This is a genomic window from Gordonia oryzae, from assembly GCF_003797185.1.
GTDB lineage: Bacteria > Actinomycetota > Actinomycetes > Mycobacteriales > Mycobacteriaceae > Gordonia > Gordonia oryzae.
Window position 1 is genome coordinate 1 of sequence record NZ_RKMH01000015.1, and the last position, 55,644, is coordinate 55,644.

General features: G+C 66.5%; 58 protein-coding genes, 1 tRNA gene and 2 pseudogenes (1 of these 61 only partly in view). 24 read left to right on the top strand and 37 right to left on the bottom strand.

Going from position 1 to position 55,644, the window contains the following annotated elements; translation table 11 throughout:
* A partial coding sequence (locus EF294_RS17375; protein WP_281276016.1) for a tyrosine-type recombinase/integrase occupies nt 1-446 on the top strand: 446 nt, incomplete at its 5' end.
* 348 nt (nt 447-794) lie between these two features.
* Here EF294_RS17375 and EF294_RS17385 read toward each other — a convergent pair.
* The 4 genes and pseudogenes from EF294_RS17385 to EF294_RS22760 all read right to left on the bottom strand — a co-directional run bounded on the left by EF294_RS17385 (nt 795) and on the right by EF294_RS22760 (nt 2,292).
* Nucleotides 795-870 (bottom strand) — tRNA-Thr (locus EF294_RS17385).
* Nucleotides 871-934: 64 nt separating this feature from the next.
* Nucleotides 935-1,777 (bottom strand): esterase/lipase family protein, encoded by an 843-nt coding sequence (locus tag EF294_RS17390; protein WP_123932323.1) that lies wholly within the window; start codon nt 1,775-1,777, stop codon nt 935-937.
* A gap of 40 nt (nt 1,778-1,817) precedes the next feature.
* Nucleotides 1,818-2,000: pseudogene (locus tag EF294_RS17395) on the bottom strand (VOC family protein); the annotation flags it as partial.
* Nucleotides 2,001-2,070: 70 nt separating this feature from the next.
* The gene (locus EF294_RS22760; protein WP_425459446.1) at nt 2,071-2,292 is read right to left on the bottom strand and encodes a hypothetical protein; all 222 of its coding nucleotides are present in this window, start codon (nt 2,290-2,292) and stop codon (nt 2,071-2,073) included.
* A 295-nt stretch (nt 2,293-2,587) separates the two neighbouring features.
* Between EF294_RS22760 and EF294_RS17405 the strand changes: the two genes are divergently transcribed.
* Nucleotides 2,588-3,262 (top strand): VOC family protein, encoded by a 675-nt coding sequence (locus EF294_RS17405; RefSeq protein ID WP_123932236.1) that lies wholly within the window; start codon nt 2,588-2,590, stop codon nt 3,260-3,262.
* Nucleotides 3,263-3,403: 141 nt separating this feature from the next.
* Here EF294_RS17405 and EF294_RS17410 read toward each other — a convergent pair.
* Nucleotides 3,404-4,614: pseudogene (locus tag EF294_RS17410) on the bottom strand (NAD(P)-dependent malic enzyme).
* A 216-nt stretch (nt 4,615-4,830) separates the two neighbouring features.
* Between EF294_RS17410 and EF294_RS17415 the strand changes: the two are divergent.
* Together EF294_RS17415 and EF294_RS17420 are read left to right on the top strand one after the other, a co-directional pair.
* Nucleotides 4,831-5,481 carry a GntR family transcriptional regulator gene (locus EF294_RS17415; protein ID WP_123932324.1) on the top strand — a complete coding sequence of 217 codons (651 nt, stop codon included), beginning with the start codon at nt 4,831-4,833 and terminating at the stop codon, nt 5,479-5,481.
* Nucleotides 5,478-6,758: an MFS transporter gene (locus tag EF294_RS17420; protein ID WP_123932237.1), complete on the top strand. Its 1,281-nt coding sequence runs from the start codon at nt 5,478-5,480 to the stop codon at nt 6,756-6,758. Before EF294_RS17415 ends, EF294_RS17420 begins: the two co-directional genes overlap by 4 nt.
* Here the strand turns inward: EF294_RS17420 and EF294_RS17425 are convergent.
* From EF294_RS17425 to EF294_RS17440, 4 genes are all read right to left on the bottom strand, one after another.
* Nucleotides 6,728-7,183 carry a MarR family winged helix-turn-helix transcriptional regulator gene (locus EF294_RS17425; protein WP_123932238.1) on the bottom strand — a complete coding sequence of 152 codons (456 nt, stop codon included), beginning with the start codon at nt 7,181-7,183 and terminating at the stop codon, nt 6,728-6,730. The two genes, EF294_RS17420 and EF294_RS17425, sit on opposite strands and share 31 nt — an antisense overlap.
* On the bottom strand, nt 7,176-8,624 hold the full coding sequence (locus EF294_RS17430) for an MFS transporter (protein WP_123932239.1): 1,449 nt from the start codon (nt 8,622-8,624) through the stop codon (nt 7,176-7,178). The genes EF294_RS17425 and EF294_RS17430 overlap by 8 nt, the downstream gene beginning before the upstream one ends.
* An 87-nt stretch (nt 8,625-8,711) precedes the next feature.
* Nucleotides 8,712-9,731, bottom strand: a complete 1,020-nt coding sequence (galE, locus tag EF294_RS17435) for a UDP-glucose 4-epimerase GalE (protein ID WP_123932240.1) — start codon at nt 9,729-9,731, stop codon at nt 8,712-8,714.
* 319 nt (nt 9,732-10,050) lie between these two features.
* Nucleotides 10,051-10,593 carry a hypothetical protein gene (locus EF294_RS17440; protein WP_246007931.1) on the bottom strand — a complete coding sequence of 181 codons (543 nt, stop codon included), beginning with the start codon at nt 10,591-10,593 and terminating at the stop codon, nt 10,051-10,053.
* A 154-nt stretch (nt 10,594-10,747) separates the two neighbouring features.
* Between EF294_RS17440 and EF294_RS17445 the strand changes: the two genes are divergently transcribed.
* Nucleotides 10,748-11,644 (top strand): alpha/beta hydrolase, encoded by an 897-nt coding sequence (locus EF294_RS17445; RefSeq protein ID WP_425459447.1) that lies wholly within the window; start codon nt 10,748-10,750, stop codon nt 11,642-11,644.
* On the opposite strand, the gene rfbB is transcribed toward EF294_RS17445, so the two are convergent.
* A complete protein-coding gene (rfbB, locus tag EF294_RS17450) occupies nt 11,616-12,638 on the bottom strand; it encodes a dTDP-glucose 4,6-dehydratase (protein WP_123932242.1) in 1,023 nt (340 codons plus the stop codon). The two genes, EF294_RS17445 and rfbB, sit on opposite strands and share 29 nt — an antisense overlap.
* A gap of 139 nt (nt 12,639-12,777) precedes the next feature.
* On the opposite strand from rfbB, the gene rfbA reads away from it, so the two are divergent.
* Nucleotides 12,778-13,656, top strand: a complete 879-nt coding sequence (rfbA, locus tag EF294_RS17455) for a glucose-1-phosphate thymidylyltransferase RfbA (RefSeq protein WP_123932243.1) — start codon at nt 12,778-12,780, stop codon at nt 13,654-13,656.
* The gene (locus EF294_RS17460; protein WP_123932244.1) at nt 13,653-14,273 is read left to right on the top strand and encodes a dTDP-4-dehydrorhamnose 3,5-epimerase family protein; all 621 of its coding nucleotides are present in this window, start codon (nt 13,653-13,655) and stop codon (nt 14,271-14,273) included. The genes rfbA and EF294_RS17460 overlap by 4 nt, the downstream gene beginning before the upstream one ends.
* Nucleotides 14,274-14,289: 16 nt before the next feature.
* Here the strand turns inward: EF294_RS17460 and EF294_RS17465 are convergent, their stop codons facing one another.
* Nucleotides 14,290-15,642, bottom strand: a complete 1,353-nt coding sequence (locus EF294_RS17465) for a M1 family metallopeptidase (protein WP_123932245.1) — start codon at nt 15,640-15,642, stop codon at nt 14,290-14,292.
* A gap of 297 nt (nt 15,643-15,939) precedes the next feature.
* On the opposite strand from EF294_RS17465, the gene EF294_RS17470 reads away from it, so the two are divergent.
* Both EF294_RS17470 and EF294_RS17475 read left to right on the top strand, forming a co-directional pair.
* The gene (locus tag EF294_RS17470) at nt 15,940-16,389 is read left to right on the top strand and encodes a DoxX family protein (RefSeq protein ID WP_123932246.1); all 450 of its coding nucleotides are present in this window, start codon (nt 15,940-15,942) and stop codon (nt 16,387-16,389) included.
* Nucleotides 16,390-16,833: 444 nt separating this feature from the next.
* Nucleotides 16,834-17,412 carry a hypothetical protein gene (locus EF294_RS17475; protein ID WP_123932247.1) on the top strand — a complete coding sequence of 193 codons (579 nt, stop codon included), beginning with the start codon at nt 16,834-16,836 and terminating at the stop codon, nt 17,410-17,412.
* A 13-nt stretch (nt 17,413-17,425) separates the two neighbouring features.
* Here EF294_RS17475 and EF294_RS17480 read toward each other — a convergent pair whose 3' ends face one another.
* Nucleotides 17,426-18,001, bottom strand: coding sequence for a hypothetical protein (locus EF294_RS17480; RefSeq protein WP_185091140.1), 576 nt, complete (start codon nt 17,999-18,001; stop codon nt 17,426-17,428).
* A gap of 514 nt (nt 18,002-18,515) precedes the next feature.
* On the opposite strand from EF294_RS17480, the gene egtB reads away from it, so the two are divergent.
* Entirely contained in the window at nt 18,516-19,787 is a 1,272-nt protein-coding gene (gene egtB, locus EF294_RS17490) for an ergothioneine biosynthesis protein EgtB (RefSeq protein WP_123932248.1), read from the top strand.
* Nucleotides 19,784-20,752, top strand: a complete 969-nt coding sequence (gene egtD, locus EF294_RS17495) for an L-histidine N(alpha)-methyltransferase (protein ID WP_123932249.1) — start codon at nt 19,784-19,786, stop codon at nt 20,750-20,752. The genes egtB and egtD overlap by 4 nt, the downstream gene beginning before the upstream one ends.
* Here egtD and EF294_RS17500 read toward each other — a convergent pair.
* The gene (locus EF294_RS17500) at nt 20,733-21,788 is read right to left on the bottom strand and encodes an LLM class flavin-dependent oxidoreductase (protein WP_246007932.1); all 1,056 of its coding nucleotides are present in this window, start codon (nt 21,786-21,788) and stop codon (nt 20,733-20,735) included. The two genes, egtD and EF294_RS17500, sit on opposite strands and share 20 nt — an antisense overlap.
* 143 nt (nt 21,789-21,931) lie before the next feature.
* On the opposite strand from EF294_RS17500, the gene EF294_RS17505 reads away from it, so the two are divergent.
* Complete coding sequence (locus EF294_RS17505; protein ID WP_123932251.1) at nt 21,932-22,315, top strand: SHOCT domain-containing protein; 384 nt, start codon at nt 21,932-21,934, stop codon at nt 22,313-22,315.
* Here the strand turns inward: EF294_RS17505 and EF294_RS22765 are convergent.
* The 3 genes from EF294_RS22765 to thiC form a co-directional block, all read right to left on the bottom strand.
* Nucleotides 22,266-22,973 (bottom strand): HAD hydrolase-like protein, encoded by a 708-nt coding sequence (locus tag EF294_RS22765; RefSeq protein WP_425459448.1) that lies wholly within the window; start codon nt 22,971-22,973, stop codon nt 22,266-22,268. The two genes, EF294_RS17505 and EF294_RS22765, sit on opposite strands and share 50 nt — an antisense overlap.
* A 63-nt stretch (nt 22,974-23,036) precedes the next feature.
* Nucleotides 23,037-23,909: a bifunctional hydroxymethylpyrimidine kinase/phosphomethylpyrimidine kinase gene (thiD, locus tag EF294_RS17520; protein WP_123932252.1), complete on the bottom strand. Its 873-nt coding sequence runs from the start codon at nt 23,907-23,909 to the stop codon at nt 23,037-23,039.
* Nucleotides 23,906-25,582: a phosphomethylpyrimidine synthase ThiC gene (thiC, locus tag EF294_RS17525; protein ID WP_123932253.1), complete on the bottom strand. Its 1,677-nt coding sequence runs from the start codon at nt 25,580-25,582 to the stop codon at nt 23,906-23,908. Before thiC ends, thiD begins: the two co-directional genes overlap by 4 nt.
* Before the next feature lie 332 nt (nt 25,583-25,914).
* On the opposite strand from thiC, the gene EF294_RS17530 reads away from it, so the two are divergent.
* Both EF294_RS17530 and EF294_RS21550 read left to right on the top strand, forming a co-directional pair.
* Nucleotides 25,915-26,271 carry a GNAT family N-acetyltransferase gene (locus EF294_RS17530; RefSeq protein WP_123932254.1) on the top strand — a complete coding sequence of 119 codons (357 nt, stop codon included), beginning with the start codon at nt 25,915-25,917 and terminating at the stop codon, nt 26,269-26,271.
* A complete protein-coding gene (locus EF294_RS21550) occupies nt 26,268-26,441 on the top strand; it encodes a hypothetical protein (protein ID WP_185091141.1) in 174 nt (57 codons plus the stop codon). The genes EF294_RS17530 and EF294_RS21550 overlap by 4 nt, the downstream gene beginning before the upstream one ends.
* Before the next feature lie 68 nt (nt 26,442-26,509).
* Here EF294_RS21550 and EF294_RS17535 read toward each other — a convergent pair whose 3' ends face one another.
* Genes EF294_RS17535 through EF294_RS17550 form a run of 4 tightly spaced genes read right to left on the bottom strand, consistent with a single transcriptional unit; the run spans nt 26,510 to nt 29,214 of the window.
* Nucleotides 26,510-27,019, bottom strand: a complete 510-nt coding sequence (locus EF294_RS17535) for a barstar family protein (protein ID WP_123932255.1) — start codon at nt 27,017-27,019, stop codon at nt 26,510-26,512.
* A 13-nt stretch (nt 27,020-27,032) separates the two neighbouring features.
* Complete coding sequence (locus EF294_RS17540; protein ID WP_123932256.1) at nt 27,033-27,572, bottom strand: guanyl-specific ribonuclease; 540 nt, start codon at nt 27,570-27,572, stop codon at nt 27,033-27,035.
* Nucleotides 27,569-28,597, bottom strand: a complete 1,029-nt coding sequence (locus tag EF294_RS17545; protein WP_123932257.1) for an N-acetylglutamate synthase, CG3035 family — start codon at nt 28,595-28,597, stop codon at nt 27,569-27,571. The genes EF294_RS17540 and EF294_RS17545 overlap by 4 nt, the downstream gene beginning before the upstream one ends.
* An 8-nt stretch (nt 28,598-28,605) precedes the next feature.
* On the bottom strand, nt 28,606-29,214 hold the full coding sequence (locus EF294_RS17550) for a peptide deformylase (protein ID WP_123932258.1): 609 nt from the start codon (nt 29,212-29,214) through the stop codon (nt 28,606-28,608).
* A gap of 233 nt (nt 29,215-29,447) precedes the next feature.
* On the opposite strand from EF294_RS17550, the gene napA reads away from it, so the two are divergent.
* The 4 genes from napA (at nt 29,448) to EF294_RS17570 (ending at nt 32,353) form a co-directional block, all read left to right on the top strand.
* Complete coding sequence (napA, locus tag EF294_RS17555; protein WP_123932259.1) at nt 29,448-29,810, top strand: nucleoid-associated protein NapA; 363 nt, start codon at nt 29,448-29,450, stop codon at nt 29,808-29,810.
* 54 nt (nt 29,811-29,864) lie between these two features.
* On the top strand, nt 29,865-30,359 hold the full coding sequence (locus EF294_RS17560) for a LytR C-terminal domain-containing protein (protein ID WP_123932260.1): 495 nt from the start codon (nt 29,865-29,867) through the stop codon (nt 30,357-30,359).
* 142 nt (nt 30,360-30,501) lie between these two features.
* Nucleotides 30,502-31,185, top strand: a complete 684-nt coding sequence (locus EF294_RS17565; RefSeq protein WP_123932261.1) for a superoxide dismutase family protein — start codon at nt 30,502-30,504, stop codon at nt 31,183-31,185.
* 37 nt (nt 31,186-31,222) lie between these two features.
* Nucleotides 31,223-32,353, top strand: coding sequence for a glutamate--cysteine ligase (locus EF294_RS17570; protein ID WP_123932262.1), 1,131 nt, complete (start codon nt 31,223-31,225; stop codon nt 32,351-32,353).
* Nucleotides 32,354-32,446: 93 nt separating this feature from the next.
* Here the strand turns inward: EF294_RS17570 and mnhG are convergent, their stop codons facing one another.
* Genes mnhG through EF294_RS17600 form a run of 6 tightly spaced genes read right to left on the bottom strand, consistent with a single transcriptional unit; the run spans nt 32,447 to nt 39,017 of the window.
* Nucleotides 32,447-32,782: a monovalent cation/H(+) antiporter subunit G gene (gene mnhG, locus EF294_RS17575; protein ID WP_123932263.1), complete on the bottom strand. Its 336-nt coding sequence runs from the start codon at nt 32,780-32,782 to the stop codon at nt 32,447-32,449.
* Nucleotides 32,779-33,042 carry a monovalent cation/H+ antiporter complex subunit F gene (locus tag EF294_RS17580; protein WP_006372426.1) on the bottom strand — a complete coding sequence of 88 codons (264 nt, stop codon included), beginning with the start codon at nt 33,040-33,042 and terminating at the stop codon, nt 32,779-32,781. The genes mnhG and EF294_RS17580 overlap by 4 nt, the downstream gene beginning before the upstream one ends.
* Nucleotides 33,039-33,842: a Na+/H+ antiporter subunit E gene (locus EF294_RS17585; RefSeq protein WP_123932264.1), complete on the bottom strand. Its 804-nt coding sequence runs from the start codon at nt 33,840-33,842 to the stop codon at nt 33,039-33,041. Before EF294_RS17585 ends, EF294_RS17580 begins: the two co-directional genes overlap by 4 nt.
* Nucleotides 33,839-35,446 carry a Na+/H+ antiporter subunit D gene (locus EF294_RS17590; RefSeq protein ID WP_123932265.1) on the bottom strand — a complete coding sequence of 536 codons (1,608 nt, stop codon included), beginning with the start codon at nt 35,444-35,446 and terminating at the stop codon, nt 33,839-33,841. The genes EF294_RS17585 and EF294_RS17590 overlap by 4 nt, the downstream gene beginning before the upstream one ends.
* Nucleotides 35,443-36,099, bottom strand: coding sequence for a Na(+)/H(+) antiporter subunit C (locus EF294_RS17595; protein WP_123932266.1), 657 nt, complete (start codon nt 36,097-36,099; stop codon nt 35,443-35,445). The genes EF294_RS17590 and EF294_RS17595 overlap by 4 nt, the downstream gene beginning before the upstream one ends.
* On the bottom strand, nt 36,096-39,017 hold the full coding sequence (locus EF294_RS17600; RefSeq protein ID WP_123932267.1) for a Na+/H+ antiporter subunit A: 2,922 nt from the start codon (nt 39,015-39,017) through the stop codon (nt 36,096-36,098). The genes EF294_RS17595 and EF294_RS17600 overlap by 4 nt, the downstream gene beginning before the upstream one ends.
* A gap of 147 nt (nt 39,018-39,164) precedes the next feature.
* On the opposite strand from EF294_RS17600, the gene EF294_RS17605 reads away from it, so the two are divergent.
* Together EF294_RS17605 and EF294_RS17610 are read left to right on the top strand one after the other, a co-directional pair.
* Nucleotides 39,165-39,581: a hypothetical protein gene (locus EF294_RS17605; protein ID WP_246007933.1), complete on the top strand. Its 417-nt coding sequence runs from the start codon at nt 39,165-39,167 to the stop codon at nt 39,579-39,581.
* 147 nt (nt 39,582-39,728) lie between these two features.
* Nucleotides 39,729-40,199 carry a hypothetical protein gene (locus EF294_RS17610; protein WP_123932268.1) on the top strand — a complete coding sequence of 157 codons (471 nt, stop codon included), beginning with the start codon at nt 39,729-39,731 and terminating at the stop codon, nt 40,197-40,199.
* A 38-nt stretch (nt 40,200-40,237) separates the two neighbouring features.
* Here the strand turns inward: EF294_RS17610 and EF294_RS17615 are convergent, their stop codons facing one another.
* The 4 genes from EF294_RS17615 to EF294_RS17630 form a co-directional block, all read right to left on the bottom strand.
* Nucleotides 40,238-41,698 carry an aldehyde dehydrogenase (NADP(+)) gene (locus EF294_RS17615; protein WP_123932269.1) on the bottom strand — a complete coding sequence of 487 codons (1,461 nt, stop codon included), beginning with the start codon at nt 41,696-41,698 and terminating at the stop codon, nt 40,238-40,240.
* A 320-nt stretch (nt 41,699-42,018) separates the two neighbouring features.
* The gene (locus EF294_RS17620; protein ID WP_123932270.1) at nt 42,019-44,280 is read right to left on the bottom strand and encodes an AAA family ATPase; all 2,262 of its coding nucleotides are present in this window, start codon (nt 44,278-44,280) and stop codon (nt 42,019-42,021) included.
* Entirely contained in the window at nt 44,277-45,308 is a 1,032-nt protein-coding gene (locus EF294_RS17625) for a CDP-alcohol phosphatidyltransferase family protein (RefSeq protein ID WP_123932271.1), read from the bottom strand. The genes EF294_RS17620 and EF294_RS17625 overlap by 4 nt, the downstream gene beginning before the upstream one ends.
* Nucleotides 45,305-46,042: a phosphatidylserine decarboxylase gene (locus EF294_RS17630; RefSeq protein ID WP_123932329.1), complete on the bottom strand. Its 738-nt coding sequence runs from the start codon at nt 46,040-46,042 to the stop codon at nt 45,305-45,307. Before EF294_RS17630 ends, EF294_RS17625 begins: the two co-directional genes overlap by 4 nt.
* Before the next feature lie 374 nt (nt 46,043-46,416).
* Between EF294_RS17630 and EF294_RS22240 the strand changes: the two genes are divergently transcribed.
* A complete protein-coding gene (locus EF294_RS22240; RefSeq protein ID WP_246007934.1) occupies nt 46,417-46,710 on the top strand; it encodes a hypothetical protein in 294 nt (97 codons plus the stop codon).
* Between the two features lie 62 nt (nt 46,711-46,772).
* Here EF294_RS22240 and moeA read toward each other — a convergent pair whose 3' ends face one another.
* The gene (moeA, locus tag EF294_RS17640; RefSeq protein WP_123932272.1) at nt 46,773-48,014 is read right to left on the bottom strand and encodes a molybdopterin molybdotransferase MoeA; all 1,242 of its coding nucleotides are present in this window, start codon (nt 48,012-48,014) and stop codon (nt 46,773-46,775) included.
* 80 nt (nt 48,015-48,094) lie between these two features.
* Between moeA and EF294_RS17645 the strand changes: the two genes are divergently transcribed.
* Nucleotides 48,095-48,892, top strand: coding sequence for an HAD-IIA family hydrolase (locus EF294_RS17645; protein WP_123932273.1), 798 nt, complete (start codon nt 48,095-48,097; stop codon nt 48,890-48,892).
* Between the two features lie 9 nt (nt 48,893-48,901).
* Here EF294_RS17645 and EF294_RS17650 read toward each other — a convergent pair whose 3' ends face one another.
* From EF294_RS17650 to EF294_RS17670, 5 genes are all read right to left on the bottom strand, one after another.
* Nucleotides 48,902-49,357: an SRPBCC family protein gene (locus EF294_RS17650; protein WP_123932274.1), complete on the bottom strand. Its 456-nt coding sequence runs from the start codon at nt 49,355-49,357 to the stop codon at nt 48,902-48,904.
* A 119-nt stretch (nt 49,358-49,476) separates the two neighbouring features.
* Complete coding sequence (locus tag EF294_RS17655) at nt 49,477-49,908, bottom strand: DUF350 domain-containing protein (protein WP_123932275.1); 432 nt, start codon at nt 49,906-49,908, stop codon at nt 49,477-49,479.
* A gap of 320 nt (nt 49,909-50,228) precedes the next feature.
* Entirely contained in the window at nt 50,229-51,341 is a 1,113-nt protein-coding gene (locus EF294_RS17660) for an acyl-CoA dehydrogenase family protein (protein WP_123932276.1), read from the bottom strand.
* A gap of 49 nt (nt 51,342-51,390) precedes the next feature.
* On the bottom strand, nt 51,391-52,590 hold the full coding sequence (locus EF294_RS17665; protein ID WP_006372444.1) for an acyl-CoA dehydrogenase family protein: 1,200 nt from the start codon (nt 52,588-52,590) through the stop codon (nt 51,391-51,393).
* A complete protein-coding gene (locus EF294_RS17670) occupies nt 52,565-53,830 on the bottom strand; it encodes an MFS transporter (protein WP_123932277.1) in 1,266 nt (421 codons plus the stop codon). The genes EF294_RS17665 and EF294_RS17670 overlap by 26 nt, the downstream gene beginning before the upstream one ends.
* A 104-nt stretch (nt 53,831-53,934) precedes the next feature.
* Between EF294_RS17670 and EF294_RS17675 the strand changes: the two genes are divergently transcribed.
* On the top strand, nt 53,935-54,528 hold the full coding sequence (locus tag EF294_RS17675; RefSeq protein ID WP_123932278.1) for a TetR/AcrR family transcriptional regulator: 594 nt from the start codon (nt 53,935-53,937) through the stop codon (nt 54,526-54,528).
* Here EF294_RS17675 and EF294_RS17680 read toward each other — a convergent pair whose 3' ends face one another.
* Complete coding sequence (locus tag EF294_RS17680) at nt 54,529-55,518, bottom strand: alpha/beta hydrolase (protein ID WP_123932279.1); 990 nt, start codon at nt 55,516-55,518, stop codon at nt 54,529-54,531.
* Nucleotides 55,519-55,592: 74 nt separating this feature from the next.
* On the opposite strand from EF294_RS17680, the gene EF294_RS17685 reads away from it, so the two are divergent.
* Nucleotides 55,593-55,644: the beginning of an amidase gene (locus tag EF294_RS17685; RefSeq protein WP_123932280.1), read on the top strand. 1,364 nt of this gene lie beyond the right edge of the window; 52 of the gene's 1,416 nt are visible here — the first part of the coding sequence; its start codon is at nt 55,593-55,595; its stop codon lies beyond the right edge, outside the window.

Genomic DNA, 55,644 nt, shown 5'->3' on the forward strand with positions numbered 1-55,644 from the left:
TCCCATTCTGTCACTCAGACAGGGCATTTCGTCTCTCCCTCACCGCCCACTTCCACACAAATCGGTGGATCGAGGCTAAGACCGTCGGGAGTGGCGAATTGCTCTTCCAGACCTCGGCCGGGACGCCGCTTCGCAATAGGAACTTCCGGCGGAGTGCGCTCACGCCCGCGCTTGAAGCGGCTGGGTTGCCGGCAGACGTTACGCCTCACAATTTCCGTGACACTGCGGCGTCCCTCGCTATTCAGGCCGGCGCTTCCGTTACCGCGGTTGCGCGGATGCTTGGTCACGAAGATGCGTCGACGACACTCAGGCATTACGCGGGACTGTTCCCCGACACGTTCGACGGGATTGCTGCGAGAATGGAAACAGCGATCGGCGATGTCCGAGGGACTCCGCCGCACGTGGCGTCGGCGGATGATTCGGCGGCCCTCGTACAGGCTCGGTAATCGCGACAGTACGTGGTGTGGAGAGTGTCGCATCCCCTTCGTGAGGGTGCGGCCGTGCGGCTGATCGTGTGGTTTCCAGACGACGAGAATGCGGTGTGGCGTTGTTTGCCGGAGTTAAGGCCCGCATCGGTGATGTGTTCTACGACAGCGTCGGACCGCGGGCAGACGCCGCGATCGAGGCGTGGAAACAACAGACCGAGAATGAGAGAGGTGGCGACGATGGGTGAGAAGGAAGTTCAGGTCGAGTTCGTGCGCGGCAACCAGCGCCTAACCGTCGGGACCGACATACCACCGACACGAGGCGGCTGCGGCAGGTGTGGGTCAGCAGCAAAAATAGCCCCTGACCTGTGGAGCCGCCCAGGGGAATCGAACCCCTGACCTATTCATTACGAGTGAATTGCTCTACCGACTGAGCTAGGGCGGCGTGCTGCGCAGGCAGCGGTGACGAGTGTAGCTAGTCGCGGGCGCCGAACAAAAACCGCCTCGGGTCAGGCGGGATAGTCCGCGCCGCACGGCACGGGCACCGGACGCCGCGGATCGAGGGCGCCCTGCACCAGGGCGCTGACGGTCGGGGAGTAGATCATCCCCAGATGCCCGATCACCGAGTGCGGACATATCGACTCGACGACGATGTTGGTGACGTGGGGCGCCGGGTCCATCAGCGCGTTGGCCAGCGGAAACACGATCTCGTCGTGGGTGGTTGCGAGGTTGACGTAGCGGATTCCCTGGTGCAGGGGCCCGTTGTCACCCTGACCGGCTGGCTGCGGCGCAGCCTCAGGCGCCCACGGAGAGTTCGCATACCCGCGGTTGGGTGCCGACACATCGACGATGGTCGCGATCTGATCGGCCTTGCCGGGCACCTGGGTGACCAGTTGCGCGATCGCCCCACCTTGAGAGTGCCCCACGAGGTCGACCTTCGTCGCGCCGGTCCGTGCGCGCACCGCGTCGATGAACGACCCCGCCTCGCGCGTCGACTGCGACTTGTCGGCGAGCGCCCCGATGTTCGCACTCCACGGCGTCTGTCCGTAGGTCAGGCTGAATACGCAGAAACCGGCGTTGGCCAGGCTTGGAGCGAGATAGGCCCACGCTGAGAGCTGGTTCGACGCGGTGCCGTGCAGCAGGATCACCGGGTCTCGGCCGTGGCGGTCGGTGCAGTGGTCGAGGTTGGCGCCCGGTGGTGAGGTGGTCGCCGGACGCAGATAGCCCGCGGCCTGTGCGGCGATGACGTCGGTGGTCACCGGAAAGGGGGCGGCCGCCGCCGCGGTGCTGCCGAGGATGCCCCCGCCGACTGCGGCCAGGAGTGCCGCCGCCATGATGATCAGGGGCCGCATCTGCGCCCGATGACGTGCGGTCATCGTGTGAGTATGACGCCTACGACGTCGCGATGTGCTCGGAAATCTGGGTCAACCGCACGCTGTTGCCCGAGGGATCGCGGAAGCCCGCATGGATGCCGTACGGCTGGGACTCTGGTGCCTCGGTGAACTCGACACCTCGCGCCGACAGATCCTCGCAGGGGTCCTGGCAATCGTCGGTGATGAGGAAGATGGTGCCGGCAGCGTCGAGGGCATGATCGATTTTGGGCCGCGACACCTATTGGCTCGGGGATTCGCGCCGAAGGAATTCCTCACCCCGCGGTGACAACTCGTAGCCGACCTCCGAGGCTGTGGGTGAGTCCGAGCTTCGCGAGCTTGCGGAGGTCGAGAGTGGAATCCGGCCGCGGACGGCCCAGCTCGGCAGCCAGTTCAGTCGACACGACTTCCGGTCGACGTGCGATGAGCGTCAGCACCTCTCGCGTCCACGGTCCATGCGGGGCGTGGGATTTGAGCCGATCCAGGAGGGCGCGCACAGGCCATACGGAAGACTGGATCAACGGTGCGGCGTAATATCTTACCTGCCTTCTCGGCGTCGAATATCTCGGAATTGGCGATCTGCTCAACCGCAGTGATCTCGATGAGCTCACCCTGACTGATGAAACGTGAACCCGGACGCAGAGGTGGAGCCGACCACCGGCGGAAGGCCAGGTCGACCTCTCCCTCAACGATCCGTGGCAGCAGCCGGGCCGGGATCAACATGGGACCAGCGCAATCCCGGCGATGCCCGCGACGGTGTTTGTCACCCGGGATCGGCCGTATCGTCGGGTAATGAGCGATAACCGCTATACCCCACTGGCCGCGGCCGAGGTCACCGGTGCCGTCGCCGACCCGTGGCGGGTCATCGCCAACGCTTTGCGGGTCGCCTATCGGACCCGAAACATGGTGACCGGAGGGCGATTCGTCGCCCGCATCATCGACGCCGCGGAGGAAGCCAACCACCATCCCGACGTCGATCTGCGCTACGGATCGGTGCGCCTGTCCCTCACCACGCACAGCGAGCATCGGATGACCGATGCCGACGTCGCGTTGGCGAACCGGATTGCCGATATCGCCCGCGAGATGGATCTCGAACCTGCTCCCGCGCCGCCCGCGCGTTTCGACCTCGCGATCGACGCGCTGGACATCACCGCGATCCGCTCGTTCTGGAAGACGGTCCTCGGCTACGACGACGATCCCGACGACACGCTCGACCTCGTCGACCCCACCGGGATTCTTCCCCCGGTCTGGTTTCAGCAGATGGATTCGCCACGGCCGCAACGCAGTCGGATGCACGTCGATCTGTGGCTGCCGCACGATCAGGTGCAGGAACGGATGGCAGCGGCCATCGACGCCGGCGGACACCTGGTCACCGACGCCCACGCTCCGTCGTTCTGGGTGCTCGCCGACGCCGAGGGCAACGAGATCTGCCTGTGCACATGGCAGGACCGCGAAAAATCCGACTGATCGGCCGGCGTTCGGCCTTGAATCACGCGCGGTCGCCTGTTTTCAGTCATTCGCCGAGTAGCCCGTGGGCTGCGACCTGGGGTTGTGGGCCGAGGCTACTTTCGAAATGACTGAAACCAGGCGAGTTGTCGGCGCGTTGGGTCAGTCCTCGGCGCTCGCCGCTGCCTCAACGGCCGCGGCCACCGCCGGTGCGACCCGCGGGTCGAGCGGGCTCGGCACGATCTTGTCCACCGCGAGATCTTCGGCAACCACCGACAGAATTGCCTCTGCGGCAGCCAGTTTCATGCTCTCGGTGATGCGAGTGGCGCCAGCGTCGAGCGACCCGGCGAACACCCCGGGGAAAGCGAGCACGTTGTTGATCTGATTCGGGAAGTCGCTGCGCCCGGTGGCGACGACCGCAGCGTGCTTGGCGGCGATCTTCGAGTGGATCTCCGGATCCGGGTTGGACAGCGCGAAGATGATGGCGTCGTCGTTCATCGACGCGATCACACTCTCCTCGATGGTGCCCGCCGACACTCCGATGAACACGTCCGCGCCGGCGAGCGCCTCGGCCGCACCGCCGATGAGTTTGCGTGGGTTGGTGCGCGCGGCGAGGTCCTCCTTGAACTCGTTGAGATCATCGCGACTCTGCGACACGATGCCCTGAGAGTCGAGCACGACGACGTCGGAGATCCCGGATGCGAGAAGGATGTTGGCGCACGCGACGCCGGCCGCGCCGGCCCCAGAGATCACCACCCGCAGGCCGGTGAGTCCACGGTCGAGCAGTCGGAGGGCGCCCTTGAGGGCGGCGAGCACGACGATCGCGGTGCCGTGCTGGTCGTCGTGCATGACCGGGCAGTCGAGTGCCTCGATGACGCGCCGTTCGATCTCGAAGCAGCGCGGCGCGGAGATGTCCTCGAGGTTCACCGCACCGAAGCTCGGGCGCAGACGCACCAGGGTCTCGACGATCTCGTCGGGGTCCTTGGTGTCGAGGACTATCGGAATCGAGTTGAGTCCGGCGACCGTCCGGAACAGCGCCGACTTACCCTCCATCACCGGCAGTGATGCGCGAGGGCCGATGTCGCCGAGCCCGAGCACCGCTGAGCCGTCGCTGACCACGGCGACGAGCCGATCGGTCCAGGTGTATCTGTTGACCAGCGCGGCCTCGGTGTCGATGGCTCGCGAGACCTGGGCCACGCCGGGGGTGTAGGCGATCGACAGATCCCGCTGGGTCTGGATCGGGGAGCGCAGTTCACCGAGAGTTTGCCGCCCACGTGGGCCAGGAAGATCTCTTCGTCGGTGATCGGATGATCGGCGATAGTCGATTCGCCGACGCTGTGTGCGGTGTGGTCTTCGGTGCTCGTCACGGTCATGTTCTCCTGCTCGGGTGGCGACGATGTCACCGGCTGTGGGGGCGAATCGGCGTCGATCACGATCCGGCGTTGAACCGCGCGGTCATGCGGACCGGCCGCGGGATACCGAGAGTCTCTCGCCCGCGAACCCCCGGGTCACAGTGGTCCGGGCGGGTGATCCAGGCAACAAACCGGTGGTGACTACTGCCGCAGGTGTTTAGCATACAACTTGTGTCTATGTTGCATTCGTCTGCCGTTTCGGCCTCCGATCGGGTGTACGACGAGGTCAAGGAACTGATCCTGACCAACGAGATCTCCGGCGGCGAGCTGATCAGTGAGGGCGAGGTCGCCCAGCGTTGCGAGGTCAGTCGGACCCCGGTCCGTGAGGCCTTCCTGCGTCTACAGGCCGAGGGGTGGATGCGCCTCTATCCCAAACGCGGGGCCCTCGTGGTTCCGGTCACCGACCGCGATGCCCGCGACGTCGTTGACGCACGCCAACTCCTCGAGGGCCATGCGGTGCGCGCGGTCGTCGCCGCCGATTCGGCGACGGCACGACTCGTCGAGTCGCTGCGCCGCAATCTCGAGGAGCATCGGCTCATCGAGCACGACGACATCGCCCGGTTCTCGAGGGTCGACGCCGAATTCCACCAGCGCATCGTGGCTGCCGGCGACAACGCGCTGCTCGCGGGCTTCTTCGCCGGCCTCGGCGAGCGTCATCGCCGGATGACCACCACGAGCGTGCGCCGCGACCCGGCGATCGCGCAGAGCATCCTCGCCGATCACGCCGAACTCCTCGTTCTCATCGAACGCCGCGACGCCGACGGCTTCGACGCCGCGCTGCGCCGTCACCTCAGTGACGTCCACGACCTGCCGGGAGACCTGCGATGACCCTGACGACCGCATCGACCACCGCTGCCCACCGCACGCACCGCGCCACCTGGCCGGCCGTCGCACTTGCTGTGTTCGCCTCAGCTTGGGGCGGAAACGAATTCACGCCCCTGCTGGTGATGTATCGCCAGAGTGGCGAGTTCTCGGCGGTGGCGGTGGATGCGCTGCTGTTCCTCTATGTCCTCGGCATCGTGCCCGCGTTGCTCATCGGCGGACCGCTCTCGGATCGACTCGGTCGGCGACCCTTGATGCTGCCGGCGCCGATCTTCGCCGCATTCGGCTCGTTGCTCCTGGCGTTCGGTGCCCATTCGATCGTGCTGCTGTCGGTGGGGCGGGTGTTCAGCGGTGTGGCCCTGGGACTTTCGATGGCTGTCGGGGGAAGCTGGATCACCGAGCTCAGTGTCCGCGCCGGTGACCGCGCGGCCGCGGGCGCTCGACGCGGCGCGATGAGCCTGACCGCGGGCTTCGGCGTCGGTGCGGGTGTCGCCGGGGCACTGGCCCAATGGGCGCCGTGGCCGCACGTGCTGGCCTATGCGGTGAACATCTCGATCGCCGCCATCGCCGTGCTGTTGATCCTGCGTGTTCCCGAAACCCGCGAGCGGCAACAGAATCCGGGCCGGCTCGTCGACGATCTGAAGATCCCGTCGGCCGGACACCTGCGCTTTCTGCTCGTCGTGTTACCGGTGGCGCCGTGGGTGTTCGGTGCGTGCGCCACGGCGTACGCGGTGATCCCCGCATTGATGTCGGTGCGCACGTCCGGCGCGCCGATCGCCTTCGCCGCGTTGTGCTGTGTGCTCGGGCTGGCCGCCGGTTTCGGCATCCAGTCGTTGGGGCGACGCATCGACGACCCCGACGGAGTCCGCGGGGTCGTAAGCGCTCTGGTGGTGCTTGCGATCGGAATGGGCTTGGCGGCGTTGGCCGCTCACGTGCTGACGATCTGGCTGTCCCTCGTCGCCGCGACCGTGCTGGGCTGTGGATACGGCATGGCGATGATTGCGGGGCTGTTGGAGGTTCAGAGAATTTCTGGTCCCGAGGATCTGGCGGGTCTGAGCGCGGTGTTCTACGGCGTCACCTATCTGGGGTTCGCGGTCCCGGCCGTGTTGGCCTGGCTCTCACAGACATTCGGCGCCCTGACCTATCCGGAGATGTTCCTGTTCGGTGTGGGTGCGGCACTGGTGTGCCTGGCGATCGTGGGGGTCGGGCACAGGATGTATCGCCCCGGCCTCGACGATGGTGCGGCAGGCGCTCAGTCGGGCGCGTCGGATTCGACTCCCTGACCCAACGCGGCACTCAGGCGGCGGAGTTGGTCGGCGTCGAGTGAACGCAGTTGTGGCGGAGCCGGATCGGGGACGGCGGCCACGATGTCGAGCACCGCGCGCCCGGCATCGGTCAGATGCACATACTTGCACCGTCGATCCTGCTCGGTGACCTTGCGGACGACGTAGCCCGCCGACTCGAGGTCGGAGACCGCCACCGAGACCGCGGGCGGATCCATTGTGGCCGCGCGGGCGAGCTCCTTGAGCGGCGTCGGCCCGTGTGCCACCCGTCGGAGCACGCGGATTCGACTGAACGGCAGGCCGGTTGCCGCGACCACATCGCGGCGCCACGGGTCGCGGGAGTCGAAGACGAGGGTGATCATCGCCTGCCAGACGTCGTCGACGAGGGCGTCGATCGTCGGCGCGTCGGTGTCGTGGTCAGACATCGGCGGTCTCCGGTTCGATGAGTCGTGCCGAGACGTCGGCGGCGGTGTGCTGTCCCCAGTGCGTCGTCGACACCAGACCCAGGACGAGGATGATCGCGCTGAAGACGACCACCAGAATCCACATCGGGTGCATGTCGGCGGTGAACTCCGGCCCGATCCCGGACGCGGCGACGCCGGTGATGCTGCCGGCCAGCGCGACGCCGATGCTCACGCCGACCTGTCGACTGGTGGAGGCAACCGCCGACGCCGCGCCGGCGCGATGGCGCGGCATCCCGCTGACCGCGGAGTTGGTGATCGGCGCGTTGATCGCACCGAAGCCGATGCCGAAGACGGCGAAGATGATCCCGATCGTCACCAGCGAGGTGTCGCGCTCGATGGTCGTCATCAGTGCCGAACTGATCAGCATGGCGATACCGGCCAGCACCAGCGACGGTCGGGTGCCAAAGCGCCCGACGGCACGCCCGGACAGCGGCGAGAGGATCAACACCGCCACTGCGGGCGGCAGCAACATGGCGCCGGTCTGGATCGCCGACAGACCGCGGACGTCCTGCAGGTACAGCGACATGAGGAACAGGAACGCACCCCAACTCGCGAATGCGCAGACCGCGATCAGCGTGGCCGAGGAGAACGGCACACTGCGGAAGAACCGCAGATCGATGAACGGGTCGACGTGCTGCCGTTCGGCGATCAGGAAGCCGACGAAAGCGAGTGCGGCAACGACGAATACGGCGATGGTCGCTGGCGAGCCCCAGCCCTGGACCGGCCCCTCGATCAATCCGTAGACCACCGCGGCCAGGGTGATCACCGCGAGCACCTGCCCGATCGGGTCGAGGGTCCGCATGACCGGCGAGCGCGATTCGGGCACGAAGATCGCGGTCAGCGCGATAGCTGCGGCGCAGATCGGCAGGTTCACCCAGAAGACCGCGCGCCAGTCGATGAGATCGATGAGCGCGCCACCGATCATCGGGCCGAGCGCCATCGAGATGCCGACCACCGCACCCCACATGCCGATGGCCCGAGCGCGTTCCTTGGGCTCGACGAAGACCTGGGTGATGATCGACATCGCGACCGGGTTGAGCATGGAACCGCCGATGGCCTGCAAGGCGCGGGCGGCGACGAGTACGGCTACCGACGGCGCCAGACTGCAGGCCAGCGAGCCGATAGCGAAGATCGTCAGCCCGATCTGGAACATGCGTTTGCGTCCGTAACGATCGGCCGTCGCGCCCGAGAGCATCAGCAGGGCGGCCAGGACCAGCGTGTAGATGTCGATGACCCATTGCAGTGACGACACCGACGCGTGCAGTTCGGTGCGGATCGACGGGAGCGCGACGTTCACGATCGTCGCGTCCATCGAGACGATCAGCAGGCTCATACAACAGGTCGCCAGGATGATTATCTTGTGGCGCGGGGTGAGCTCCGCCGGGGAGATGCTTGTGGACATACAAAGATTGTAGAACTACAAGTATCTCGGAGGCGAGTGTCTCATTTCGGGCATGGCCGGGGCCCGTCGACGCCGGGTGCCACGAGTTCAGGCGTCGGGATAGCCGTTCGGGTTGTTCGACTGCCACCGCCAGGTGTCGGCGCACATGTCGTCGATCGTCTTCGTCGCATACCAGCGCAGGTCGGCGTTTGCGCGCGACGGGTCGGCGTAGGAGGCCGCGATGTCGCCGGGGCGTCGCGGGGCGATCTCGTACGGGATCTCCCGGCCGCTGGCCCGCTCGAAGGCCTTGATCACCTCGAGAACCGAAATCCCTTGGCCAGTGCCGAGATTCCACACTGACATCGGCTCGTCGTGGCTGCCGACGCGTTCGAGCGCCGCGACGTGACCGGCCGCGAGATCGTCGACGTGGATGTAGTCGCGCACACCCGTGCCGTCGGGGGTGGGGTAGTCGTCGCCGAACACCGACAGTTTCTCACGACGCCCGACGGCGACCTGCGCGACGAAGGGCATGAGGTTGTTGGGGATGCCGGAGGGGTCTTCGCCGATCTGCCCGCTGGGATGCGCGCCGACGGGGTTGAAGTAGCGCAGTGCCGCGATCCGCCACGACTCGTCGGACGCGGCGACGTCGCGCAGTACCTGTTCGATCATCACCTTGGTCCACCCGTACGGGTTGGTGGCCGAGGTCGGGGAGTCCTCGGTCATCGGCAGCACCGGCTCTGCGCCGTACACCGTCGCCGACGACGAGAACACCAGCGTGTGCACGTCGTGGCGGCGCATGGCGCGTAGCAGTGAGAACGTCGAATCGAGGTTGTTCTGGTAGTAGTCGAGCGGTTTGGTCACCGACTCGCCGACCGCCTTGAACCCCGCAAAATGAATGACCGCGTCGATCTGCTCACCGGAGAAGAGGTGTTCGGTCTTGTCGTAGTCGGTGAGGGTGAATGCGTGAACCGGCAGGTGGACCCCGGTGAGCGCCTCGAGCCGACCGATCACCGTCGGTTTGGCATTGGAGAAGTCGTCGACGATCACCACGTCGTGGCCGGCCTCGACGAGTGTGATCACCGTGTGGGAGCCGATGTAGCCGGCTCCGCCGCTGACGAGTACGCGCATGAGCTCCACGGTAGAAGGTCGGGCTGGGAAGTGCTCGTGGGGCCGATGCGAGCTAGGGTGTGTCTCCCAATTCCCTGTGCGGGTCTTGGCGGCCCGATTGCGCCCTGGCCGCGTTGTCGTCGGTCACGATAGCTGCCGCTATCGCTTCCTCCGCCTTGCCAGAACGCAATCGTTCGCGCCAATCCCTCGCAGAAGAATTGGGAGACACATCCTGTTCGATGGCGATCTGCGGCAACCGCACCTGGGTCCCACGACTTCAGCGGGCGCGACCACGCGCTGAGATGCCTTGGCTGCCGGCCCTAGCGGCCGCGCCGAGCACTCAGCTCCAGCAGGTGTTGCTGGCGAGCGCGCCGCCCCCGGTGAGCTTTCCGACGGGGCCGATTGTGAAGGTAAGGCACTGAGAGAGGCCACTTCCCGGCAGTATCGTCATACGTGAGGGGTTTACCCCGAAGATGAAGCTTGAATGCGCCAGCACTGAGGGATGGCCAAGGGTCGGGTACATTGCGAAGGTGGCGGGTAGTGCTGCGCCGATGAATCCGTATCGGCGGCTGCCCGGCGTGCCTTGTGCGGGGGTGTGTAGTTTGCGGAGCACGGTGTAGTAGATGGTTGAGTCGTCGTTGTAGCGCTCCTCGATGACCCCGGCGTATTCGAAGACCTGTACCCCGACGGCGAACATCGCCTGGTAGGACAGATCGCCGATTTGGTCCACCCGGTGGATGCCCGCGTCCGCCGTCGAGGGGGTGGCGTGGGCGGCGGGTGCGAACGTAGCGGCCGTACTGCACCACGCGCTCAGTGCGATCAGCGCTGTCGCGATGCGACGACCATCAACGGTGAGACGATGCCCAATAAGACCTATTCGCATGACTGCCTCTCCGATTCGGCCAACCAGGTGGATGCTTGCAATCTTGAAGTCGCGCCCGGTCAGGGCGACGTTAGCCGAACCGGCGAGTCGCTACCATATCGTTACCAGCGAATCGGTCGGCATTTGGTAGACCGTAAGGGCGAATAGTGGGGGAGTGACGATGCGACGAGATGTAGAGTTCGATTCACACGGGGTTACATGCCGTGCCTGGTTCTACCGGCCGGACGATCCGAGCGGTGATCCGCCGGTCATTGTCATGGCGCACGGGTTGGGTGCGGTGCGTCGCATGCGCCTGGATGCCTTCGCCGAGCGCTTCACCGCTGCGGGGTATGCGTGCTTGGTGTTCGATTATCGGCACTTCGGTGATAGTGACGGTACTCCGCGCGGGCTGCTCTCGATCCGTCGGCAGCTGGCCGACTGGACCGCAGCGTTGGCCTACGCGCGTACTTTGCCGGGCGTCGATACCGCACGGATCGTGCTGTGGGGCACGTCGTTCGGAGGTGGTCACGTCTTGGTCACCGGCGCGAGGCATCCGGAAGTAGCCGCGGTGGTCGCCCAATGTCCGTTCACCAGTGGACCGGCCTCGACACTGGCGCTCGATCGCCTCGGCGCGTTCAAGGTGACGATGCGCGGGCTGGCCGATCTCGCGTCGGCGGCACTGCGCCGTCCCCCGGTGCGCGTGGGATTGGCCGGTTCCGGACACGAGGCGGCGTTGATGAGTGCGCCGGATGCGCAACCGGGCTATCTGGGTTTGATCCCGCCCGGCCTCGAATTCACCAACTCCGTCGCCGCGCGGGTCGGTCTGGCCATACCACTGTATGTGCCCGCCCGCAGTGTCCGTCGGCTGCAGGTGCCCACTTTGATCTGCGCGTGCGACGCCGACAGCGTCGCGCCGGTCGGCCCCACCGTCGCTGCGGCGGAAGGTAATCCGATGGTGACTCTGCGTCGGTATCCCGACGGCCACTTCGATATCTACGTCGGTGATGCGTTCGAACGAGTCGTCACCGACCAGATCGAATTCCTCACCGAGACGGTGCCACTGGGCCGATGATCCGCTCGGTCTCGGCATACCGCGCCTCCGCCGACGCCTTGGCATCGCTCCACCATTCGGGATGCTCGCGATACCAGTCGATCGTTTCTGCAACTCCGGATCGGAAGTCCGCATACTTTGGCCGCCAACCCAATTCGGTGCGCAACCGGGTGGAGTCGATTGCGTAGCGGCGGTCGTGACCGGGCCGATCGGTGACGAAGTCGAACCCGTCGCGCGGTTGCCCGAGCAACTCCAGGATCGTCTCAACGACGGTGCGATTGTCGACCTCGCCGTCGGCGCCGATGAGGTAGGTCTCACCGATGCGGCCGGTGTCGATGATGGTCCACACGGCGTCGTTGTGGTCATCGACGTGGATCCAGTCGCGCACGTTGCGTCCGTCGCCGTAGAGGCGGGGCCGCACCCCGGACAAGACGTTGGTGATCTGGCGCGGGATGAACTTCTCGACGTGCTGATATGGCCCGTAGTTGTTGGAGCAGTTCGACAGCGTCGCGGCCACGCCGAAGGAGCGCACCCAGGCACGAACGAGTAGGTCGCTGCCGGCCTTGGTGGAACTGTAGGGGCTCGACGGGTTGTAGGGGGTCTGCTCGGTGAATCGTGCTGGGTCGTCGAGCTCGAGGTCCCCGTAGACCTCGTCGGTGCTGATGTGGTGGTAGCGCACCCGGTGTCGGCGGATCGCCTCGAGCAGGGTGTAGGTGCCCACCAGGTTGGTCTGGACGAAGGTTGACGGATCGGTCAGAGAGTTGTCGTTGTGCGATTCGGCGGCGAAATGCACGACGAGGTCGGAGTCGCCGACCAGCCGGTCGACCAGTGGGGCGTCGGCGATGTCGCCCTCGACGAGTTCGACGGCGTCGGCGACCGGATCGAGGGTGGTGGGGTTGGCCGCATAGGTCAGCTTGTCCAGTACCCGGATTCGTGCGTCCGGACGATTCTCGACGGTGCGCAGCACGAAGTTCGCGCCGATGAATCCGGCGCCCCCGGTGACCAGAATGCGCATGTCGGTCGAGCCCTTCGTGGTGTCCGGACAGCTGCGCGACGCAGCGTCATGGCCGCCCCGGCCGAGCGGGACGACTCAGAATGTCGCCGTGTCGAGGATACCGAGAGTCGTCCGACTTCGGCCCGCTACCCTGGCACCCATGCGCGGGATCATCCTGGCCGGGGGCACCGGTAGTCGCCTCCACCCCATCACGCAGGGGGTCAGTAAACAGCTGGTGCCCGTATATGACAAGCCCATGATCTATTACCCGCTGTCCACGCTGATGCTCGCCGGCATCCGGGAGATCCTCGTCATCACGACGCCCACCGACGCCGACGCCTTCCGTGGGCTGCTCGGCGACGGCAGCCAATTCGGCGTCGAGCTGAGATACGTGACGCAGCAGTCGCCCGACGGACTTGCCCAGGCGTTCACCCTCGGTGCCGAGCACATCGGCGGCGATTCGGTAGCCCTTGTGCTCGGCGACAACATCTTCTACGGCCCCGGACTCGGTTCGCAGTTGCAGGGATTCGGCGACGTCGACGGTGGGGCGATTTTCGCCTACTGGGTCGCCGAGCCGGGTGCCTACGGTGTCGTCGAGTTCGACGAGTCGGGGACGGCGATTTCGTTGGAGGAGAAGCCCGCCGCACCGAAGTCCCATTACGCGGTTCCGGGGCTGTACTTCTACGACAACGATGTCGTTGAGATCGCGCGTGGACTACAGCCCAGTGCGCGTGGGGAATACGAGATCACCGACATCAACGACCACTATCTGCAGCGTGGCAAGCTCAAGGTCACGGTGCTGCCACGCGGCACCGCCTGGCTCGATACCGGCACCTTCGATTCGCTGCTCGATGCGGGCAACTTCGTGCGGACCGTCGAACAACGACAGGGACTCAAGATCGCGGTGCCCGAGGAGATCGCTTGGCGTCAGGGATATCTCGACGACGATCAGCTTGCGGCCCGGGCCGAGCAACTGCGCAAGTCCGGCTACGGCGACTATCTCCTCGACATCCTCGCCCGCGGAAAGGGATTCGCGTGAAGGTTCGAGAGCTCTCGATCGCTGGTGCCTGGGAGCTGACCCCGGTACTGCACGGCGATGCGCGCGGGGTGTTCACCGAGGCGTTCAAAGCCGACTTCCTCGACGAGGTCATCGGGCACCGCTTCGATCTCGCGCAGGTCAACCTGTCGGTGTCGGCGGCCGGGGTGTTGCGGGGCGTGCACTTCGCCGACGTCCCGCCCGGACAGGCCAAATACGTCACTTGTACCACCGGAGCGATCCTTGACGTGATTGTCGACATCCGAGTCGGCTCACCGACATTCGGCACCTACGACACCGTCCTACTCGACGACGTCCATCGCCGCGCGGTGTATCTGGCAGAGGGGCTGGGCCATGCCTTCTGTGCGCTCGCCGACAACTCCACGGTCACCTACCTGTGCTCGACGGGCTACAACCCCGGTGCCGAACACGGGATCAACCCGTTGGACCCCGAACTGGGGATCGATTGGCCGAGGTTCGCCCGCGACGGCAGTCCATTGGTCTACGAACTGTCCGCGAAGGACACCGCGGCCCCGGGTGTGGGTGCCGCACGCGCGTCCGGTCTGCTGCCGCGGTTCGACGACGTCGAGGACTACGTCCGCACGCTTCGCGAGAAGTGATCTCACGCAACAGCTTTCAGGGTGTCGGATAGGCGGGCAGCTCCGGGGTGAACAACCACCGTGTCCACAGATCCTGCAGCGGGGCCGAGGAGAAATTGGCGGCGAGGGCGATGAAGTCCTCGGTGGTCACCGATCCGTACCGGTACTTGTCGGTCCAGCGGCGCAACAGGGCAAAGAAGTTGCCGTCACCGATGGTCAGTCGCAAAGCGTGCAGGGTGATCGCTCCGCGCTTGTAGACCCAGTCGTCGAACATCTTTCGCGGTCCGGGATCGGCGAGTGCGACCCGCACCGGACTCGCGGCCAGCTTGGCGTAGTAGTGCCGGGCCCACTCGTCGGCGCTGCGGCCTCCGGAGCGCTGGCTCCACAACCACTCGGCGTAGCAGGCGAATCCCTCGTGCAGCCAGATGTCGCGCCACCGCGCCAGCGTCACCGAGTTGCCGAACCACTGATGCGCGAGTTCATGGGCGACGAGTCGCTCCGAACGCGACGTGCCGTCGCAATGGTTGGCTCCGAACGTCGAAAAGCTCTGCGCCTCAATGGGGATCTCGAGCGGATCATCGGTGACGACCACGGTGTAACGCGGAAACGGATACGGGCCGAACATCTCGACGAACGCCTCAACCATTTCCACCTGGCGGCCGAAGTCGATGGCGAGGTTGCGGGTCAGTCGCGGCGGGAACACCGCGTCGATCGGAATTGGCTTGGTGGCCAACGAGACCTTCTTGTAAGGTCCGACCTGGATGGACGCCAGATAGGTCGACATCGGCTCGACCTGTTGATAGACCCAGGTGGTTTGCGCGGCGCGTACGCGTTTGGATTCCAGGACCCCGTTGGCCAGTGCGTAATACGGGCTGTCGGTGGTGATCGCGATCCGATATGTCGCCTTCGCCAGCGGATGGTCGTCACAGGGGAACCACGACGCCGCGCCGTTGGGTTGGTTGGCACACAGCGCACCCTCGGTCAGTTCTTCCCAGCCGACCTCACCCCAGGAGCCGCGGATCGGCCTCGGTGAGCCGTGATAGCGCACCACGATCGTCATCGCCCCACCCGGCGGAACCGGCGCGGCCGGGGTGATCGTGAGCTTCTTGTTGCGGTGCGAGTAGCGCACCCTCTTGTTGTCGACGGTGACGCGCGAGACGCTCAGTGTTCCGGCGAGATCGAGAGTGAAGCGCTGAAGGGCGACGTAGGACGTCGAAGTGAGTGTCGCGGTGCCCTCGAGCCGATTGCTGGCGACCTTGTACTCGAGTTCCAGGTCATATCGGGAGATGCGGTAGCCGAGGTTCCCGTTGTCGGGGAGATAGGGGTCCAGTTCGTCGGCTGGTGATCCGAGGAGGGGCTGTCGCGATACCTTGACCGACTTTCCCCGCACTCGACATCTCCCTCATCCTCGGTGGCGTGTCACATGAGCGGTCCGGTTTTCCGGCACGCAGGCATAGCGGGTCGGTCACGGGCTGATTGCGAAGGACTCGACCGGGTGACGATCGCGTGTCGGGCCGCCTGTTCGAGCACCGACCGTGCGGAGACTCAGAGTACCCGTCGAGGGATCAGCGGGCATCGCATGCGGGTGCGCCGCGATTGTAAGCGGACCGTGGTCCGTATATCTTGGGTTCAGTCAGAACAGGAAACGTGGCACCTACGAGGTTGCCGATCGAGAACGGAAGTCGACATGAACGGTGTGCGCAGCATCGCGCTCCTGGCAGCTCGAATGATCCTCGGGATCATCTTCATCGCACACGGTTGGCAAAAGCTCCACGTCTATCACCTCTCCGGTGTGGAGGGCATGCTCAAGGGGATCGGCGCACCCGCCCCCAGCGTCTCGGCGTACATCTTGACCTGGGCCGAACTGGGCGGTGGCATCCTGCTCGTACTCGGACTGCTGCTACCGCTGGTGTCGATCGTGCTGGTGGTCGACATGATCGGGGCCATCTATTACACGCACTGGGAGCAGGGTTTCTGGGTTGCCGCCCAGGCCGCTGACATGCCGGCAAAGATCGGCTGGGAATGGCCGCTGGCACTGATCGCAGGTCTGCTCGCCGTCGGATTTGCCAATGCCGGACATTTCGCTGTGGACACGTATGCGTTCCGCCGTCGTGGTGGGCGCGCGGTCGAGGCCTGACCAGTCCCTGTACTCGCCATCACAGCTGAACCCGACATCACGCCCGGTCGGCAAAGGCCTGGACCAGGCGTGATGTCGGGTTGGTCCGATCGGACGATGGTGACTGCGACTTCCGGCACCTAGCGTCGACCCATGCAAACGGACGCCCAGGACCCTGGGCCGAACAGGCCGTTGCCACTTGCGTACTCCGCGGTGCCACCCGCGCGCCCAGCCGGGCCGCCACCGTCAGCGCCGAATCCCGCGCCTCAGCCCTCGCCACGCTCGCGGATGCAACAACCACGCTCGTCACAACCGGTGCCGCAGCGACCGTTGCCCTCACACGCGATGCCCCCACGGCCGGTGCAGTCGCGACCGCTGCCTCCGCTACCGGCCTTCCAGCCCGGCGCGCCGGCTCGGGTGTCGTATGGCGGTCCGGTGCCGCTTGCCAGATCGGTTGGCGATCCGATGCCGACGGACCATGCGTTCGTCCGTCCCTGGCAGGTCACCTTTTTTGGACGCTGGCAGATCTTCGTATTGACCCTCGTGGTCATCGGTGAGGTGTTCTGGTGGGTGTGGTTCCTCGGCGTTCAGGAGTGGAGCCGGAATGCCACATCGGAGATCGTCTCCAACGGCGATGTGTACAGCTACGCCTACTCGAATGGATGGGAGCTGACGGCCTATCATTCGTTCTTGCTGATCGTCTCGGCTGTGGCCGCAGTCTTGATCGCGCTGGATTTCTGGATAGCCATAGCGTTTCTGCGAGGTGCCCGAGGCCCCTACATCTACTACACGGTGTTCGGCATCATCCGGTGCGTCGCGATTGGCATCGGTGTCATCGCCGTGCTGATCTTCTACGGCAGCGGTGCGAGCGGTACGCACCCGGATGCGTGGCCGGCGGCGGCGGTCGTCGGCTTGGCGGTCGCGGTCAATGTGTTTTTCTACTACCTGCTGTGGTGCCGACCCAGCCGCCGGTACTTCAGCTACGAGAGTGTCGCGCTTCGGCGCGAGCGCAAGCGGGCCGCCGCGCGCGGAATCGTCGGCTGACCGTCCGGTCGGCTCAGGCCACCAGACCGTCGATCGTCGTGTGATCGAACGGTCCGGTATCGCCGGCGAGGTGGGCGCGCAGGTCGCAGAGGTCGGCGAGGACGTCATCGGTATGGCGCAGGTTCACTCCGTCGATGTTCCCCGGCGACACCATCGCCTCGGGGTCGAGGTCGTGTCGATGGGCCAGCGCCGCGCCGAGGAGGCGGTGGGCCTGGTCGCGGTCGACGTCCCAGACGGCGTCGGCGGTCAGCAGATACAGGCGTACGGCGGGCGGGTAGTCGTCGAGGTGCACCAGCGCCCACGCCCAGTGTTTGGCGACGTCGACGGTATCGGATTCGCCGCGTCCGTGCGTGCGCACGTACTTGCCGTGCAGCTCGCGGCACAGCGGCGTGGCGTCGGCCCACAAACCCAGGTGCGACATGCAGCGCACCGAGTCGTGGAGGTTGGACAGATACATCGGTGAGTACGGCCCCTCACGTCGCGACCGGATCTCGCGCAGCACCGAGAACTCGGCCAGCGCATGTTCGTATTCACCCGCGAAGAGCAAGGACCGGGCTTCGTCCTGCATTTCCTCGATCACAGTCGTCATTGTCGCCGAACCAGGGTACGAACATGATCTGTTTCACAAAGACGTCACCGCTGTGGGGGGTCTTCGGTGTGGGCCGAAGGACGTCCTTCGGCTCAGCCTGCTGGCCCTCGGTTGCGCGGCGCTGCGCCGTGAACCTCTGAGCGGTGACGAGAACGACAGCACCCCCTAAGGCTCGAACGGGGAGTACAGCCTCGACCCCGACGATCGGCTGCATCCCGAGGACACGCTCGACCGCATCGCCGCCGACGAGCAACGAGATTGGCGGTCGCACGAATCCGACACCGACGACGAGGCCGAGTCCGTCGCCACCGGCCGCGTGATCGAGGGGGTGGTGGGTGCCAGCGCCGTAGAGGCTGCTGTCGATGTCGTCGACGACGGCGACGGATCAGCCCGGTTGAGGTCGACGAACGGAGGATACAAACGATGTCATCGTTGACAGTCGGCGCAGTCGTGGGAACGATGGAGTGGGCGGGGTCGATGAACCCCGCGTCCGCACGCCACGGGAGGACCTCCAGTGAGCATCACCGAACGCATCTGGGTACCCACCGATCAGTCGCCGGCGCAACGCTTTCGAGAAGTCCGGGAGCTCACCGACCTGCTGGCCGACCGGTTGTCGCCCGAGGACCAGACCCCGCAATCGATGACCGAGGCCAGCCCCGCCAAATGGCATCGGGCCCACGTCACATGGTTTTTTGAGGAGTTTGTCCTCCGCCGCGATCCCGGCTATGTGGTGTACGACGAGTCCTATCGCTATCTGTTCAACAGCTACTACGAGGCTGTCGGCGAACGCCATCCGCGACCGGATCGCGGCCTGGTCACCCGACCCGGCGTCGACGACATCACGCACTATCGCAACTACGTGGATGCGGCGATGGAAAGTGCTCTGACGCGTGGCGCGCTCGATGACGCCGCGCTCGACCTCGTCGAACTGGGCTGCAATCATGAACAGCAACATCAGGAATTGCTGCTCATGGACGTCAAGCATCTCTTCTCGACGATTCCGCTCACGCCCGGCCCGATCTACGTCGACCGTGAACTCGATGCGCCGAGCTCGCCGGGGCCGATGACCTGGCGCTCTGTCGCCGGTGGTGTCACCGAGGTCGGCGCCGGGCCCGACGATGGATTCTCCTACGACAACGAGGGCCCTAGACATCGAGTCTTCTTGGAGGACTTCGAGATCGCCGAGCGGCCCGTCACCAATGCCGACTGGCTGGAGTTCATTGCCGACGAGGGCTATCGGCGCCACGAGTTGTGGTTGTCCGACGGATGGGCGCACCTGCGGCAGACCGGTTGGCAGGCGCCCGGCTATTGGCACCGTGACGACGACGGGCAGTGGACGACGTACACGCTCTCGGGACGGCGACCGCTCGATCCCGGTGAACCCGTGCTGCATGTGAGCTTCTACGAGGCCGACGCCTACGCCCGGTGGGCCGGTGCCCGTCTGCCTACCGAATTCGAATGGGAGACTGCCGCATCTACTCTCGGCGCCCAACGCTCAGAGTTGTTGGACCCTAATCGTTGTCATCCGCGGTCTGTCGCCGGACCAGGTGGCGCGGCGATGATCGGCAATGTGTGGGAGTGGACCTCGAGTGCCTACCTTCCGTTTCCGGGATTCGTCCCCGCGAACGGGGCGGTCGGCGAATACAATGGAAAGTTCATGAGCGACCAACATGTTCTGCGCGGTGCGGCCGCCATCACGCCCCGAGGCCACGAGCGTGTGACGTACCGCAACTTCTTCCCAGCACCGTCGCGCTGGGTGTTCACCGGTCTGAGGCTCGCCCGGTGACCCTCGAAACGCTGACCCCACTGGCCGCCGACGCTCTCGCCGGTCTATGGTCCACCCCGCCGGTACTGCCGACGAAATGGCTTTACGACGAACGTGGTAGCAGGCTGTTCGACGAGATCACCCGGCTACCCGAGTACTACCCGACTCGGCGTGAGACCGCCATCCTGCGCGACCATGCCGACGACGTCGTTGATGTCACGAACGCGGCGATGATGGTCGAATTCGGTTCGGGCACATCGACCAAGACCCGACTCCTCCTCGATGCGTTCACCCGCACGGGTGAACCCATCGGCCCTCGCGCGGCCGGACACTTCGTCTACGTACCCGTCGACGTCAGCGCCGAGATGCTCGCTGAATCCGCCGGCATCCTCGCCGCTGACTACCCGCGCATCGACATCCGACCGGTCGAAGGGGATTTCACCGATGCGGGGCTGGTGCTGCCGTCGTGCGAGGGGGCGCGGCTGGCGGTGTTCCTTGGCGGGACGATCGGCAACTTCGACGACGACGGACGCCGCGCGTTCTTCTCCGGCCTTGCCACCACGCTCGCCCCCGGCGACTACTTCCTCCTGGGAGCCGACCTCATCAAGGACACCGGTCGGCTCGTCGCCGCATACAACGACAAGGCCGGGGTGACAGCGGATTTCAATCGCAACATGATCGAGGTTCTGCGTACCGGGCTCGACGCCGTCGGGCTGTACGCCGACGACTTCGACCACGTCGCCCGGTGGAATCCCGCGCGCCACCGCATCGAGATGTGGTTGCGGGCGCGCCGGGACATCGATGCCTACTTCGGTGACCTGCAACGTCGTTGGCGTCTTCGGTCCGGTTCCGAGGTCCGGACGGAGATCAGCACCAAGTTCGATCTGTCGGTGCTGCGGTGCGAACTCGCCGACGCCGGACTGGCGCCCGTCACGAGCTGGACCGACCCGATGGGCGACTTCTCCCTCACTCTCGCGCGTCGGTGACGGCGTCACCCAGGATCTCGCGAACTCGCGGGATGACTTGGGTGCCATAGAGTTCGATGCTGCGCATCATGGCACGATGCGGCAGTGTGCCGTGGGAGTACTTGAGGTCGAAGCGATCGAGTCCCAAGGCCCGAACGGTGCGGGCGATCTTGTGCGCCACCGTCTCTGGCGAACCGACGTAGAGGGAGCCGCCGGGCCCTGTCGACCGGTCGAACTCGATGCGCGTCGGAGCGGGCCAACCGCGTTCGGCGCCGATCCGCGCCACATTCGTACGGTAGTGCGGCCACAATTCGTCGCGTGCCTGCTCGTCGGTGTCGCCGACGTGGCCGGGCGAGTGCACGCCCACCGGGAGATCGGTCGGTGTGTTGAACTGTGCCAGTGCGCGCCGATACAGGTCTGCATACGGTGCGAACCGCAGGGGATCGCCGCCGATGATAGCGAGCATCAGCGGTAGTCCGTACCGCGCGGCGCGCACCACCGACTCCGGGCTGCCGCCGACCGCGATCCACGTCGGTAGCGGGGGCGTCTCGAGTGGAGGGTGGATGGTCTGATCGGTCAGCGGGGCGCGGGTGGCCCCCGACCAGGTGACAGGGCGGCCGGTTCGCAAGTGGGCGAACAGATCCAGCTTGTCGGAAAACAGTTCCTCGTACTGTTCGAGATCGAAGCCGAACAACGGGAACGACTCGGTGAACGATCCGCGGCCTAGAATGACCTCCGCACGACCCGACGACAGCGCGTCGAGTGTCGAGAAGCGTTCGAATACGCGGATCGGATCGTCGGAACTGAGCACGGTCACCGCAGTGCCGAGCCGGATGCGCGTGGTGCGCGCGGCGACCGCCCCGAGCACCACCTCCGGCGCTGAGACGGAGTAATCGTGGCGGTGGTGTTCGCCCACGCCGAGGAAGTCGACGCCGACCTCGTCGGCGAGAATCGCCTGATCGAGCACGTCGCGGATCGTCTGGGCCGCCGAGTTCGGTGCGCCGCCGTCATCGATCGTGACATCGCCGAAGGTATCGAGTCCGAGTTCTACGTTCACGTCACCGATTGTGCCGAATCGGTGTGCGTTGGGGACGTCGGCCGTCAATTGGCCGTCTCGTGGGTGTGATTATATATTTTGTGGGATGCTGATGCCGGTCAGAAAACTGACCACATACTCTTATCTCGTAAGGAGCACTCCCGATGTGGGACTCGTTCTGGAACTTCTTGTGGTCGATGGTGATCGTCTTCGCGTTCGTCGCGTATCTGATCGTCTTGTGGTACATCATCGCCGACCTGTTCCGCGACCATAAGACCTCGGGCTGGTCCAAGGCGATCTGGGTGATCTTCTTGATCATCCTGCCGTATCTGACGGCGTTCGCCTACCTGCTGGTGAAGGGTCAGGGAATGGCCGAGCGTGCGCAGAAGGCCGCAGTCGAATACAAGAAAGAATCCGACGACTACATCAAGACCGTCGCGGGTACTTCCCCGGCACAACAGATTGCCGATGCGAAATCGCTACTCGACTCCGGTGCGATCAATAATGAAGAATTCGAGCACCTGAAGGCGAAGGCTCTCGCGCACTGAGCCCGATCGCTACAACGACCGCCTGCTTCGAATCATCGAATCGGGCAGTCGTTGTAGCGGACAGGGTTGCCTGCGGCCCCGCCTCGAGTCCGGAGATCGGGTCGGGGTCCATCCGATCACCGATCATCAGGGTGTTCTTCCAGTGGGCGCCCATCCTCGGCAACGCCGCGCGCGCATCAACGGATTCGGCGTGCCCTGGGTGGATGGTCGACATCGGTGTCGAGGCCCGTCCGCACACCGGCGCGCACGCAGATCGCGCAACTCCCGCAATCAGTGCGTCGGGGATCGCGTACTTCTCGCCGATGCGTACGCCGTCCATGTCCCTGAGGTAGTTCCAACTCATGGTGGCGACACTTCGGTGCTGTGTCCGGCCGTGTGGCGCCCCTGTTCCGCCGGATCGTTTCGTCGAGCAGCCCACCCCTGATGAGCACCATAAGACTGTCGCGCGGGGTACCCCATCCTGACGGTCGACCATCTCGACGCTACGGTGCGCACCTCCCGCATGTTCTCGGGCAGGATGCGTTGATGAACCTCGCGTGGATCGCCACACTGGGGCAGTACCGGGATCCGCCAGTGGCGGCACCTCCCAGTTCAGTATGGTGACCCGTGACGCCGCCGCGCCACGCAAACCGGTTGTCTCACTCAAGGTTTGCGACATCGGCCCGGCGCATACCGAAGCGGTCGCCGAAGGTATCGAGATCGTGCACCCGCCCTCCGGCGATCACCTCGCTGGCGCCTCCGGGGTGATCCGCACCCGCCAAAGCGGGTTCACCGGGCCGTGGCCGGCGCCAAGTGGGTAGGCGGCCTCGAGTCCGCGTGTCACCCAGCGCTTGGCGAAGGCCACCGCCTCGGGCACCGAACGGCCGTGGGCAAGCGCCGATGCGGTGGCTGCGGCCAATGTGTCACCGGCTCCGTGGTCGTGGCCGGTGTCGATACGCGCGTGCGTGAACTCGTGGAACTCCGCACCGTCGAACAGTAGATCGGGGCTTTGATCGCTCGACCGGAGATGACCACCCTTCACCAGGGCCCACTGCGGCCCCAGATCGTGCAGTGCCCGCGCGGCATCGCGCTGGGTCGACTCGTCGACCACCTCGATGCCGGTGATCAGCCGCACCTCGTCGAGGTTCGGGGTGACGATGGTGGCCAGCGGAAAGAGCGTGGCACGTAACTCCTCCAGAGCTTCGCCGGCCAGCAGTGGATCGCCGTGCATCGACGCACACACCGGGTCGAGGACGAAAGGGGTGGCACCGTCGCGGCCGATGCCGACATCGGCGCACGCGTCCGCGACGGCGGCGATGATCGGCGCCGAGGCGAGCATCCCGGACTTGGTCGCGCCCACGCCGATGTCGGAGACCACCGAATCGATCTGCGCGGCCACCACATCCGGAGTGATTTCCTGAAAACCACTGACGCCCAGTGAGTTCTGCACGGTCACCGCGGTCACCGCGACGCATCCGTGCAGCCCCAACAGGGCGAAGGTGCGCAGGTCGGCCTGAATACCCGCACCACCACCGGAATCCGACCCGGCAATCGTGAGCACTCGCACGGGTGTCGATCCCGGTGCGGCGGTGGGCAACAGGGGTACGTCGGTCACGTAGAACTCCCGGCGTCGATCGGCAGGTAGATCCGGCCACCCGCGTCGGCGAACTCGGCCGACTTGGCGGCCATCTCCTCGGCGATCCTGCGGTCGATGTCCGCGGCGGTCACCAGATTGTTCTCCTCGGCATAGGCGCGGACGTCGGCGGAGATGCGCATCGAGCAGAACTTGGGACCGCACATCGAGCAGAAGTGGGCGGTCTTGGCCGGCTCGGCGGGCAGGGTTTGGTCGTGGTACTTGCGAGCGGTGTCCGGGTCGAGGGCGAGGTTGAACTGATCGGTCCACCGGAACTCGAAGCGCGCCTTGGACAAGGCATCGTCGCGTTCCTGCGCGCGGGGATGCCCCTTGGCGAGGTCGGCGGAGTGTGCGGCGATCTTGTAGGTGATCACACCGACCTTGACGTCGTCACGATCGGGCAGCCCCAGATGCTCCTTGGGTGTCACATAACAGAGCATCGCGGTACCGGCCTGTGCGATCATCGCCGCGCCGATCGCCGAGGTGATGTGGTCGTACGCGGGTGCGATGTCGGTGGCCAGGGGGCCCAGGGTGTAGAACGGCGCCTCGGAGCAGAGTTCTTCCTCAAGGCGCACGTTCTCGGCGATCTTGTGCATCGGCACGTGGCCCGGACCCTCGATCATCACCTGCACACCCTGAGATTTCGCCTTGGTGGTGAGTTCGCCGAGGGTGCGCAACTCGGCGAACTGTGCCTCGTCGTTGGCGTCGGCGATCGACCCGGGCCGTAGACCGTCGCCGAGGGAGACGGTGATGTCGTAACAGGCGAAGATGTCGCACAGCTCGTCGAAATGTGTGTAGAGAAATGATTCCTCGTGATGCGCCAGGCACCAGGCGGCCATGATCGACCCGCCGCGCGAGACGATGCCGGTGACCCGGCGTGCGGTTAGCGGGACGTAACGCAGCAACACCCCGGCATGTACGGTCATGTAGTCGACACCCTGCTCGGCCTGCTCGATCACGGTGTCGCGGTAGATCTCCCAGGTCAACTTGATCGGGTCACCCTGGGCCTTCTCGAGTGCCTGGTAGATGGGTACCGTGCCGACCGGCACGGGCGAATTGCGCAGGATCCATTCGCGGGTCATGTGGATGTCGGAGCCGGTGGAGAGGTCCATGATGGTGTCGGCGCCCCAGCGGGTGGCCCACACCATCTTCTCGACCTCCTCGGCGATCGAGCTGGTGACGGCCGAATTGCCGATGTTGGCATTGACTTTCACCGCGAACGCCTTGCCGATGATCATCGGTTCGGATTCCGGATGACGATGATTGGCGGGGATCACCGCCCGTCCGGCGGCCACCTCGCGACGCACCACCTCCACTTCCACGTTCTCGCGCGCCGCGATGAACCGCATTTCCGGAGTCACCAGACCCGCTCGGGCCCAGGCTAATTGGGTTGCCACGCCGTCGATCGGGGCGGGCCGCCGCCACAGGTCACGAGTCCGGGTGAGGCCGTTGGCGACGTCGATCCTCTCCCGTGGGTCGGTATAGGGCCCCGACGTGTCGTACACGTCGAGGTGTTCGCCGTTGGTGAGGGTGATGCGTCGCTGCGGAATCCGCAATTCGTCGACCTCGAGGTGGTGCTTGCTGCTGCCCTGAATCGGGCCGGTGGTGAGGATGTTGTTGTCGACGGCCTCGGTGTTGGGTACGTGTGTGCCCATGAGCGTTCTCCCTACGCCGGCATTACCCGGACAGGTTCGGGCGGTCGGCGACCGCCAGTCGCCCTCTCAGCCTCCGGATCGTGGGAGCCCCCGCGTGGTGAAGTTGTGTGAGCTGTGCGCGATGACGCGCGCACACGACACAATACCCGGATGCTCGGGCGCCGGAACCCCCGCAGGGTTGTCACCTTCGAACTCGGAGTGAGCGGAGGTTGATTCCTCGCGACGCCTTGCGCTTACGTAACCGTAGGGTAGGGTGTGATCCGGATCACAGAGATGGATCTGGCCGACGACTCGAATGTCGTTGTCGTATCACCGCGACGTGACGAGGGGTTATGAACACCACGAATCGCAAACACAGTCATCGCCCGCCGCAGTCGGCGCAATCGATTCTGCAGCAGATTTCCCAGGTCGTACACAACCCGGACCGGGAGCGATTCGAGCTCTGGGTTGCGGGGGATCTCGTCGGCGTCCTGGGCTACTCAATCGAGGAGGAGGATGGTCGGCGCACGGTGACCGTGCTGCACACTGTTTTGTACGACGAGTACACCGGCCACGGTCTCGGCACGCGGCTCACCCGCGGGGCCCTGGCATTCATCCGGGATCAAAACGCCCGAGTACGCCCGGTGTGCACATTCACCAAACAGTTCCTCGACGGCCATCCCGGCATCGTGCCGATGGTGCCGGTGTGAGCCGCTGCCCCTCACTGGTGAAGGCAACCCGGTCCGACGTCTCGCGGACCGACCTCGTCAGGCTTACCGGGTGCCGCAACCTCACTTCGGTGAAGACCGTCGCGGCGTCGGTGATGAGTCAGGTGCGGATCACCGGTCACAACAAGCCGTCACCCGACGTCACCGTCTAGGTCCTCGGCGGGTGCGTCCGTCGTTGGCCCGCTCGGCGGAGCGACAGAGAGCAGCAGGTGGAGCAGCCTCAGCTGTCCGGGATCACCGACGCGACGGTGATGCCGGTGGCCCGCCATCGCGCGAGGGTGGTCCGGCGTGCGGCCATCGGCGTCGAGAGCAACACGGCGAATGTGGCCGGGGGATCGGCGATGTCGCGGTAGTGATCGCGGTAGAACACCAGTGAGCGCGTGAACCAGGTGAATGTGTCGTCGGCGCGCGGCAGCACATGCTGGGCGTCGGTGAGCACGCTGAGGAATCCGGTGATTCCCGCGGGCTGATCGAGGTCGCGCATGCAGTCGTCGAAGGCATCGGCGTTGTGCCCGAAATGGTCAGGGAATCGCCAACTTCGAGCGAACTCGTCGAAAACATCGGGGCGAGTGGCCAGTCGGGTGCCGTCGATCACCCGCACCCGAAGGCCGGCCGGTCGTGGCACGTCATCGGTGGTCACGTCAGCGGGGCGCGCGATCAACCCCACTGCCGGTCCACGCCCGGCGGCGCCGATCAGAAACTCTCGCAGCGACACGTGTTGGCCTGTCATGATTTGTGCGCGTTCACGAAGTCGGCCCCCTGATGAGTACGAAGGTCTGGTAGTGGTCGTCGGTGTACCATGCCGAACCGTCGCTGCCGGTGACGATGCGCTCCGCGTCGCGGGACCGGCCCGGCTCCTTCGGGTTGACGTCCCATTCGCGGTATGTGATCGCCGTTCCGGTTGATGTGGCCGACGGTAGCCGACCCTCGTTGTTGCGAAACGCGATTCCGCCGCGGGTGCCCGGCGCATTGGCCGCCGCAGGCCATGTGCCCGCATCGATGAGCGCCAGGGTCTGGCGCACCCGGGCGGGAACCCGGGTTGTCGCCGGGGCGGAGGTGGACGAGACCCTCGATGACGAGCCCCTCGATGGCGAGGCTCCCGATGGCGAGACTCCCGATGGCGAGACTCCCGATGGCGAGGTGACGTCGTGAGAGTTGTCGATCACCCATGTCATGACCACGACGACGCCGATCACCACCAGTGCCGCAGCGGAGATCATCGCCTGCCGCCGCCGCGCGGGACTCGGGGTGGCCGTGCCGCGCCCCCTCGACCTGCCGGTCACGACGACGTCCGTGGCTTGATGTAGCGGTAGCGGTGGTGCAAGGCGAAACCGCGAGCGCGATACCACGTGCCGGCGATCCGGTTGCCGGACTCGACTTGCAGGTACGTGCGCCCGGCCCCGTTCTCGGCACCCCACAGCCGCAATCGTGTGAGTATGGAATCGCCCAGATGTTGGCGGCGACGTGCCGGGTCGGTCCACAGCGCCGTCAGGCCGAGCATGCGGGATCCGTCGGGTGATTCGGTGACCGCGCCGCGCCCGATGGCGATCGGGCGGCCCGCATCTTCAATGGCGGCAAAGGTCACCGGCGCGTCGTCGAGGGTGGCGCCCACTACCGCTGTGGCCGCCGTGATGTCGGTGTCGGGGCCGAGATAGGCCCGGAGCCAGTTGGGGGTGGGGGTGGGGCGCAGGACGAGGTCCAGGTGTTCGGGGCATGGGCGATCGGACACCGAGTGATCGGGGATGGGCCCGGCGGTCAATACGTGGATGACCGCCGACGCGGGCACGCCGTCGATCCCCGGTGACACCAGTCGTTCGGGTGTTGCGATCAGTGTCGGTAGATCGCGAGCGGCATACCAGGATTCGATGGCCGATCGGGTGGCCGGGTCGAGGCGCGCTGAACGGTCCAGGGCGATGGCCGAATTGGCACGCCGGGAGATTCCGGCTCCGGCCCGTACCAACCAGCCGTCGATCCACGCCTGCTCGGTGCCCGGCCAGGCTGCGGCCGCGGCGTACTCGAGGGCGCGAATCTCACTGTTGCGCAAAGGAACCGCCGATATTACGCGCAGCGAGGTGATTGCCGTGCGCGGAATCTCTTCGACGGTGCCGTTCCGGTCTAGTCGAACGGGGTCCCCGTCGTCGAGGAGAAACCCGGTCACGTCCGATTGGGCGGGACCGCCCGAGCGTGCCGGAGCCGGGTTGGGGGAGTCGCGCCAATCGGCGGGCGTTGCCTCGCCCAACAGGTAGCGCACCACGACGCGGTCGCCTCGGTATGCGCCGAGGTCAGACTCGCCGTCGCCCAACGCCATCGCCGGAATCAATCGTCGTCGTGGCCGAAGGGGTCGGCCTGGTCGCCGGGCACCCAGGTGAGTCCGGGCACGCCCCAGCCATTGCGTTTGATGGCTTTTTTGGCGGCGCGGGCGTTGCGGCCGACCAAGACGTCGACATAGAGGAAGCCGTCGAGATGACCGACCTCGTGCTGCAGCATCCGTGCGAAGAATCCGCGGCCCTCGAGGACGACCTCGGCACCCGTGCGGTCGACTCCGGTGACCCGAGCCCAGTCGGCCCGCCCGGTCGGGAACTGCTCGCCGGGCACCGACAGACAGCCTTCGTCGTTGTCGTCGGGGTCGGGCATGGTCTCGGGGATCTCCGAGGTCTCCAGCACGGGGTTGATGACCTCGCCGCGACGTCGCGTCGTGGACAGCCGGGACTCGCCGTCAGGGCAGTCATAGACGAACATCCGCGTGCCGACCCCGACCTGGTTGGCGGCCAGGCCGACACCGTTGGCGGCGTCCATCGTCTCGTACATGTCATCGAGCAGGGTGACGATCTCCGCCGAGGGTCGTCCCTGCGCGTCGAGTTCGACGGGTCCGGTCGCGCGATGCAGGACCGGTTCGCCGACAATGCAGATCGGGAGGATTGCCATGCGGGACAGATTACTGTGCGCGAATATTCGACGACCGCCGGTGACTGCGGGCCCCGACTCGGCGCGGTTCGGGCACGGGGTGAGTCGGGCCGGCTTCCCCCGCGAGTCACACCGCCTCGGCCGGTGCCGTGCGTGGTTAGATATTCACGAACCACACCGCTGTGATTCTCGATGGCCGGCCGTCGGAAAGTGCGCGGTGTGAGGTGTTGCAGCGAGATCTTTGAGGGAGCGAGATGGACGGCGCAGCAGCGCGTAACCAGGGACAGCAGAGTGCTCGGCCGGATTCGGTGACCACTCCCGACGATGGTGCGCAGGCGGTCGACCCCCATGCGGTCGGACCCGACGGTCTGTCGCGCCGCGAACACGACATCCTCGCCTTCGAACGGCAGTGGTGGAAGTACGCGGGGGCCAAGGAAGAAGCGATCAAGGAGCTGTTCGGACTGTCGGCGACCCGCTACTACCAGATCCTCAACGCCCTGGTGGATCGTCCCGAGGCGCTGGCCGCCGACCCGATGTTGGTCAAGCGGCTGCGCCGGCTGCGGGCATCCCGGCAGAAGGCACGCGCGGCGCGCCGCCTCGGGTTCGAGATCACCTAGCGGCGTCGGCAGCGTCGCGGGTGTGCCGGTCGATGTGCGTTAAGGTCGTCGGTGATGAATGCTGATCGCGAGTCGAACCGCCTCCCACTGCGGGCCGGGGCCATGGTGCTCTTTGCGGTCGCCATCGTGTTCGTGGCCCTGGGGTGGCATCACGCGGCGACGTCCGGCAACAATCCCGAAGCCCAGTTGCAGGCCGCCCAGTCCAGTGTGCCGAGCACCACGAGCGCCCCGGCGAGCACCTCTTCCTCGGCGGCCGGCAACGCCCGGATCTGCGTGATCAACGCGGGCACCGTCACCGGGCTGGCGACCGAGGTCGACGAAGAACTCAAGGGCAAGGGCTTCACCACGATCGGCATCAACGCCCAGAGCAACTACGACGGCGGCTTCTCGCAGAACACCATTGTGTACTCCTCGTCGGCACAGAAGGATGAGGCCGACAAGATCGCCCAGGCACTCGACAACGATTACACCGTCGACTCCCGCGCGAGCCTGGGGAACCCGTTCAGCAGGTGCGTCGGCGGTATCGCCGTCGTCGCGGTGCAGCGATGACCCGGCACACCCCGGCCGGGAATTCAGCGCACCCCCGATCGGGCACTCGCACCGCCGATCCCGCATACTTCAGTGCCGAGGCCCACGTCACTGCCACCGGCATGAGTTCCGGTGTTCCATCACACATCACTCGAGGAGCGAGATGACCGTCAATTCGAAAGCAGGCTCTGCGACCATGCGTGCCCTCGCGGTGCTCGCGTCGGCGGGTGCCGTCGGGTTGGCCTTGGCGGCATGTACTCCCGACGAGCCGACAACCAGCGAGAAGGGGACCACCCCCGCGGTCCAGACCGGTAACCAAGCGCCTCAGGGCGGTCTCGTGGACGCCGACAACATCCCAGCCGGAGGTGGTGAGACCGAAGCCGCCTCGCTGATCAACACCGACGGCAAGAATATCGGTGAGGCCATCTTCCGGCCCAACGGCTCCGCGCTCGGTGTCACCGTGACCGTCAAGGCCGGCAGCGGTATCCCTGCCGGATTCCACGCGATGCACATCCACTCCGGCAGCGCCTGCAACACCGCCGACAAGTTCGTCTCGGCGGGCGGACACCTGCAGGTCGACGGCCACACCGGTCACCCGTCGAGTGGCGACCTGGTGTCGATCAACATCCTGTCCGACGGATCGGGTTCCACGACGACCTCGACGTCGGCGGTGGATCTGTCGCAGATCGCCAACAAGACGATCATCATTCACGAGAACGCCGACAACTTCGCCAACATCCCCACTCGGTACACCTCCAACGGCCAGCCCGGCCCGGACGAGGACACGATGAGCACCGGTGACGGAGGAGCGCGTCTGGCGTGCGGTCAGATCTCGGCGGCGCAGTAGGCCTGCCGCCTCTCCCTGGCGCCCCGAGACTGAACTGATGCCGGCCAACACCCTCATCGGGTTCCGTGGTTCGCCTACCCCGACACTCGGGGTGGAATGGGAGTTCGCGCTGACCGACAAGGTCACCGGTGATCTGTCCAACACGGCGGCGGATCTGTTCACCGAGGTCGGCGTACGGCATCCGGGGCTCGCCGGCAAGGTGCACAAGGAACTGCTGCGCAACACCGTCGAGCTCGTCACCGGCATTTGCAACACCACTTCTGAGGCGGTGGCCGACCTCTCACACACGTTGCACGCGGTGCGTGGCGTGGTCGACGAACTCGGCGTCGATCTGTACGGCGCAGGGACTCATCCGTTCGCCGAGTGGTCAACGCAGTTGCTCACCGAGGGCCATCGATACGCCGAACTGATCGAGCGCACCCAGTGGTGGGGCAGGCAGATGCTCATCTGGGGCGTACACGTGCATGTCGGTATCGACCACCGCGACAAGGTGTTGCCCATCGTGTCGTCGCTTCTCAACTACTACCCGCATCTGCTCGCGCTGTCAGCATCGTCACCGATGTGGGCGGGCCAGGATACCGGCTATGCCAGCAACCGCGCGATGATGTTCCAGCAGTTGCCGACCGCCGGGCTGCCCTTCCAGTTCGAGAAGTGGAGTCAGTTCGAGGCGTTCGTCGCCGACCAGAAGACGACTGGGATCATCGATCACATCAACGAGATTCGCTGGGACATCCGGCCGTCACCGCACCTGGGCACCATCGAGGTGCGGGTGTGCGACGGGACGACCAACCTCGCCGAACTCTCCGCTATGGTCGCGCTGATCCATTGTCTCGTCGTCGATCTCGACCGCCGGCTGTCGGCGGGCGAGGAACTCCCACAGATGGCTCCCTGGCTGGTGCAGGAAAACAAGTGGCGCGCAGCACGTTACGGCCTCGATGCGATCGTCGTCCTGGACTCACAGTGCAATGAGCGGCTGGTGACCGACGATCTCGCCGGCCTGCTGCTCCGGCTCGAGCCGGTCGCCGCCGACTTGCGATGTCTCGACGAACTCGCGCAGGTCGCCGCAATCGTGGAGCGTGGCAACAGTTATCAGCGGCAGCAGGCCGTGTACTCGCAGACCCATGACATGCGTGAGGTGGTGGCTTCGGTCGTGTCCGAGCTGGAGTGAGGGCTACTCATGCCGGCGTGTTCGGCGCGGCCGACTGGGGTCCGGTGCCCGCGTGCGCGGTGACCACCCACCCGTGGTGAGGTCACCTCACTGCTAATCCCGGTCGCCTCGCTCCATCTGGTCCCGCGACATCAGCCCGTCCTGGGCGCGTTGCTCCTGATAGACCAGCCGGCCGATACGGTGGGCGACCACCGGTGCGGTGATGAGCGCGAACAGCCCGGCCAGGACCAGCATGCCCATGTCGACGTGTGTGCCGCCGATGCTGACCATCGCACCGATCAGCATCATCAGCAGCCCCAGCGTCTGGGGTTTGGTCGCCGAATGCATGCGCGAGAGCGTGTCGGGGAAGCGCAGGATGCCGATCGCGGCGGTGACCGCCATGAGCGTTCCGATGGTCAGGAAGACGGCACTGACGATGTCTGCGATCATGCCTGATCATCCCGAACACGGAATCGGGCGATGGCCACCGACCCGACGAAGCTCACCAACGACAGTGCCACGATGCCCGGCACCACCGTTGTGTCGCCGCTGTAGGCCGTCCAGGCCGCCAGTCCGCACATGCACAGGGCGATCAGTGCGTCCAGCGCGACCAGGCGGTCGAGGGTGGTGGGCCCCAACAGGATTCGTGCCATCACCAGCACCGCGGAGATGAGTAGCGCGATCGCGATGAAGAACCACATGACGGTCATCGGCTGCCTCCGTCGCCGAGACCCTGGGCACCCGCTCGGTCGGTGGGTCGCACGTGGTGGTACTCGTCGTCTATGCCGTGATATGGGCTCGGATGCCATTCACTGTCGCGCTCGAAGGCCTTGATGAACATCCGCTCCACGAAGGACACCTGCTTGTAGAACTGCCGGACCTTCTTGTCCGAGCGGACATCGAAGACGTGGACGTAGAGCATGCGACGGCGGTGATCGATCTCGAGCACCATCGTGCCTGGTACCAGGTTCAGGTAGTCCACGGCCAACGTCAGCACCATGTCGGATTTGATCGCGACACGCACCCGCATCACCGCGCCGAGCGGAGGTTTGCCCGGTCGGACGGCCACCCACGCCACCTGCGCGCTGGAGATGAAGAAATCGACGACGAGCCGACCCACCAACGCGAGCACCGTCAGCGGGTGGATCCGACCCTCGACGGGCACCCGCGGCAACGGCAGCAGTACCCCGATCGCCACTGCCAACACGATGCCGGAGATGATGTTGGCCCACGACACGGTGCCCCACAACAACACCCACACAAGCGTGAGCCACGCGATCGACCACAGGCGTACTGCGGCCTCGCGGCTGTCGTTGCCCAGCCACCGCGGGATGCGCAGCCGGTTGTGTAGCCACACCCACGCACTGACCGTCGTCCAGGCGAAGAACAACACCGAGTAGCGCGCGGTGTTGATCAGCAAACGCTTGACCGGCCCCTTACCGACGGGTTTGACCGGGGCGATGCGATCGGACCCGTTCTCGCCTGGCCGTTTCACTTGCTTCTCACTCATCGGCCACTCCCGAGCACCGATCCGATGTAGACCTCGCGGTTCATGATGTCGGTCGCCGCGCGGTCGGTGAACCCGAAGATCGGGCCCGCCCAGATGGTCAGGGCGATCCCGGAGGCGACCATCAGTGCGGTGGGGACGACCATCGTGATCGGCATGCGGCCGACGTCCTCGCGGTCGTCGAAGGCGATGTCGGCGCTCTCGTCGATCAGTGCCGACGGTGCGCTGTCGGAGAGTTCGCCCTCGGGTGCATCGGCGCGCGGACGCCAGAATCCCTTCGTCCAGATACGTGCCACGACATACAGGGTGAGCAGGCTGGTGACGACCGATCCGGCGACGAGCACCCACGCGAGTACCGACCCGTTCTCGGTGCCCGCCGCGATCAGGGCGACCTTGCCCAGGAAGCCCGAGAATGGCGGAATGCCACCGAGATTGAGCGCCGGGATCAGGAAGAGGGCGGCCAGCACTGGGCTGGCGATCAGACCGCCGAGCCGGCGTAGCGACGCCGACCCCGCTTGCCGTTCGATGAGTCCGACGACGAGGAACAGTGTCGTCTGCACGAGGATGTGGTGGGCGACGTAATAGATCGCGGCACTCATCCCGAGTTCGGAGGACAGGGCGATACCGAACACCATGTAGCCGATGTGACTGACGAGGGTGAACGACAGCAGTCGCTTGATGTCGGACTGTGCGATCGCACCGAGGATGCCGACGATCATCGTCAGCAGACCGGCGACGAGCAGGATCGGATCCATCGATCCGCCGGGGAACAGCAGGGTGTGGGTACGCATGATCGCGTACACACCGACCTTGGTGAGCAGGCCGGCAAATACCGCGGTAACCGGCGCCGGGGCGGTGGGGTAGGAGTCGGGCAGCCATGCCGATAGCGGGAACACCGCGGCCTTGATCCCGAAGGCCACGAGCAGCACCGCATACAGCGCATTACGGGTGCCGTCGGGCACGTGATCGAGGCGTATCGCCATCTCGGCGAGGTTGAGCGTGCCGGTGGTCGCATAGGCGAAGGCGATGCCCACCAGGAAGATCAGCGACGACACCATCGACACCATGACGTACGACGCGCCGGCCCGCACACGATCGCCGGTGGCGCCGAGGGTGAGCAACACGAAGCTCGCGGCGAGCAGCACCTCGAAGGAGACGAACAGATTGAACAGGTCGCCGGCGAGGAACGAATTGCACACACCGGCACACAAGATCAGATAGGTCGGCAGGAACACCGACACCGGTTGTTCGGACGCGCCGTCACGGATACCCTGGCCGATCGCGTAGACGACGACGCACAGCAGGACCAGCGTCGCCACCACCAGCATCAAACCCGCGAGCTGGTCGACGACGAGCGTGATCCCGAACGGTCCGTTCGGATGCCCCTTGTCGTCCCAGCCGCCGATCGCCAGTGAGTAGGTGCCGTGCGCATTGGTGAGGTAGAGCATCATGCACGATGCGACGAGTGTCACGATCAGCGCCGAGACGGTCACGATCCGCTGGAACAGCGGGTTGCGCCCGCGCAGCAACGTGAGTGCCGCCGCCAGCATCGGCGTCAGTGTCGGCAGGGTGATGAGCACCGGGAACCACGAGACCTGGGGGATCATGAACGCCCCCCGTCCGAGTCATCACTGCGGTTGACCTCGGAAATGCCGGTACCGCCTTCGCCCGGCTCCGCATGGGCTTCGCCGGTCTCGATGACGTCGACGCCGTCGGCGGCGAGTTCGTCGACGACGTCGGCGTCCTCGGGCATCAGGTCGGTTTCGATTCGTTCGCGGTGCAGCGCGATGTACTCCTCCTCGGTGAGTGGGTTGCCCTCGTCGTCGAAGAAGTCACCCGCACTGGTGTCGGCGCCGGTCACCGGATCGTCGCTGCGGTCGCGGTCCGGTGCCGACTGCAGCGAGCTGGTGGCGACCTTGACGTCCTCGGTGTCGTCATCGACGTCCTCGTCGCGGTTGAGCACGAACAGCCGGTAGACCATGGCGAGGATGAACGCGGCCACACCCATCGTGATGACGATCGCGGTGAGAACCATCGCCTGCGCGAGTGGATCGGCGTCGTGCGGGCGGGCTTCGGAGGATCGGCCCATGATCGGCGGATTGCCCATGCCGCCGGCCAGCACCAGGATCAGCAGGTTGACGCCGTTGCCCGCGGCCAGCAGGCCCAGCAGCATTCGCACCAGGCTGCGTTCCATCAGCAGGTAGGCACCGCAGGCGATCATGATCGCGATGACCACGAGCAGGCCGAGGTTGACGCTCATCGGCCCGCACCTCCCGAACGCTCGCGGGCGTCCTGGCGGCGCAGTGGCCCGCTCGGGAAGCCCGCGCCGGTCTCGACGTCGAGGCGCGCGCCGAGACTGCGCAGCACGTCGAGCACCAGGCCGATCACGATCAGATAGATGCCGAGATCGAAGAACAGCGCGGTGACGAACTTGATGTCGCCGAGGACGGGAACGGTGATCTGGAAGACCGCCGACGACAAGGCCGGGGCGCCGAGGAACATCGAGGTGACTGCGGTCGAGGCCGAGATGAGTAGGCCGGCGCCGAGGAACGTACCCGGCTCGACCGGTAGCGCCTCACCGAGCTCATAGCGTCCGCCCGCGAGGTACCGCAGCACCAGAGCCAGACCCATCGTCAGGCCGCCGGCGAAGCCGCCGCCGGGCGAATTGTGGCCCGCGTAGAAGAAGTAGACCGAGAGCACCACCATCGTCGGGAAGATGAGGCGAGTCGTCGCCTCGAGCACCATCGACCGATGCCGCGGGTCGCGGAACTCACTGCCCAACAACCACGTCGTGCGATCGGGCGGGATCGGATCGTCGTCGTCATCGGTGATGGTGCCGAAGTGCCGAGCGGCGTCGGCCACTCGCGGCGCTGCACCGAAGCGGCGATTACGGAACACCAACGACGCGACGCCGGTGGCCGCGACGATCAGTACCGACACCTCGCCGAGGGTGTCCCACGCGCGGGTGTCGACGAGGAGCACATTGACGGCGTTGGCGCCGTGACCGAACTTGTAGGCGACCTCAGGGATAGAGATGCTGACCGGCTGGGCCGAGCGCGCGGCGGCGGCGAACATGCCGATGACCACGATCGAGACACCCAGTGCGAGACCGATCGCCGCCCGTAGCGGTTTGAACCCGGTCGCATGCCGCGGTTCGGGCTCGGCGGGTAGTTTGCGAATCACCAGCACGAAGATCACCAACGTCAGCGTCTCGACGAGGAACTGGGTGAGCGCGAGGTCGGGGGCGCCGTACAGCGCGAACAGCATGCCGCATCCGTAACCGGTCACCCCGACCACCAGGGTTGCGGCCAGCCGGTTGCGCAGGACCACCGTCGCCAGCGCCGCCGCCGCCATGATCACCGCGATGACGGCTTGGGCCATCGAATCGAAACCGTTGGGCTCCAAGGTGTTCCGATTACCGACGAACAGCATCGCGGTGGGCAGGACGATCATCGTCGACAAGATCACGCCCTGGGTCACCGGCAGCGAACCGCGCTGAGTGTTGCGGGTCAGCAACAGCGAGAGCGTATCGGCGCCGCGCAGGGTGGCGTCGTAGATGTGGTCGGCGTTGATCAGCGGGCGCGACCCGAACACCACATCGCGTAGACGCCGCACCATCAAGAACAGCACCGCACCGCCGAGAACGACGATGACCGAGAACACCACCGGCAACCCGAAACCGTGCCACATCGCGAGGTGCTCGAGCTCGTGACCGTAGGCGGGCAGCGACTCGGCGTACGGCTCGAACCAGTGGCCAAGCCATCCGCTCCAGAATCCGGCGACGACGCCCAGCACGGCCAGCAGCAGCGGAGGCAGCAGGAACGTCGGCGACGGTGGATGCATCTTGGCGACGGCCCGGGTCGGCAGCCTGCGAACCTTCCGTCCGAACGCGCCCCAGAGGAAGCGGCACGTGTAGGCGAAGGTGATCACCGAGCCGACGAGCAACACGATGTCGACGGTCTCGGCCTGCCACGGTTGCAGCGACCCGGTCTCCCAGACGGTGCCGAACGCGGTCTCCTTGCCGACAAAGCCGAGCGTGAACGGCAACCCCGCCATGCTCGCCCCTGCCACCGCGGCGATCGCCGCCAGGACCGGCAGTCGGTGGCCGAGACGGGCCAGTTTGCGGATGTCGCGGGTTCCGGTGGCGTGGTCGATGATGCCGACCACCATGAACAACGAAGCCTTGAACAGGGCGTGTGCGACCAGCATCGCCAAGCCGGCCATCGCCACGTTCGCGTCGCCCATACCCATCAGCACCGCCATGAATCCGAGCTGGGAGACGGTGCCGAAGGCCAGCACGAGTTTGAGGTCGAGTTCACGCATCGAGCGCCAGCCACCGAGGAGCATGGTGAACGAGCCGAGCCCGATGACCATGATCTGCCAGCTCGGCAGTGGCGCGAACGCCGGTGCGAGACGGCCGATGAGATAGATGCCGGCCTTGACCATCGCAGCGGCGTGCAGGTAGGCGCTGACCGGGGTGGGGGCGGCCATCGCTCCGGGCAGCCAGAAGTGGAACGGCACGATCGCCGACTTGCTCAGCGCGCCGACGAGCAGCAACACCACTGCGACCTCGACGTAGACCCCCGCGGCCGGCGGGTGGGCGAGCAGATCGCTGAGCAGGTAGCTGCCGGTTCGTTCGCCGAGCATGATGATGCCGACGAGCATGGCCAACCCGCCCATCGTGGTCACCAGCAGCGCCTGCGTCGCCGAGCGCCGCGAGGTCGCACGGATGCGGTAGAAGCCGACGAGCATGAACGACAGAACGGTCGTCAGCTCCCAGAAAATGTAGAGGACCAGCATGTTGTCGCTGGTGACGAGACCGAACATGGCTGCGGCGAAGGCGACCATCTCGCCGCCGAAGACCGCGACGCGTGGTCGCGCGTCGTCGAAGTAGTGGGCGCAATAGCACAGAACCAGGGTGCCGACGCCGAGGATCAGCACCGACAGGATCGCCGCGAGCGAGTCCATCCGCATCACGATGTTCATGTGGAGCGACGGCACCCACTGCAGCGTCTGGACCTCTGGTGTGCGGTCGGACTCCGGCCAGTGCGTCAGCACCCAGAGCAGGCCGCCGAACGGAGCGAGCGCGACGACGTAAAAGCCCGTGGTGCCGATCCAGCGGATGATCCCGGGCGCCACAATCGCGCCCAGGGTCAGGGCGATCAGCACAGTAAGCAAGGGGGCGCACTCCGTCTCTGGTCGATGGGCGGGGTGGTCACGGGGGTGCTGATCGGGGTCGCGGTGACCGCCGATCAGAGGCGATCGTCAGTCTGTCCCGGTGTGTCACCGGATGAGACCGGCGTCATCTATCTTACCGTTGCGGGCATGCCCCGGTTCGACAGAGTCGCGGCGACGGCCCTCGCTGTGGTCGTCGCCATTGTCCTGATGCTGTTCGCGACAGGGTGCTCCCACGATGCGCCCGCCCAGCGCGAGGGACTGCCGAAGGATTTCCCATCGTCGCAGGTCCCGCTGATCGACGGGCACGTCATCTCCGGTGACGGCACCAACGACGAGTGGAATGTGGTGGTGCAGGCGCCGGCGAACGCGGGCAACCCGATCGACAAGGCCGTCCGGGCGCTCACCGACGCCGGATACCGGGAGGACGGCCGCGACAGTGTGGGCGGACAAACCGTGGTGCGGCTCTCGGCGTCCAAGGATGGCAAGACCTATTGGGTGAGTGTCGGCATCACCTCGCAGGCCGCGGCCGGAGGGACGTCGGTCTTCTATCACGTCTCGACATAGCCGCACCGCGACGGGTTCACAGTCGACTCACAGGGATCGGGCAGTCCGGACCAAGCGGACGCGGGCACCGTGGTCTTACTTCCATCAGACCCGGATAACGCGCTCCTCAGACGTGCCCGGGCAAACCCGCGAAAGCGAGAGTGACTCATGCCGGCTACCGACGCCACGACCCAGGCCCACGTGCTCGGTCCGAACGAGGGCGATGCCCCGACGACCCGGGTGAGCACACCCGCTCCGGCAGCCCAACCCGCTCCGGCAGCCCAGCCCGTGACGGCGGGCGGCCCGGCGATCCCGTCGAAGACCAAGAACGCCATCATCGCCGGTGGCATCGGACTCGCCGTGGGATTCGGGCTCCTCGGCTTCGGCGCCGGTTACGTCGTCGGCGACTCCGGGTCGTCGACCACACAGCAGCAATTCCCCGGTGCCGGTAATGGCCAGTTCCCGGGCGGGGGCATGAACGGCGGGGGCATGAACGGCCAGATGCCGGGTGGCATGAACGGCCAGATGCCGGGTGGCGGGAATGGCCAGATGCCGGGCGGCGGCAATGGCCAGATGCCGGGCGGGGCCCAGAACGGTCAGATGCCCGCACCACCGCAGACTCAGTCGCAGCCCAGCTGAGCGGAGTGCGGGCCACGCGGTCGGCCCAGCGGACGAGTTCAGTTCGCGCGGGCGCTCGTACGCAATTCCTGCGGAAGTAGTCCGGCAGGGAAGTTCTGGTAGGTGATCGGTCGCAGGAATCGCGCAATTGCCTTGGTGCCCACCGATGTCGTGTGGATGGCAGTGCTCGCCGGGTACGGGCCGCCGTGATGCTGTGCGTCGGTGACGGACACACCTGTGGGCCACTGATTCCACAGCAACCGTCCGGCAGCTCGCGCGAGAGCGTCGGTCAGCGAGTGCATGTCGTCGCCGACGTCGGATTCCTCGCCCTGCACCGTCGCGGTGAGCTGACCGGGCAGCGCGTCGGCGAGGGCCGTGAGTTCTGCGGCATCGGCGTAGGTCACGATGACCGACGACGGCCCGAAACACTCCTGTAGCAACGTCTCCGGGTCGTCGAGGACGCGTGCGGCGGTGGTGCGATGCAGTTGCACGGCGGCGGTGAGAGCATCGTCGCCGTCGACGATATGCAGGGTGCTCACGCCATCGAGGGCAGCGACCTCGCCCACCGCACGATCGAAACCGGCGCGCATCGTCGCGGTGAGCATCGGTGCCGGATCGGGCAGAGTGGCCCGCTCAAGGGCGGCCAGCGTCGCCGAGCCATCGGGAACGATGAGGAGCCCTGGGCTGGTGCAGAACTGACCCATGCCGAGGGTGAACGACGCCACGTACTGTTCGGCGATCTCGGCGCCGCGTGCGCGGTCGGCGGCGGCGGTGACGAACACCGGGTTCACGCTACCCAGCTCGCCGAAGAACGGGATCGGGTCCGGACGCGACGACGCGATGTCGAGCAGGGCGCGCCCACCGCGGGTGGAGCCGGTGAAGGTTGCCGCCCGTACCCGCGGATCGGTCAATGCGGTGATTCCGGCGTCGATCCCGGCGATCGTGCCGAACACACCGACCGGGGCGCCGGTGCTGTGCAGAGCCGAGGTCATGAGGTCGCCGATGCGTACCGAGAGCCGCGGATGGCCGGGATGGATCTTGACCACCACGGGGCAGCCCGCAGCCAGCGCCGAGGCCGTATCTCCGCCCGGGACGCTGAACGCGAACGGGAAGTTGCCCGCCGCGAAGTTGAGGACGACACCCAGCGGTAGGTGCGTGCGGCGCAGATCGGGCCGCGGGGCGCCCATTGGCCAGTCGGGGTCGGCGTGATCGACGATCGGATCGAGGTGCCGGCCGGCGGCGACGTACTGGCCGAGATGGCGCAGTTGGAAGGTGGTGCGGACGAGTTCGCCGCGCAGGCGTCCGAGGGGTAGATGGGACTCCTGCGCGGCCAGGTCGATCAGTTCCTCGCCGTGCGCGTCGAGGACGTCGGCCACCTGCGTCAGTGCGCGAGCCCGGTCGGCCGGCGGGGTGACGGCCCAGGTAGAGGCGGCGCCGTGGGCGGCCGCGACGGCCGCCTCGACCTGATCCGGGGTGGAATCGGCGATGTCGGTGCTGGTCGGGGTGCGTGCGCGGTTCATCTGCAGTCCTTCCGAGGTAGGTCGGGTCGGGTTGGGTGGGGGCCGGGTCAGTGGTAGCCCTTGCCGAGTACTGCTTGGGTGTCCTTGGGTTCGGTGTCCCTGATTTCAGCGTCCTTGGGTTCGGTGTCCTTGATGATCCGCCGCAGCCGGAGGGAAATCTAGGGTGTGTCTCCCAATTCGCTTTGCGGGTCTTGGCGGCCCGATTGCGCCCTGGCCGCGTTGTCGTCGGTCACGATAGCTGCCGCTATCGCTTCCTCCTCCGCCTTGCCAGAACGCAATCGTTCGCGCCAATCCCTCGCAGAAGAATTGGGAGACGCACCCTAGTCGGTGCGTCGCTGGGCGTAGGCGCGGAGATTCGCCACCTGCGCGGCATCCAGCGACGGGCGGACCCGGGTGCGGGCGTCGGCGACGTCGTCGGCGGTGACCGTGGCCGCCTCGATGTTGCGGCGCATCGCCGAGAGTGCGGCCTCCCGCAGCAGAGCCGAGCAGTCGGCGGCCGAGTAGCCGTCGAGATCTGTTGCCAGCGACTCGATGTCGACGTTGTCGGCGAGTGGGACGTTGCGTCCCGAGGTGCGCAGGATGTCGGCGCGTGCCTGCGCATCCGGTGGTGGGACGAAGACCAGTCGCTCGAGTCGGCCCGGCCGCAGCAATGCCGGATCGATCAGATCCGGTCGATTGGTGGCGCCGAGCACGACGACGTCGGCCAGCGGTTCGACGCCGTCGAGTTCGGTGAGCAGCGCGGCGACCACGCGGTCGGAGACGCCGGAATCCGATGACTGGCCGCGTCGGGGCGCCAAGGCGTCCACCTCGTCGAGGAAGATCAGTGAGGGCGCGGATTCCCGTGCGCGGTCGAACAAGTCACGAACCGCGCGCTCGGAGGCGCCGACCCATTTGTCCATCAGTTCGGCGCCCTTGACGGTGTGTACCGAGAGCCGCCCCGACGCGGCCAACGCCCGTATCACGAATGTCTTGCCGCAGCCGGGCGGTCCGTAGAGCAGCACCCCGCGTGGCGGATCGACACCGAGGCGGGTGAACGTGTCGGGATGTTGGAGTGGCCACAGTACTGCCTCGGTCAGCGCCTGACGGGTCTCGACCATGTCGCCGACGTCATCGAGTGTGATCGACCCCAACGAGACCTCCGGCGACGTTGCGCGCGACACCGGTCGGATCACCCCGACAGCGCCCCGCAGGTCCTCGGCGGTCAGTGCCGGTGAGGCCGTCGATCCGGCGGCGGTCACCCGGGCCGCCGCCCGCAGGGCGGCCTCCCGGGTCAGGGCCGCGAGATCGCCGGCGACGAAACCGGGTGTCCGCGAAGAAATCTCGGAGATTTCCAGGTCGCCCTCGGTGGGCACACCGGTGAGGATGGCCGCGAGCAACCGGCCGCGCAAAGCCGCGTCGGGCAGCCCAATCGAGAGCTCTCGATCGCACAGTTGGGGATCGCGCAATCGTGTGTCGACCGCTGCCGGTTGTGTCGTGGTGGCGATCAGTACGATCGTGTCAGGCGGATCATCCCTGCCGGCCAACGCTTCTCGCAGCGTGTCGAGGACGAGTGAGGAGACCGGTTCGGCCTCGACGGGTAGCAGGGCGTCGACGTCGGTGATCAGCAGAACCCCGCCGCCGGGACGCAGTGAGGCTACGGCCTCGGTGACGGCGCGTAGTCGCGAATTCGCCTCGCTCGCACCGACGGTGGGGCCGTCGATCACGGCCAGTGGCCGCCCGGCCGTCACCGCGCGTACCAGCGTCGCTTTGCCCACCCCGGCCGGGCCGGTCAGCAACACTCCCAGGCGCGGGACCGCGCCCAGCGTGCGCAACACCTCGGGCTGATCGAGCGTGATCCGCAGCCACTCGGTCAGTTTCGCCACTTGACTATCGACGCCGACGAGCTCGGCCACCGGCCGCACCGTACCGGCACCCGCGCCCCCGCTGACGGCGCTCGTCACCTCGCCGACGGCGCTTGTCACCTCGCCGACGGCGCTTGTCACCTCGCCGACGGCGCTTGTCACCTCGCCGACGGCGCTCGGCGTGATGGTGCCGGTCCACACCACCGCGGTGTTCGGCTGCACGCTGACCGGTGCGCCGGGGTCGGTGGCGGTCACCGTGAGAAGCTGTGTGGTCCAGGTGATCCCGACGGATCGGGCCAGGGTGCGCACCGCCTCGCTGGCGGTCAGTTCGGGTCCGAGGTCGCGGGGGAGCAGGGAGACGGTGTCGCCCACCGACACCACCTTGCCGAGCAGCGCGCGTCGCAGGGTCTGCGAATCGACGCCCTGGCTTGCCAACGCCGACCCGGTCACCGTCACCCGGGTGGCGGCCTGCACCTGCACCGGCCCGACGACCACCGCGGCGTTCTCGCGGACGCCGGTGTTGGAGAAGGAGATGTCGTCGAGCAGGATCGTGCCGGTCGACGAGTCCGCGGGGGCAGCGGCGACGACGGCCGCGCTCACACGCGCACCGGTGATGCGTACCGCATCCCATTCGCGGAGTCCTAGCGCGGTGAGTGCCTCGGGGTGCACGCGCACGATGCCGCGGCGGGCGTCGCCGGCCGACGGGTTCAGGCGTGCGGTCAGCGTGAGTTGGGCGCTCACGCGGAGGAGCCTTCGGTGTCGTCGGGATGGGACGTTCCGTCCTGACGGGGTGTGATTGCGCCGGTGCCCGCGGGCCGGTGTAGCCCGAGGCGTGCGTGCGATCTTTTCATCGTCTGCCGACGTCGCGGAATCACGCGCCGTCCGGGCGTCTCGCGCGCCATGGCCCGTCGCTCCGCGCGACGTTCGCGCGGTGGCGCGTCCCAGTGTTCGGGGCGTGAGGCCACCCAGCGGCGGGAGCGCCAAGCGAACGGGATGTGCACCGCGTAGCCCGCGATGCCGATGATCATGAGCACATACGGGAAGGTCACCAACAGCGCCGCGCCGATGGCGACCAGGATCAGCAGGACCGGCAGAGCGCGCGGTGACACCTTCGCCGCCTTCAACGACGCCGTCGGTACCCGGCTGGCTGCGAGGAATGCGACGATGAGCAGCCACGTGCACACCACCGGCAGAGACGTCCACCAGCCCGACCCGAACTGCTGCTGCAGTCCGACGGGCAGCAGCGCGATGATGGCGGCGGCCGGTGCAGGCACGCCGACGAAGAAGTCGCGGGTGTACGCGGGTGCGTCGTCGTCATCGAGCAGGGTGTTGAAGCGGGCCAGGCGCAACACGATCGCGCACGTGTACACCAGGCCGATCAGCCAGCCGATGTCGGCATGCTCCATCAGCGTCAGATACACCAGGAATGCCGGCACCACACCGAAATTGATGGCGTCGGCGAGTGAGTCGATCTCCGCGCCGATCTTGGTGGTGGCACCCATCAGACGCGCCACCCGCCCGTCGATGCCGTCGAGCAGCGCGGCCGCGACGAGGAGAGCCAATGCCGCATTGATGTTGTCGTTGGATGCGAACCGGATCGCGGTCATGCCCGCGCAGATCGCAAGAATCGTCAGCGCCGACGGCACGAACATCCGGCCTGCCGATGCCTGACGGCGCAGCCGCGACTGCTCGGCCGGCGGGTGTACGCGTCCGGCCACGCGCGCCGGTGTTCGGTGTAGGGCTCCCGGCCGGTCGGTACGCGGACTCATCGGCCTGCCGCTGGATCGGCGCCCGGACCGAGGACGGCGATCGTCGTCTCGGCGCCGATCGTTCGTTGCCCGAGCCGGACCTGAGGTGTGGTCCCGGGCGGCAGGTAGACGTCCACCCGCGAGCCGAAGCGGATGAGCCCATAGGTGTCGCCGACCGACAGTGCGTCGCCGACCGTGGGGTTGCACACGATTCGACGGGCGAGCAGCCCGGCGATCTGCACGACCGCCACGTCGGTCCCCGTCGCGGTGCGGATGGTCATGGTGGTGCGCTCGTTGACCTCGCTCGCATCAGGCAGGTCGGCCGAGACGAACCGGCCGGGCGTGTGGGTCACCGAGGTCACCGTTCCGGCGATCGGCACGCGCTGCACGTGCACGTCGAACAGCGAGAGGAACACCGAGACCCGGGGGCGCGGGGTGTCGCCGAGCCCGGACTCGGCGGGCGGCACGGCCTCGTCGAGAAGACTCACGGTCCCGTCGGCCGGGGCGGCCACCGCGAACGGATCGGTGGGCGCGACGCGGGCGGGATGCCGGAAGAAGGCCGCGCAGGCACCGGCGGTCAGGACGGCCGGTGTCCGAATCCAGCGGTGACGCCGACCGAGCACCGCGACGGCCGAGGCGGCTGCGACAAAGGGGAGACCCGCCGGGTGGACCGGGGGTACGGTCTCGCGGGCCAGGGTAACCAGATGCGCCGGAGACAATCCGTCTGGTGCGTCCTCACGCGGGCGCCTCGCCACAGTCATCCTCTCCGACGTCGTCAACGCGACCGCTCGCCGCGTCCGTTCAGCTTAGAGCCCCGGGTGTCGGTGGCTCCACGTGCTGGGGGAGCGGTTGTGCATCGACGGCTGTTGCGCACAGTCAGCGAAACCGGTGGCATACGTCACCACATGCATGTTCAATAGCGCACATGTTCGATAGCCGGAATCCGGGCACCCGAGGGTGGCAATGCTCGAGACCGCCCGACTCGACGACTGCGCCGCCGATGCGCCACAGGCACTGTGCCCCGACGATTGAGGGGTAAGGCGTTACGGGCCGAGGTCGGTCTGACGCGCACGGCATCGGTGCGACGAGGTGGCAATTCCTTGGGTTCGCGCGAGCCTTGGCCTCCGCGATGCCGCACACCCCGGGTGATCTCGAGGGCGGCGATCTGACCGAGTGGCGCGCGGCCATCCTGGTGCGCGAAACCGCCTATCTGACAGGCGAATCCCGCGAAGAGATCGATCGCGTCGTCGCGAACGCCGACGGCACCTGCGTGGCGCACAACCGCGCCAAGGAGGCCGACGGCCCGACCTACACACCCATCGACACCGAATACGGGCATATCCTCGACATCACGACGCCGACCGGCGCCTGGCATCGGAGCCTGGCGCCGAACCTAGTCGGCCGGCAGCCCGAGCGGCGATGACCTCGACGTGGCGAAAACCCACACATCCCCATCGAATACGTCCTGCGCATCGGCCGCGCCGGTCACGTCAGCGCAACCACGTCCACCAGGTCGCCGGCCGCCAGTGACACGGTCTCGGCGGGAATGTCGACCAGCGCGTCGGCGTGGGCGAGGTTGCTCAGATGATGTGATGCCGGCGGCCCGACGGTCGTGACAGCCGGTCCGTCGGGGTGGCGGACGAAGACCGCACGCTGGAACTGCCGTTTGCCCGCCGGTGAGGTCAAGGCGGTGGTCAATTGTGCGCGCAGTCGTTGTCGGCGCAGATGCAGGCCCATCGCGGCGCGCAGGGGGTCCCGGATGAACACCTCGAAGGACACCAGCGAACTCACCGGATTGCCGGGCAAGGTCACGATCGGTACGGACCGCCCGGCCGGACTGCGATAGTGCCCGCAGCCCTGGGGCATACCCGGCTGCATTGCGACCTTCACGAACTCCACCCCGCCGGTCATGCCCAGCGCTTCCTTGACGACCTCGAAGGCGCCCGCGCTGACTCCGCCGGAGGTCAGGATGAGGTCGGCGTCGGTGGCGATGTCGTCGAGGCGATGCAAGAACTGGGCCGTGTCGTCGGGGACGAAATGCACGTGCCTGGCCTCGGCGCCGGCCTCGATGGCCGCCGCGGTCAGCATGGCGCCGTTGGATTCGTAGATCTGTCCGTGCTGCAACGGAATTCCCGGCGCCACCAGCTCGGAACCGGTGGACAACACCGCCACCCGCACCGGTCGGAACACGCTCACCGTCGAGAACCCGAGACCACACAGCAACCCGATGTGCGCGGCACCGATCCGGGTGCCGGCCGGCAGCGCGGGCTGCCCGGCGACGATGTCGGAGCCCGCCGGGCGAATGTGTTTACCGGACGGCACCGCGGTGGTGATGCCCACCTGGGTGCCCTCGACGGGTTCGGCGCCGCTGAACACGGCGGTGGTCAGTTCCACCGGCACCACCGCGTCGGCACCGGCCGGCATCGGTGCGCCGGTCATGATGCGGTGCGCAGTTCCCGGTACCAGTGGCGGTGGGTCGACGCGGCCGGCCGGGATGTCGGCGTCGACGCGAAGGTGTACCGGCTGCGCCGGCGTGGCCGCGGTGACGTCGGCCGCCCGGACCGCAAAGCCGTCCATCGCGGAGTTGTCGAAGCCCGGTAACGAGATCGGCGCGACGACGTCGGCGGCGAGTACCCGACCCAGCGCGGCCGTGACGGGCATGGTGACCGGCTCGGGCGTGCCGAACAGACTGGCGACGACCTGCTGGTGTTCGGTGACCGTACGCATGGGCCCAGCATGCCATCGCCCGCACGGCGCTCACGCACCGCCGACGCGCAGGTTCTCCCCGCACACCCTAGATTTGTAGGATGACGCTCGGGTTGCTGATGGACATCGACGGTGTGATGGTCACGTCGTGGAAGGCGCTGCCCGGCGCGGTCGAGGCGGTCCGCATCCTCGCCGATCGTGGCCTGCCGCGGATGTTCTTGACCAACACGACGTCCCGCTCGCGCGGCCAGATCGCCGACGCCCTCAACAGCTGCGGGTTCGAGGTGTCGGCCGGGGAAATCCTCACCGCAGCCAAACTCACCGCCGAATACCTTGCACAGACCTATCCGGGCAAAAAGGCATGGGTACTCAACGAGGGCCCGATTGCCGACGACATGACCGGCATCGCCCTCACCGACGACCCGGCACAGGCGCAGGTCGTGGTGCTCGGCGGCGCCGGGCCGGTGTTCACACATCGAGCGTTGTCGATCGTGCTCGAGCTGATGTTGGCCGGAGTGCCGGTGGTGGCGATGCACCGATCGATGATCTGGTCGACCGCCCAGGGACTGGCCATCGACACCGGCGTCTACCTCGAGGGTCTGGAGAAGGCGTCGGGTCGTAAGATCCGCGCCATCGGCAAACCGTCACCTCTCGGTTTCCGTGCTGCGGTCGAGGTGATGAACCTCGAGCCGACCCAGGTGGTGATGGTCGGTGACGACATGCACAACGACGTCCTCGGTGCGCAAGCGTCGGCGCTGATAGGAGTGCTCGTGCGCACCGGCAAGTTCCGCGAGGAGGCACTCGGCGCCCTACAACGCGACGAGTTCGGACCGGTTCCCGACCACGTCATCGACTCGCTCGCCGACCTGCCCGCCCTCCTCGACAAACTCGACGGATGAGGGCGCGGCTCAGCCCTCGACGGCGCGCTTGATCTTGCCGAGAGTCTCGGCCATCCCGAGCTTCAGCTCGGCCTCGAAGCTCTTGGTGCCGCCCATCAACTTGTTGACGAGCACCGACGACACCGTCGAGGTGGTCCCGCCAGGCGCCTCACGCCGCTCGGTCACGGTGACTCCGTTGGCCTTGGGCGTGATGGTGTAGCTCCACACGGTGCGATTCTCGGCGACGCGGAAACCGAGTTCCTGGTGGGGGGAGAAGCGGACGACTTTCGATGTCGTCGGCCACACCAGCGGTCCGCGGCGGTTGACGTTGATCGTCTTGGTGCCCAGACCCACCGTGCCGCGAACGATCATCTTCACGCACTGCGGACTCCATTCACCCATGCGCTTGAGGTCGGCGATGACCTCCCACACCTGTTCGGGTGTGGCGTTGATGTCGATGGACTCTTCGATGAGTGGTGCGGCCATGCGGTGATCCCCCTGCGTGGTAGTGGTCCGGCCGGACGGCCCGCGCCGTCCTCTCTGGGGAGACTAGGGCACTTATTGAGCAAGCGTCAATAAGCTCATGTGTTAACAAGCCCGGGGCGTCAGGCCAGCAGAACCGCCGCGATCACCGCGCCGATACCGAGGAACACCGTCGCGGTCACCCAGATCGCCGGATGCTCGCCGTCGTCATCGAGTAGCAGGGTGCCGAGCTTGCCGGGGGTGAGCCAGTCGATCAGGACGAACGACCACATCATCACAGCGATAGTCAGTGCGACGTAGACGATGGTGTATACCAGCCCGCGCCACAGCTCGAGGTAGGCGGTGTCGATCACCGAGCAGACCACGACCGCTGCCAGTCCGATCACCATCGAGACAGACAGGATCGTGGCGTTGCGGTTGTGGTCGACCCAGACCAGCTGCCGCAGCCGGCCCGGCGTCACCAGATCGAGGGCGACGAAGCCGACGATCAGCAGCGCGATCCCCACCAGGGAGAACGATGCACCATGTGCCAGATTGTCCCGCAAGCTCTCCACTGAACCTCTCCCGTTCTTGCGCGTCAGCGGCGAACCGCATCCCTGCGGAGAACCCTAGGCCATCACCGGCGTCCGGTCGGGCAAGAAGCCGCGGGCGCGTGGCAGGCGTCGGCGAGAAAAGGTCACACCCTCAGTCGGTCAAACCCTGGATGGGCCAAACCCTTGCGCGGGCCGTGGGTCGATTGTGTACTCGCACACCATGACCTGGTTGTTGCGCCTGCTCGAATCCGAGCACCGGCATCTGCTGAGGGGTGTGGAGAGTCTGTGCCCGGAGGGGGCCGGCGCCACCGATCTCGGCGCCGACCCCGCCCAGGTCGAGATCAGGACAGGGCGACCAGATCGTAGGAGTTGACGTTGCGTGCCAGGTTTTTCACATGCTCGGTCGCGTCGCCGAGCGTGTGGCTGATGGCAGTCAGTCGGCTCGTGTAATGGCCCACCGGGTACTCGGCGGTCATCCCGATACCGCCGTGCATCTGGATCGCCTCCTGCCCGATGTGGCGACCTGAGCGGCAAATCTGCAGCTTGGCGCGTGAGGCGATCACCGGGTCGGCGATCCCGTCGGAGAGGGCGGTTGTGGCATACAGACTCATCGACCGTGCCAGCTCGAGCTGCGCGTACATGTCGGCGGCCCGATGCGTCAGTGCCTGGAAGGTCGCCAGTGTCACCCCGAACTGCTTGCGCGTCTTGAGGTAATCGACGGTGAGGTCGAGTGCGCGTTCCATCGCCCCGACGGCCTCCGCACACAGCGCGGTCTGGATGCCGACCTCGACGTCGGCGAGCAGTGCCGAGGCGTCGCCGGAACCGAGGCGGGTGGCCGGGGCGCCGTCGAAGACGATCTGAGCGCCTCGACGCCGATCGTGGGTGCGGTAGGCGGTCCGGGTCACGCCCTCGGCGTCGGCGTCGACGAGGTACAGGCCGACCTCGCCGTTCTCGCGCGCCGACACGATCAGCTTGTCCGCGCAATCACCGTGCGGCACCAGTGATTTGGTTCCGCTGAGCTTCCCGTCGGCGGCGGTGGTGGCCACCGCGGCCGACGGCCAGCGGTCGCCGGCCTCCTGATGGGCGAAGGCCAGGAGTAACTCGCCGCCGGCCAGGCCGCCGAGGAGTTCTTCGCGCAGGTCGCCTTCGGTGGTCGCGACGATCAGCGAACCCGGAACCAACGCCGCGTCCAGGTACGGCTCAGGCGCCAGTGCTCGGCCGATCTCGCCCATGACCGAGGCGAACTCGACGGGGCCCGCTCCGGCGCCGCCGTCCTCCTCGGGAATGGTCAGGCCGAGAATGCCGATGTCGGCCAACGACTTCCAGACGTCGCGGCTCCAGCCCAGCTCGGTGTCGGTGACCTTGCGCAGCGTCTCGACGTCGTAGGTCTTGCTCAGGACGTCGCGGACGGTGTCGCGCAACATCGTCTGTTCTTCGGACAGTTCGAAATCCATGTGTGTTCCTCGTGTGTCGGGAGGTCGAATGGTCGTGTGTGCGGCGCGATTACAGGCCGAGCACGGCCTTGTCGATGATCTGGCGCTGGACCTCCGACGAACCGCCGTAGATGGTCACCTTGCGGTAGTTCAGATAGGTCGGCACCGACAGCTGCGCCCACTCCGGGGCCTCGATGTCGGCCGATCCGTTGGGCGCGGCCGGGTCGAGGCCGGCGACCGGAAGCGAATCCGGGCCCGCGATGTCGGCGAGCAGCTCCATCGCCTCCTGCTGCAGCTGGCTTCCGCGGAGCTTGAGCAGCGACGACGCGGGGTTGGGCTTGCCGTCGGCCGACGATGCGACCACACGCAGCTGGGTCAGTTCCAGCGCGAGGATCTCGTTCTCGAGTTCGGCCAGGCGCGCGGCGAGGAACGGGTCCTCGATCAGTGGCTTGCCGTCGGCCGCGGTGATCTCACGGGCGAGTTCCTTGGCACGGGCCAGTTTGGTCTTGGTGTAACCCACGCGCGCGATGCCGCTGCGCTCGTTGCCCAGCAAGAACTTCGCCTGCGTCCACCCCTGATTCTCCTCGCCCACGAGGTTCTCCACCGGAACTCGCACGTCGTTGAAGAAGACCTCATTGACCTCGTAGCCGCCGTCGATCAACTGGATCGGACGCAGTTCGACGCCGGGGGTGTCCATCGGGAACAGCAGCATCGAGATGCCGGCCTGCTTCTTGACGTCGGGGTCGGTGCGGCACAGGCAGAAGATCCAGTCGGCAAACTGGCCGAGGGTGGTCCAGGTCTTCTGGCCGTTGACGACGTAGTGGTCGCCGTCGCGCACCGCGCGGGTCTTCAGCGAGGCGAGGTCCGAGCCCGCCTCTGGCTCGGAAAAGCCCTGGCACCACCAGATGTCGAGATTGGCGGTCTTGGGCAGGAAGCGTTCCTTCATCTCCTGCGACCCGAACTGGGCGATGACGGGCCCGATCATGCCCGCGTTGAACGGCAGCATGTCGGGCACCGACGCGAGGCTCATCTCCTCGCGGTAGATGTGGTGCTGGATCGGGGTCCAGTCCTGGCCGCCCCATTCTGTCGGCCAGTGCGGTACGGCATAGCCCGCCTCGTTCATGATGCGGGTGGTGGTGACGATGTCCTCGGGATAGTTCAGCTTCCCGGCGGCCGAGCGTTCGCGCAGGTCCTTGGGGATCGCGGTGGTGAAAAATGTCCGAAGTTCGTCGCGGAAGGCTTCTTCACTTGAACTGAATTTCAGGTGCATGCCTACCTTCATACTCTCCGAGGTGGCGTGCGCAAACCCGGGCCCGGAGATTCGCCCGCCGGCGGGTGCGCGCCGACGCCAGTCCGCCGAGGACGGCGAGTGCGAGCACGTACCCGACGTAGATCGCGACGGTGGCGCGCAGACCGAGGTGTCCGACAACCAGTCCGGCGACCACCGCGGGCACGCTGAAGGCCACGTAACTGACGATGAAGACCGCCGAGAAGACCTGGCCGCGCGCAGGAGCGGGTGTCTGCACGCTGATCGAGTCCAATGCGCCGAGGAAGGTCCCGGCGAATCCGGACCCGGCGATCAGCGAGCCGAGGATGTACACCGGCAGCCACTCGGTGAGCACGCCGGCCAGTGAGATGACCGCACCACCGGCGAGCGCCGGATAACCGAAGGCCAGTTTGGCCTGCGGCGCCCACGACGTGACCAGCAACGAGGTCAGCGCGCCGGCAGCGAAGAAGACGAACAGCAGTAGGCCCGCTTCGGCGTGATTGACGACGCCGAACACGCGCGCCACCACCGATGAGCCGAGCGAGAGGTAGAGGCCACCGAGCGACCATGTGGCCACGAACGCGGGGATGGCCGCCCAGAACAGCGGACGCACCACGGCGGGCACCGACGCCTGCGGAGCCAGGGTGCCGAGCAGGTGACGTCGTGACGAGAAGCCCACGCGCTCAGATGTTTCCGGCACGATCAGCAGTGCGATCAGGAGGACGGCATAGAGGGCGAGGATGATCTCGTAAACCAGGAAGCGAGGGTGGGGGGCGTACTGAACGAGAACGCCGGCCACCGCGACCCCGCCGGCGAGACCGATGGTCGGCCCCGCCCCGGTGATCGCCGACGACAGGCGTGGGCTCGGTGCCATGTCGACGACGGTTGCCGTCAGGGTCCCGATTGCGGCACCGGTCGCCAATCCCTGTAGTGCACGGGCCGCCATCAGGGTCCCGACGCCGTCGGCGACCAGGAACAACACCATGCTCGCGATCAGCAGGACCAGTGCAACTGCGAGAACGGGTCGTCGGCCGATGTGATCGGAGAGCGATCCCACCGACAGCAAGCTGATCAGCATCGTGACGACGTAGATCGCGAAGACGCCGGTCAGGGCGAACGACGAGAAACCCCACAGCTGCTGGTAGACGGGATAGAGCGGCGAGGGCGCCGCCGACGCGAAGAGCACCATTACCACCATGGCGGTGACCACCCAGAACGCGCGGTGCGGATGTAGTCGCGACACGGGGACCTCCGAAGTTGAGCAGTCGGCAAAAGCAAAGGCGTTTGCGTTAGTCAAACTAGCCGAGGTGAGCCCCTAAAGCAACGTAGTTTGCAATAATCGATTCCATGAATGCGACAACGGCAACGAGTGTGCAGGTGGACGCAGGGCAGCACCCACGGCGGCCCGGTGGACGCAGTGCGCGTGTGCAGCAGGCCGTCTACCGAGCCGTGGGACAACTCGTCGGTTCCGGCGAGCGCGAGACCATGACCATTCCGCAGGTCGCCGAGCTCGCCGGGGTCAATCCGACGTCGATCTACCGGCGCTGGGGATCGATCACCGCACTCGTCGAGGAGGTGGCGGTCGCCGCTCTCACCCAGGGCGAGGATCTCCCCGATACCGGCACCCTGCGTGGCGATCTCACCGACTGGGCACAGATCATCGCCGCCGACATCGGGCGGCCCAAACGTCGTTCTTACCTACGGGCAATGATCGTCGCGCGCGATGAACTCGTCGACGAATGCCCGTGCTGGGAGATCCGGCGCGACCAGGCGCAACAGATGGTGGCCCGCGCCGCCGACCGCGGCGAGCCCACGCCGACCGTCGAGCAGATCCTCGACCACATCATCGCGCCGCTCTATCACCACGCCGTGTTCGGCAAGGCCATCGACGACGCGTTCGCTGCGCAACTGGTCGGCGATGTGCTGGCGATGATCGCCTGATCAGCCGCCGATCGCGCGTCGGAAGAACGGCCACGACCGGTGGAGCTGATCCTGCCAGTAGCCCCATGAGTGGGTGCCCGGCGCGCCGACGTCGGCGGTGTAGGGGATGCGCAATCGGTTGAGGCGTCCGAGAAGTTGCTGCGTGCAGATGCTGGTCGCCACCTCGATCCCGCCGCCGAGCACCACCTGATTGGTCAGCGCAATCGGGTCGCGCACCGCCTGCGGGGTGTCGTGCGGACCGGGCAGACCACTGGAGTTGGAGATGTAGAGCGCGGTGCCGCGCAGCTTGCCCGCGTTGATGACGGGATCGTTGGCACGCCACCGCGGCCCGTTGTCGGGACCCCACATGTTCACGGTGTTGCCGCCGCCGCGACCGTCGACGACGAGTTTGATGTACTGCTGCCCCAGCGGGTCCGACGTTGAGGCGCAACCGCTGTAGGACGCTGCCGCCCGGTACAGCCCGCGATGCGCGATCGCCAGATTGAGCACCGAGGTCCCCGACGACGAGATGCCGCCGATCGCGTTGCGCCCGCTCGTGCGGTAGGTCGAATCGATGACCGCGGGCAACTCCGAGCCGAGGAACGTCGACCACTTGTTGACGCCGAGCGTCGGATCACGACGAATCCAGTCGGTGTAGTAACTGTATGCGCCTTGCTCGGGGATGACGACGTAGACGTTCTTGTCGGCGAAGAACGACTCGATGTCGGTTCGGGCGAGCCAGGAGGCGCTGTCCTCACCGCCGCCGGCGCCGTTGAGCAGATACAACACGCCTCGCGCCTGCGACGGATCGCGCGGCTTGATCACTGTCAGGGGGATGTCGCGGTCCATCGCATCGGAGTGCACGACGATGGTGGTGAGCTTCTCCGACGGCGAGCCGGCCGACACCATGTGCCCGGCCGCATGGGCGTCCGGAGCCACACCCGCCGGAACGAGTAGCGCTGCGATGGCCAGCACCGCGATCAGCAATCCACGTCGTGCTCGTCGCGTCATCCCTGGGCCCCGTTTCATGTGCTTGTGGATGGAGTGGACGCTATCAGGGTCGACGCCCGCTAGGGTGGGCGCGCATGAGGCATGTGCATGCATTTGGTGATGACGCACTCGGTCAGTCCGACGCAC

Coding starts and splice junctions, on each gene's coding strand:
- EF294_RS17390 (WP_123932323.1), bottom strand. CDS start 1,777: ATGCGGCCCCTGATCATCATGGCGGCGGCACTCCTGGCCGCAGTCGGC.
- EF294_RS17405 (WP_123932236.1), top strand. CDS start 2,588: ATGAGCGATAACCGCTATACCCCACTGGCCGCGGCCGAGGTCACCGGT.
- EF294_RS17415 (WP_123932324.1), top strand. CDS start 4,831: ATGTTGCATTCGTCTGCCGTTTCGGCCTCCGATCGGGTGTACGACGAG.
- EF294_RS17420 (WP_123932237.1), top strand. CDS start 5,478: ATGACCCTGACGACCGCATCGACCACCGCTGCCCACCGCACGCACCGC.
- EF294_RS17425 (WP_123932238.1), bottom strand. CDS start 7,183: ATGTCTGACCACGACACCGACGCGCCGACGATCGACGCCCTCGTCGAC.
- EF294_RS17430 (WP_123932239.1), bottom strand. CDS start 8,624: ATGTCCACAAGCATCTCCCCGGCGGAGCTCACCCCGCGCCACAAGATA.
- galE (WP_123932240.1), bottom strand. CDS start 9,731: ATGCGCGTACTCGTCAGCGGCGGAGCCGGCTACATCGGCTCCCACACG.
- EF294_RS17440 (WP_246007931.1), bottom strand. CDS start 10,593: ATGCGAATAGGTCTTATTGGGCATCGTCTCACCGTTGATGGTCGTCGC.
- rfbB (WP_123932242.1), bottom strand. CDS start 12,638: ATGCGCATTCTGGTCACCGGGGGCGCCGGATTCATCGGCGCGAACTTC.
- rfbA (WP_123932243.1), top strand. CDS start 12,778: ATGCGCGGGATCATCCTGGCCGGGGGCACCGGTAGTCGCCTCCACCCC.
- EF294_RS17470 (WP_123932246.1), top strand. CDS start 15,940: ATGAACGGTGTGCGCAGCATCGCGCTCCTGGCAGCTCGAATGATCCTC.
- EF294_RS17475 (WP_123932247.1), top strand. CDS start 16,834: ATGCCGACGGACCATGCGTTCGTCCGTCCCTGGCAGGTCACCTTTTTT.
- EF294_RS17480 (WP_185091140.1), bottom strand. CDS start 18,001: ATGACGACTGTGATCGAGGAAATGCAGGACGAAGCCCGGTCCTTGCTC.
- EF294_RS17505 (WP_123932251.1), top strand. CDS start 21,932: ATGTGGGACTCGTTCTGGAACTTCTTGTGGTCGATGGTGATCGTCTTC.
- EF294_RS22765 (WP_425459448.1), bottom strand. CDS start 22,973: ATGTCGCAAACCTTGAGTGAGACAACCGGTTTGCGTGGCGCGGCGGCG.
- thiC (WP_123932253.1), bottom strand. CDS start 25,582: ATGGGCACACACGTACCCAACACCGAGGCCGTCGACAACAACATCCTC.
- EF294_RS17530 (WP_123932254.1), top strand. CDS start 25,915: ATGAACACCACGAATCGCAAACACAGTCATCGCCCGCCGCAGTCGGCG.
- EF294_RS17535 (WP_123932255.1), bottom strand. CDS start 27,019: ATGACAGGCCAACACGTGTCGCTGCGAGAGTTTCTGATCGGCGCCGCC.
- EF294_RS17545 (WP_123932257.1), bottom strand. CDS start 28,597: ATGGCGTTGGGCGACGGCGAGTCTGACCTCGGCGCATACCGAGGCGAC.
- EF294_RS17550 (WP_123932258.1), bottom strand. CDS start 29,214: ATGGCAATCCTCCCGATCTGCATTGTCGGCGAACCGGTCCTGCATCGC.
- napA (WP_123932259.1), top strand. CDS start 29,448: ATGGACGGCGCAGCAGCGCGTAACCAGGGACAGCAGAGTGCTCGGCCG.
- EF294_RS17560 (WP_123932260.1), top strand. CDS start 29,865: ATGAATGCTGATCGCGAGTCGAACCGCCTCCCACTGCGGGCCGGGGCC.
- EF294_RS17565 (WP_123932261.1), top strand. CDS start 30,502: ATGACCGTCAATTCGAAAGCAGGCTCTGCGACCATGCGTGCCCTCGCG.
- EF294_RS17570 (WP_123932262.1), top strand. CDS start 31,223: ATGCCGGCCAACACCCTCATCGGGTTCCGTGGTTCGCCTACCCCGACA.
- mnhG (WP_123932263.1), bottom strand. CDS start 32,782: ATGATCGCAGACATCGTCAGTGCCGTCTTCCTGACCATCGGAACGCTC.
- EF294_RS17580 (WP_006372426.1), bottom strand. CDS start 33,042: ATGACCGTCATGTGGTTCTTCATCGCGATCGCGCTACTCATCTCCGCG.
- EF294_RS17585 (WP_123932264.1), bottom strand. CDS start 33,842: ATGAGTGAGAAGCAAGTGAAACGGCCAGGCGAGAACGGGTCCGATCGC.
- EF294_RS17590 (WP_123932265.1), bottom strand. CDS start 35,446: ATGATCCCCCAGGTCTCGTGGTTCCCGGTGCTCATCACCCTGCCGACA.
- EF294_RS17595 (WP_123932266.1), bottom strand. CDS start 36,099: ATGAGCGTCAACCTCGGCCTGCTCGTGGTCATCGCGATCATGATCGCC.
- EF294_RS17605 (WP_246007933.1), top strand. CDS start 39,165: ATGCCCCGGTTCGACAGAGTCGCGGCGACGGCCCTCGCTGTGGTCGTC.
- EF294_RS17610 (WP_123932268.1), top strand. CDS start 39,729: ATGCCGGCTACCGACGCCACGACCCAGGCCCACGTGCTCGGTCCGAAC.
- EF294_RS17615 (WP_123932269.1), bottom strand. CDS start 41,698: ATGAACCGCGCACGCACCCCGACCAGCACCGACATCGCCGATTCCACC.
- EF294_RS17625 (WP_123932271.1), bottom strand. CDS start 45,308: ATGAGTCCGCGTACCGACCGGCCGGGAGCCCTACACCGAACACCGGCG.
- EF294_RS22240 (WP_246007934.1), top strand. CDS start 46,417: ATGCCGCACACCCCGGGTGATCTCGAGGGCGGCGATCTGACCGAGTGG.
- moeA (WP_123932272.1), bottom strand. CDS start 48,014: ATGCGTACGGTCACCGAACACCAGCAGGTCGTCGCCAGTCTGTTCGGC.
- EF294_RS17645 (WP_123932273.1), top strand. CDS start 48,095: ATGACGCTCGGGTTGCTGATGGACATCGACGGTGTGATGGTCACGTCG.
- EF294_RS17650 (WP_123932274.1), bottom strand. CDS start 49,357: ATGGCCGCACCACTCATCGAAGAGTCCATCGACATCAACGCCACACCC.
- EF294_RS17660 (WP_123932276.1), bottom strand. CDS start 51,341: ATGGATTTCGAACTGTCCGAAGAACAGACGATGTTGCGCGACACCGTC.
- EF294_RS17665 (WP_006372444.1), bottom strand. CDS start 52,590: ATGCACCTGAAATTCAGTTCAAGTGAAGAAGCCTTCCGCGACGAACTT.
- EF294_RS17675 (WP_123932278.1), top strand. CDS start 53,935: ATGAATGCGACAACGGCAACGAGTGTGCAGGTGGACGCAGGGCAGCAC.
- EF294_RS17680 (WP_123932279.1), bottom strand. CDS start 55,518: ATGACGCGACGAGCACGACGTGGATTGCTGATCGCGGTGCTGGCCATC.